Below are 57,671 nucleotides of genomic sequence, written 5' to 3'. Positions count from 1 at the left end.
ACGGGCTCGGCACGCCGCAGGGCGATGCGGCCCGCATCGCGCTGACGCCGAACAATGGCCGGCTGCCCTTGGCCTTGCGCCCCGCGCTGCCGCTCGACAATCCGAACACCGGCGGCGGCGCGGCGCTGCTTCACCTCTCGGCGCTGCTGCTGCGCGACGCGCCTGGCGCCGGCGAACTCGGGCGTATCGAGGTGCTGGATCCGCAAATCCTCGAACAACGTGCCCGCGCCGTCCTGCACTGCGAACTCGATGCGATGGAGGCCAAGGCACCGCCGCGCGGCGTGCTGGCCTGCCAGTCCGCCCATTCGGTAGCGCCGCCGCCTGGCGCGGACTGGCTGGTCCGCGAACTCCAGCGGGATGCGACGGCGCCGCAGATCAGGCTGGGCGGTGAGCCCGACCAGCGGGACGCGGATGCGCCCGAACTCCTCATGGCCAAGGCAGGCGACAGCTTTCGTCCGTCGGGGACGGAACGCGGCATCGTCCACCACGCTTTCAAGGTCGGCCGGCTCGGCCTGCCGCTGGTGCCGCTCGCAGTGCTGCGGACACGGGATGGCAACCGGCTGGACGCTTTCGCGGTGGCCCTGAACGGCCTCGTGGGCCAGCCACGCTACACCCTGGCCACCAGCGATCATGAGACCAGGCTGCGGGAAGGACCGCACCCCAACGGCCCGCAGGTGCCACTCCAGGCCCTGTTCCCGGTCCCCCTCGCTCGCGTCGCCGCCACGGCGCCCGCCGCGCAGCCTGGTGGTGCGCCACCTCCGGCGTCGCGGCCCTCGCTCGGCGACCATTGGCTGACGCGGAGCTACGGGCCGTTCTCGCCCGATCGCGACTTCGCCGTGTCGCACGGGCAGCCGGCCGCGGATCCGCCGGACTACCTGGTTCTGCGCGAGCCCCAGCAGACCCCCTGGCTGGGCGTGGACCAGCGGCTCGAACTCACCCTGCCGGTCGGCGCGGATGGCGTGGTGACGATCCGCGTCGATCTGCGCGATGCGGGGCTGGAGGCGACAGCCGGCACGGGCGGCAAGGTGATCGGCATCCTGAAGATCAGCCGCCGCCTGGACCTGCCGGCCATCTTCGCGACGGAGGCCGCGGCGGGACGCCCGCTGCCGCGTCGCGTGCCGGGTGCCCTGGACGAGGACCTGCTCGACCGGATCATCGACCCCTCGGTGAAGGCGCGCGGCTGGACCGGGCTGATCCTGTTCGGCGTACCGGTCCAGGCGCTGCCCGAGATGCTGCAACGGTTCATGCCGTCCGGACTGGTGCTCGGCTACCTCGCGGTGCCGCCCGCGCTGCGTGGCCAGCCGCCCTCCATCGCCGCGCGACTGCGGTGGAAGCAGGCCGATGCCCAGCCGGAAAGGGACGAGAGCGGGGAGGCGTTCTTCCGCCCGATCTCGGCAGACATCGCCTGGGCGGACGGGAAGCTGCGCCATGCCGAGATTGAGGCGCGGCTGCGCGTGCGCGCCTTCCTCGGCCTTGGCGACGCAGCCAACCCGCCGCCGCCGCTGGCCATCCGCGGCAGCTTCGATGCGGAACGGAACGAGCTGCGCTTCTCCGGCCGCTTCGACACGCCGCTCGACCTGCTTCCCCCGCTCGTCGGCGACGAGAAGCGCGTGATCGAGCAGGCGGTTCTGAACGGCCTGTCAGTGGTCAAGGCCGATGACGGGGTCTGGCTTTCGGTCGACGGCGAGATCACGCCCGGCGAGTTCCATTGGGCGAATGGGCCGATCGACATCCCGCGGCTTGGCAGGTCGCCCATCACCTTCACGGGCCTGCGCTTGCAACTGCCCCGCTTCGACATCTCGCTGCCCTGGCAGCCGACCGCGTTCCGCTACCCCTCCCTGAAGCTCCCGCTGGATGCCAAGCCCTTCGGCTTCGGGCCGCTGCGGCTGAAGCTCGATTGGCTCGGGCTCGGCAGCGGCGTCGACCTGACCGGCTACATCCCGATGTGGAGCGACTGGTCGGCCGGCGCGGGCGACTTCTGCTTCGGCCTCAGCCTGGAGTTGATGAAGCTTCCCGAACTCGCGTTGAAGAGCGTGGACCGGCTGCGGATCGACCTCGCCTTCCGGCTGCCCTCGCTCGGCGGCGGCCTGCACCGTAATTGGAACCTGAACGATGCGCGCATCGGCCTGAAGCTCGCGGGCTTCGACGGGCTGAACATCGACCTGCTGCGCTTCATCGTGCTGAAAGCCGACAAGGTCCGGTTCGGCAAGGTGGTGACGCCCGAGAAGCCCGGCGGCAATCCCTGGATCGTCTTCACCGGCGTCTCGCTCAGCGTCGCGGGCTTCAAGGTGATGGAGAACCTGGCGCTGGCCGTCTTCACGACATCCGAAGGCAAGACGGGCTTCGTCGGTTGGCTCGGCGGGTCCGATGCAGCGAGCGGCAATCTGATGAATTTGCTCGGCTGCGACTGGCTGCTGCTAGGCCAGAACGTGACGCTACGCGAGGACGCCACCAAGGACGTCTTTCAGAAACTGCTCGGGATCGAGGACCTGCTGCCTGGGCAGCCGCAGGGTGCCGATGCCGACCCCATCGAACGAAATTCGAAGGACTTCCACAAATTCATCGGCGCCGCCTTCGGGGCCAACCAGGATGTCGAGCCCGCGGGTGAGGGCCGCGAGCGTGCCGTCATCAAAGCGAACCAGCAGCTCTTCATCCCCGACCCCGGAAGCGCAAACCGGGAAAGCTGGTTCTTCGGTGCCGGCGTGAACTTTGCGGACGGCCTACTGCGCGGCAAGGCGCTGTTCCAGGACCGCCGCTACTACGGCCTCGCGCTCGGCGGGCGAATGTTCGACTTCCTCTTCGACGCCCCCTTCGCCGTCTCCATCCTGTATCAGAAGGGCGACGTGCCCTCGAAGGACCGCTTCTTCTGCGCGATCGCGGTGCCCTCCTTCACCCTGACCGGCTTCAGCTTCCGCGGCGGCATCCTGGAAGCCACTGTCGTGATGGATGGCGACTTCCTCTTCGATTTCGGCTTCCCGCGCCTGGATGGCCCGCGCCGGGCCTGGGAACGCAGCTTCGGCGCGATCGTGGGCATCCTGCAGGGCTCCGGCGGCGTCTATCTCGGCCGCGCCCGCGGTGGCGAGGTGAAGCGCCGCCTGGCCGACCTGGTGGCGAAGCTGCCGGCAACCGCCTACTCGCCGGACACCCTCGAAGCGCTGTCGGCCGGCTACGGCGTACAGGCGGGCTTCGGCGCGACCTTCAACGCCGGTGTCGTCAAGGCCTTCGCCCGCATCGGGCTTTACCTCGTCTGCGAAGGCGACATCGTCACCGCGAAGCAGGCGACGGGGCAAGGTCGCCGCGATCTCGTGGCGCTCCGCGTCACGGGCGCGGCCGGCGTGCTGGTGGAAGCGCAGGCCCAGCTCGACTGGTGGATCATCTCCGTCCGCGTCGCCGTCTTCGCCACGGCAGAGATCCGCGCGACGCTGACCTGGGTGGTCGTCACGAAGACCATCGCCGTCGACCTCGCCTTCGACCTTTCGGCGCGCGTCAGCGCCTCCGCCTGCATCGGGGCGGGTCCCTTCAAGGTCTGCAAGGGGATCAGCGTCTCGCTGAGCATGCCGGTGCGGCGCAGCTTCACCCTGAACGTCTGAGGCACGCCATGGATGTCTTCCTTTCGCTCGACGTGTTCCTCGGGCTTTGGTCCGAACCGCGCACGGCACCGCGGCGCGAAGCCTGGCTCTGCCTGGTGCCGCATGTGCGCCGCGAAGATCTCGCGGCCTATATCGCCCATGCGGCCAGCGAGCGGCCGGGCACGGACTGGACCTACCGGCTCGCCGGCGCGGAAACCTGCGGGATCGATGCCGGCCTAGTGCCGGTCAACCTGCCCACGCATGTCGACCTCGAGGTGACGCCGCTGATCGGCGACACGCCGCAGGCCCCGCTGCGGCCTCGCCGGCGTGCCCTCGCGAAGCTGAGCAGCCGCGATGCGCTGACCCGGTTCTGGATCGAGAATGAAGGCGTGGCGGCGCGGGAAGCCGCCACCGCCTCCCGCCCCGACATCGCGGCCGCCCGGCGGGACAACACGCCGTCGCCGCGGCCTGAGCAGGAAGGCGCGGCCGCCGCCATGACGCGCGCCTGGGACGCACTGCCGGGCCCCGTGGCGCAGCCGCGCCCCTTCAGTGCCCTCTACAACGCGATGATGGCCGGCGCGCTCGACAACGTCGAACCGGCGAGGCTGGAGGGTGCCCTCGATGATCTGGCGGCGCGGCAGCGCCTCGCGCTGCATGGCGGCCGGCGCTACCGCGCGCGGGGTCCGGACGTGCTCCACGAAGCGGGCGCCGGCGTCGAGCACCTGTTGCTTCCCGACGGCGTGGCCGACCCCGAGGTCACCTGCCTGCACAGCCTGCTCGGCCTGACGCTGCAGCTGCGGAATGCGGGCATCGGGCGTATCGACGGCCTTCGCATCCGCCTGCGCGCCACGGCGCCGGATGACAGCGACGATCCCTCGGCGGACCCGGACACAGCCGAACTGGCCATCGATGTCCACCTCGCCCGGCACGGCCAGTCCAGCTGGTTCGGCCGCGTCTTCGGCAGCCTGTCCGAGCTCGACAAACCGGCGCCGCGGATCGCGGCCGACTGGGACGGCGATTTCGCCCGCAAGGTCTACGTCGTTCGCACCTTTGTCCCGCTGTCAGCGCGGCGTGTCGAACCAGGCAACCCGCTTTTCGCGCCGCCGCCCCGGAAGTCGGGCGCGGTACCGGGGGCACTCGCCCTGATCCGCGCACAGGCGCCCGCAAGGCCCAACGCGGATCCGCGGACCGATCCACTCCGCCTGCGGCCCCGCCTCGTCCTGCCCGCCACGCTGAAGCCCTATCGGCGCACGGCACAGGCCGGAACGCCGGCGGATGCGGTATTCCGCCTCAGCTTCGGCGCGCTCTGGACCGAATTCGCGGCAGCGCTGGGCGATGTGCCGCCGGCGGGTGGCGTCCCGGCCTGGCTTACCCAGGGCATCGCGGAATGTCGCGACACTGAGGGGCTTCCCGTCACGCTGGAGCTGATCGGGGCGTATCGCTTCCCCTGGGACGGTTCCGCCACCGGCGAGCCCACCATCTTGGTGCGGCGGGACAGGGCCGATACCAAGCCCGCATTGCAGCTTCTGGTGCCGCCGCCCGGCTACCCCGCCGGCGCGGATCTTGTATCCGCCACGCCGCGGCCGGAGGGCACCGGGGGCGACGCCCTGCCCGCTGCTGGGGGCACTGCCGTGCCGGCCGGAACGCCGCCTGTCCCCCCGGCGCCGACTGATCGCGTCGATGTCTGGGAATTCGCCCCGCCGTCAGGCGCCGGCGCGGCCTGGCCGGGCAGCACCCTGGCCGCCTGGCTCGGCTTCGTCATCGCGCCTGGCCTGCCGCCCGACCTGGCGTCGGCTGACTTCCTTGGCGGGCTGGAGATCGCCGCGCGCTTCGACGGCGATGTCGGGCTCGAACCTGCGCAGAGCTGGAACACCATCACCGCATCCGTCACGGTCGAGTATCCCACGATCGACACATCAGGGCCAGACGATGCGGCGCTCGTGCGGCTCTACGACCTGCTGAACTTCAACGCGCTGAACCTGCGCCTGACGGACGGCGCCGGCGCGCAGGTCCACCTGAACCCGCACAGCGAGCTGTATCCGGTCTGCGCCGATTCAAGGGTCGTGGATGGCTGCGACCTGGTGCACCGGCAGCGCTTCACCTTCCGCCTTGCGCGACCGGAGCTAGAGGACAGCGATGCCGTCCGGCGGCGCCGCCTGCGGGTGGCCCTGCCCTATGACCCGGCCGTGCACGGCCCGCTGCGCCGGTTATACGCGCGGCTCGAACACACCTATGGGGTCGAGCTCCCGCCCGGCGGGCAGGAGACGGTCGGGCTGACGCGGATGCTGGAACACCGCGTCGCGCTGGCCACCGATGTTGCCATGCCCGTGCTCCGGACCTGGCAGCAGAAGATGGGCGGACAGCCAGCGCCGGCCAGCGGCGACGAAACCGCGCAGCCGCTGCTGCGCATCGCGCTGCGGGCCGGGGCGCCGCCACGCCTGATCCTCCAGTTCGCGCGCCCGCTGCTGGCGGACGACGTGCCGCGCACCGAATGGGCCGAAGCGCAGGACGCCGCGTGGCGCGCCATGGCGGAGATGGCGGCCGCATCCGCCCTGGCGATCCGCCTCGAGGGGTGGGGGTTCAGCCTGGCGGCGGCGCTGGAGAAGCGCGAGCGGGAGCGGCGCGACGGCTTCGGCATCGACGGCGCCCTCGTCCGGCGGGGGGAGGCCCGGGTGGCGGATACCGGACCGCTGCGCGCCTATGCCCGCCGCTGGCTCGACTGGCTGCTCGGCAGGACCAGCCTGCCGCCGGCCGGCAACGGGGAGATCGTGCTCGATCTCGGGGAGGAGGCGGCGGACCTGCTCCGCCGGTCGGAGATCGTTTCCGCCGAACTCGTCGTGACGCGGGCCGTGGAGTTGCAGCCGCCGGCGGCACCGCTAGCGGTGCGGCGGCCCGACCTTCCCCGCATGCCGGCACCGCAGAGCGGAGCCGGGGCTGGCGTGGACACCACCGACCAGCGCTGCGAGACCCTTCCGGCGGATGTCGTGCTCTTCGACGCCAGCGACGGGTCGGGGCAGTTGCCCGGCATCGGGCGCATCGTGGAAGGCTGGCAGGCGGAACGCCGGCAGCGCAGCGGGCGACTGGCCTGGATGGACGAGCTGGACTGCTTCGGCCTCTGCACCGCCGGTCCGCCATCGTCGGACGACCATGTCCGCCGCCTGTCCGCCGTCCGGCTTCAGGCGCTGCTGTCGCGCCAGGATGGCGACGCCACGCCGCTTTATGCCTGCACGCCCTGCGCGCCGGACGCGAAGCCGTCAGGCCCAGAGCGACCGCCGGCGATGCCGCTGGGCTTCAGGCCGCTGGACCCGGCCCGGACCCTGCTCGGCCCCGCAGCGGAGCCGATCCTTCGCCGGCTTGGCGCCGCGCTGAACCTCGCGATGGAGGGGGAGGCCCGCATCCCGGCGGAGGCACCCGGCGCCGCCTGGCGGTCGCATTTCGATGCACTGCAGACCCTGGCCGGCCCGGCCGCCGGCGGCTCGCCGGGGGCCCTGGTCCGGCTCGTGTCGAACATCGCCGCCCTCGCTCTGCCCGTCACGCGGACCGCTGGCGACCTGTTCAGCGCGCTGGCGGTCGATGACAGCCCGGCGCGGCGTGCCGTCCTGGCGGAGATCGAGGCGCGGCTCTGGGGCGATGCGGGCCTCTATGACCGGCTGAAGGCCTGGATGGTGACCGACCTCGGCACCGCAATGCCCGACCAGCTCCGCAGCATCGCTTCGCGCAAGGTCATTGCTGCCGGGCGGGAGGACGCCGACCTGTTCAACCCGGCGGACCTCGTGCTCGTGCCCGGCACCGGTGGCGCGCGTCACCGTGTCCTGCTCGAGGAACTCGATGACCTCCGCTACGACAATGCCTTCAAGTTAGCGCGGTTCGGCTACGAGGATTTCGTGGCCGCGGTGGCGCGCCGGCTGCGCGACGGCATTCCCGCCCCCGTGCCGCCGGAGGGCCATAGCAACGACCCGGAGCTGGAACTGCCGGGCCGTCGCCCGGCGGAGGCGCCCATCTATCTCGCCAGCGCCGCCATGGACCGCTTCCAGCCCTGGCAGCGCCCGCCCTCCTGGACAATCGCCGACCTGGAACCGCTGCGGACGGTGTCCGAGGAAGCGCTGAGGCGCGGGCGCATCGAGCGTGTCTCCGGCACCTGGCCCGGGCCGCTGACGCTCGCGGCGCGGCCCGAAGGCCGGGCCGAGGCGCCGGGCCCGGCCGGCGTGGTCTCGCCCCTGGTGACGGTCACGCATGTCTTCGCTGTCAGCGGAAACGAGGAGGACGACGGGGGCGTGCAGGCGTTCCGCTTCGACACCTTCGCCCTGACCTTCGATGCGCGCGAGCCGCCCGCCTCGATCGCCGCCGCCCGCACCGATACGCGCCTGGCCGCCGCCCTGGCCGACATGCTCGCCGCCCCCAACCCGCGCGCGGGGCTGCAGGCGCTGTGCGGCGGGCTCTCGCCCGGGCCGGGGCTCGGGGATCGGCTCGCGCAGGCCGTGGCGCTCGCGGCGGAGGCAGCCGCGCCGCGCCCGGCGCCGCCGGACATGGAGAACACCGCCGCGAGGATCCGCATCATGCTGCCGGCCGAGGGCGAGACGGGCGAGCCGCTGCTACGGACGGTCCTGGCCAACGCAACTGTGCCAGGCATGCCGGAAGGCATGCAGGTTGAAGCCTTCCTCTATCTCGACCAGGCAGCACGCGCGGCAGCGGACGGCGCCGCAGCGCGAAACGCCTACCTGCTGGTCAACGTCACCCTGCCCTTCTGGGCCGCGTCGCAGCCAGTGGTGCTGAGGCAGTACCGCAACGCGGGCGCGCACGATGCCGTCTTCGCCCCGGAATTCGGCCTGGCCTCCCCCGGCAGCGTCCCGACCCGCCCGGTGGGCGAGACGCTGGAGCGCACCGTCGGCGAGATGCCGGAGGTGGTACTGGGCGATCGCGACATTGGCCCGACCGAGCTCGCGCATCACCTGATTGGGAGGTGGGCCGGTGCAGCGTGGCAGTACGATCAGGACCTGCAGGTCACTGTTGCGCAGCGGCAGCAACTGCGCTTCCCCACAGGCAGCAGCACGAGCGGCGCGCGCTGGAGCTTCGACCGCGGCCGCCCCTTCAGCGTCTGGACGGCGGCCGCGTCCGCGGTGCCGCCCCCGCCGCAGCCCGGCACGCCCCTGTTTCCCGAGCCCTATAGCCGCTTCCTCGTGGACCTGCAGTGGCAGGCGCCGAACAACCGCCAGGCCTTCCGCCTGCGCGGTATCCCGATCAGCTTGGCGCGAACGTACCAGGACCGCCCCCGTCGGCAGTGACCTGCCCGCTTGTCACGTTCCCAAAGGGACGTTTGACGGTACATGACAAAGACCAGAGTGGACGACAGTTTGAGCAGTGATGTCATATACGACATCATGGTTCTGCGGGTGGTCCTGGATACCGACGTGATGGTCGCCGGCTTTGCCAGCGCCGCCAGCGCGTCGCGCCGGCTCCTGCTCGCAGCGCTCGACGGAGAGTTGCGCCTCCTCCTGTCGACACCGCTGATCCTCGAGTACGAGGCCGTGCTCACGCGCGCATCCGTGCTTGAGATGGCGGGCATCTCGGTGGGGGAAGTGCTGGCTGTGCTCGACGAGTTCGCCGGCGTCTGCGTGTCCGTGGCGTTCGACTTCCGCGTCCGGCCTGACGCGCGCGAGCCGGACGACGACCTGGTGCTGGAGACGGCGGTGAATGGCGGTGCCGACGTCATCGCCACGTTCAATCTAGCCGACCTGCGCGACGGCTCTGCGCGCTTCGGCATCTCAGTCGAGCGACCGGCCGACCTGCTGAGGAGGATGAGGGGATGAGCAGTTTCCCGCTGCGGCTGCCCGACGACCTGAAGGAGCGCGCGGCCGCGCAGGCTGAGGCCGTGGGCGTGAGCCTGAACTAGTACATCGCCACCGCCATCGCCGCGCGCGTCGGCGCGCAGGCCGAGGCGGGGCGATACTTCGCCGCGCGAGGAACTCGAGCCACTCCTGGCCGCGCGCGTGAAATCCTTACGCGCGCTGGCAAGGACAATGCAGCGAGGCCAAGCGATGAACTAGATGGGGAAGGGGGGTAGGCATGCGAATCGACGCGGCTGCCACAGCTCGATGCGGACCTTCCACCAGATCGGTACTATCGTTCAAACGTCAGCACGCGAGGAGGTACATGCGGTTAAGGACTTTCTTTGACGCTCTATAGGCCGTTTTTACCGAACACTGCATTGCGTAGGCGGTTCGCTATGACGTTTGCAGTTCGTCTCGATGTGCTAAAGATCGGGTCATTCCGTTATGCCGACGGTGGTGGCGCCCTGCCGAGGTGAGCCGTGGTCGAAGTCTTCCTTTTTATCGGCGTGCCCCTGCTCGTGCTGTTCTTGATCTCGCGTGGCCGGAAGCGAAGCGCCTCCGTCGTAGCGTCGACCCCGGAACCTGTCCGCTCTCCTCGGCCAACGGGGTTCAATCCGCCCAGCAGCGGGTCAACTGCTTCGCTGGGGTCGCCTCGCGGCGGCGCTTCTAACGCGAAGTCCGGCGAAGGGATCGACACTGTCCGCTTCGTGCCGCTCGACGACGTTGCGCTGCCGCCCGCCAGCCGACGGGCGGCTCCGTCGCCGCCTTCGCAGGCCTGGGTGCCGCCGGGCCAGGCCACGAAGATCGCCGACGTGACCATCCCTGGCGGGATGGTCTACGTCGGCCTGGAGCTCGCCGTTCCCGGCCGCTACGGCACCGATAACTGCCTCATCAACCCGCGGCTTTCCGTCGCGCGGTCCGTCGGCGCCGGCGAGCCCCTCGGCCTGCACTACTGGCCGGACTACGCCTCGATCACCCCCGCCGCGCGCCGCGCCTACCTGACCTGGTTGGCGGGCGGCCGCCGAGATCCCGCTGTCGACATCGGCCTCGTCTTCCTTTTCTTCTACGGCCTGGAGCGGCGCGTGTTCCTCGAGCGGTCGCTGGCCGAGGCCCCGGCGCTGGTCTCCGAAGTCGAGCGCCTCGTCGGCATCTACGGCGGCAACGCCTCCTTCTCGGCCTACGCCACCGAATTCCTCGCAGCGGCTACGGTGATGACGGGACGGATGCCCTTGCGCGTCGAGCCCCAGCCGATCCCGGGCTTCCGTTCGGAAATACCATTCGCCACCCGCGTCCACCTCGGTGCCGCCCTGGCCGACGGGAGGCCCCTCGCAGCCGACGATGCCCTCCTGTGGGTGCTCGGCGTCCCGGAGACGTCCCTGCGGACGCCCGGGCAGCGCTGCTTCGCGGAGCTCCGCCAGCTCTTCGGGATCCGCTTCGCCGAGCGCCATCCCCGGGGCTTAGCCGTCAGCGCGCCCAAGCGGCGTCTGTCGGCAACCTACCACGCCGCGAGCGGCACCTTCACGGTCGAGATTCCAGGTGCGCACACGGTCCTGCCGGATGTCACTGCGTTGTCCGCTCCCCTTCGCGGCCTGGGTGCCATGCTGGAGGCGTGCCAGGTGGAACTGGAGGCCTACAGCCGCCTCCTCGGCCGCAAGCCGGAGGCGCGCGGCGCGCTCCAGGCCGCCCTCCTCCTACCTGGTCCTCTGCGGGATGATGCCGTCCGGGCCGCCCTCGGCCCGGTTCGGGCCCGTGTGACGACGCTGCTCGCCAGCGACGGCCCGGGCGTGGTCGGGGTCAAAGCCCTGCTGGCGGCGCTGGACGTCCAGGTTCCGGACGCCGCAAAGCTATCGGCGTCCATCATGAACCAGGTCGGCCAACGGCTGGACGCCCTGGGCTTCGGCATGGAGCCCGACCGCCGCTACGGCGGCGCTGCCGTCGCCTCCGACGGGCAGGTGGTTCTGTTCGCCGCAGCAGGTGGCGCGCCGGTCGATCCGGAGCGCCCGCCTTTCGTGGCGGCCAAGGCGGCTATGGAGGTCGCCATGCTGGCGGCGGTGGCCGACGGCGAGCTCGGCGCCGACGAGTTCGAGGCACTTCTGGCAGACGCACGTGCCATGGCGGGCCTAGAGCCAGCAGAGCGGCTGCGTCTCGATGCCCTGGTGTGGACCCTGCGGGAGCAGGCTCGGCCAACTGCCGCGCTGAAGCGTGCCGCCGCGCTGCCGGAGGCCGAGCGCCGCGTCATCGCCGCCGCGGCCGTGTCCGCCATCCTTGCGGATGGCGTCGCATCGCCCCGCGAGGTTGCGTTTCTCGAGAGGGTACACCGGTCGCTTGGCCTCCCGGTCGAGGCCGTCCATGCCACCTTGCACAAGGGCGCCGGACCGCGCCCGAAGCCTTCAGCGACAGTGCCCGCGGCGGCCTCTGCAGCGGGTGCCAATCCGGTCCTCGGGCTCGACGCCGAACGCATGGAGCGCATCCGCCAGGAAACGACGGCGGTCTCGGCCCTGCTGTCCGACATATTCTCCGATGATGACGAGGAGACGCCGATTGCAGCCCCGGCCAGCGATCCCGAGGAGCGCCCGGCCTTCGAAGGCCTCGACGCGGCGCACGGTCGGCTGCTCCTCGCCCTGCTGGCCACTGGGCGGATCAGCGCCGAGGACTTCGAGCGGGAGGCCAAGGCCTCGCGGCTGATGCCGGAGGGCGCGGCCGAGACGATCAACGACTGGGGTTTCGACCGCTTCGGCGAACCGGTGATCGAGCTCGACGATGGCGGCGCCGCCGTCCCGGATCACCTGCTCGACGAGTTGCGGAAGGCCGGAGGGGAACGATGAGCGCGACGACGAAGATCCGGCCACGGGACCGGGACACCATCATCCAGGCGCTGTCGGCGGGCGTCGTGCCACGCGTCGGCCTCCAGCACGTCCAGGTCGGCCGCGCGCGGGAGCTGTCGGCTCTCGTGCGGGACGTCGAACGGGTGGCGGATGGCGGGTCGGCGCTCCGCTTCGTCATCGGCGAGTATGGCGCGGGGAAAAGCTTCTTCATGAGCCTCGCGCGCCTGGTCGCGCTGGAGAAGCGCCTCCTGACGGTGCACGCCGACCTCGGCCCGGACCGGCGCCTCCACGCTTCAGCTGGGCAGGCACGCTCGCTTTATGGCGAGGCCGTGCGCAACCTAGCGACGCGGACAAAGCCAGAAGGCGGGGCGCTCGCCAGCGTCCTGGAACGGTTCATTGGGGAGCTAGTGAAGGCGAGCCAGGACACCGGCGTCCCAGTGAAGCGCGTCCTGGAGGAGCGGCTTGGCGACCTCCGGGAGGCCGGCGGCGGCTACGACTTCGCGGCGGTCGTGGAAGCCTACTGGCGCGGCAGCGAGGACGGCGTCGAGGAGTTGAAGTCGAACGCCCTGAGGTGGCTGCGGGGCGAGTACTCGACCAAGACCGAGGCCCGGCAGGCGCTCGGTGTGCGCAACATCGTCGACGACGCCGATCTCTACGCCGGGCTGAAGCTGATCGCCGCCCTCGCGCGCCTCGCCGGCTACGCGGGCCTGCTCGTGCTCTTCGACGAGATGGTGAACCTCTACAAGCTCCAGTCGAAGCAGGCGCGCGACCAGAACTACGAGCAGATCCTCGCCATCCTCAACGACACGCTCCAGGGCAACACGGGGCACCTCGGCTTCGTGTTCGGCGGGACGCCGGAATTCCTCACCGACACGCGGCGTGGCCTCTACTCCTACGCCGCGCTGCAATCGCGCCTCGCCGAGAACAGCTTCGCACGCGATGGCCTCGTGGACCTGTCCGGCCCCGTGCTGCGGCTGCAAAGCCTGACGCCCGAGGAGCTGCACATCCTCCTCGGCAACGTCCGCAACATCTTCGCGGGCGGCGAGCCGGCGCGGCATCTCGTGCCTGACGAGGCCCTGTCCGCGTTCATGATCCACTGCAGCGAAAAGATCGGCGAGGCCTATTTCCGCACGCCACGGAACACTGTGAAGGCCTTCTGCCAGCTCCTGTCGGTGATCGAGCAGAACCCCGGCGCGGACTGGCGCGCACTGCTGGGCGGGGTGGATGTCGTGCCCGATGCCGGCGACGACGGGGCCGAGGAGGCCGTCGGCGAAGTGGCAGCGCCGGCGAACAACGGGAAAGCATCGGGTGACGACGAACTCTCGTCTTTCCGTCTCTGACGACGCGCGGGCGGCGTTCGAGCTCCTCCATCCGGAAGTCAGGCGCTGGGTGCACGACCAGGGCTGGGCGAGCCTGCGTGACATCCAGGTCCGCAGCATCCACGAGATCAGGGGAAGCCTCACGGCCGACGTCCTGGTGTCCGCCTCCACGGCCGCTGGCAAGACCGAGGCAGCATTCCTGCCGGCTCTCTCGGCGGTGGCCGAGGATGGAGGCGACGGCCTGGGGATCCTGTACGTGGCGCCGCTGAAGGCGCTCATCAACGACCAGTTCGGCCGGCTGGAAACCCTGTGCGACCGGCTCGGGCTGCCGCTCGTGCGCTGGCATGGCGACGCGCCCGATGCGCCCAAGCAGAGGATCGCGGCGAAGCCACGTCGGGGGATCGCCCTCATCACGCCAGAATCCATCGAGGCGCTGCTGTGCCGCCGGCCCGGCGTCGCCTCCGCCCTGCTCGGACGGGCGCGCTTCGTCATCGTGGACGAGATTCACGCCTTCCTTGCCGGGCCGCGCGGCCTTCACCTCGCCTCCCTCATCAGGCGTATCGAGGGCCTCTCGTCCAACCCAGCGCGACGGATCGGGCTTTCGGCCACGCTCGGTGACCTCGACGCCGCCTGCGCCTGGCTGCGGCCCGCGGACCCGGACCGGGTCCGCGTCGTGAAGTCGTCCCAGGCCTCAGGAGCCGAGCTGCGCCTCCAGGTCCGTGGCTACGTGGAGCCCGCCAAGTTAGGGGACGACCAGGGCGAGGAGGATCGGTCGGCCATCCAGGATGTGGCGGGCCACCTGATGGCGACGCTGCGCAACAGGAATGCACTCGTCTTCGCGGGGTCGCGGCAGCGGGTCGAGTACCTGTCGGACCTGTTGCGTGAGCGCTGCGAAGAGGAGCGCGTTCCGAACGAGTTCTTCGCGCACCACGGCAACCTCTCGAAGCATCTGCGCGAAGAGCTGGAGGCCCGCCTCAAGGACGGCCAGCTGCCGACGACGGCGGTGTGCACCTCGACGCTTGAGCTGGGTATCGACATCGGCACCGTCGAGGCCGTGGCGCAGGTTGGCGCGCCGCGCTCGCTTGCTTCGCTGCGGCAGCGCCTGGGGCGTTCTGGGCGCCGGCCCGGCAAGCCCGCCGTCCTGCGGCTCTACGTCATCGAGAACGAGCTCGACGGCGACCCGGATCCCCTGGACGAGTTGCGGCCCGAGATCGTGCGGGCCGTGGCCGCGCTGCGGCTTCTGGGCCAGGGATTCATCGAAGCGCCGAAATCGGCCGGGGGCCTCGGCTCGGCCATGCTCCACCAGGTGCTGTCGGTGATCTGCGAGCGTGGCGGCGCGCGGGCGGAGTCCATTCACCGCACCCTCTGCGGTCCCGGTCCCTTCGCGGGGGTTCCGGTGCCGCTCTTTGCGGACCTTCTGCGCGGGATGGGCGCGCCTGAGGCCGCCCTCCTCGAGCAGGCGCCGGACGGGACGCTGATGCTTGGGCGGGTCGGAGAGCGGCTCACGGCCGGCCGCGACTTCTACGCGATGTTCGAGAGCCCGGAGGAATGGCGCCTCGTCGCCGCCGGCAAGTCCCTCGGCACACTGCCGGTCTCGGAGCCGCTGCTGGTCGGGAACCTGCTCGTGTTCGGCGGGCGCCGCTGGGCCATCAGGGGTGTGGACGATGCCGCCAAGGTTGTGACGGTCGAGCCCCACAAGGGAGGCCGCCCACCTCGCTTCGGCGGCGCGAGCGGCGAGCCCGTTGACGATCGCCTCGTCGCCGAGATGCTGGCCGTCTTCCGCGACGAGGACGTTCCCACTTGGCTCGACGACGGCGCGCGCCAGTTGCTCGCGCAGGGGCGCGCGGCCTTCCGGCGCCTAAGATTGAACGAGGGCAGCGTAGTCCACCGCGGCGAGGACGTCCATCTGCTGACCTGGCGCGGCTCGCGCGCCAACAGCCTGCTGGCCGTGATCCTGGGGGCGGCGGACCTACGGACGTGGGCGCACGATTTCGGCGTCGTGGTGTCGCGCGCCGAGCCGGCGGCCCTCGTGCGCACCGTAGGTGAGTTGCAGGCGCAGGGGCCTCCCGATCTGGAGGCGTTGGCCGCCGACACGGGAGCGTTGGCGACGGCGAAGTACGACGGGCTGCTCGCACCCGCGGTACTGCGCCGCTTCTGGGCCATGGCGATGCAGGACGTTGTTGACGGCCTACGGCGCGATCTCGGCCGTCTCGCCCTGGGACGCGATGCCGCACAACCTCCTTAATTGGAGCACATCACAACCCGTGAGCAGGCGGGCCGCCGAGGCTACGGAGGAGCGGCCCTCTACCCCTCTCTCTCGGCCCGTTTGGCCGGGAGAGCCTAGCCGCGGCCTCCTCTACGGATCAGTATTTGCGTGCAGCGCCGGACTGGTGGCAGAAGCGCCGTCTCCCAAGACCGCACCGATAATGGAGGCGCAGCGGCCGATAACTGTCAGCGCCATCCCAGGGGTGATGATGTCGTCAGTCCCGTGCGCCAAATGGTTACGCAGAGCGGGTAGCGCGTCGGCGTCCCCGTCAAACTCCGCGGGAAGCCAGCCCCGGGCGAGCGCCGCGCGCAGCAGGCGCGAAAGCCCCCGTGGCGGGGCGGCTGAGGCGCCTGCGTCGAACCGAATCCGGAGCGCTGTTTCTAGGGCGCCGAAGGCCTGCAGCTCGGCCACAATCGCGAGGTCGTAGCAGTACCAGGCGTAGATGAAGGCGTGACGGGCGCGGTCGAACTGCGCGGCGACAACATCCGGGACGCCGTCCGGCAGCGTTATGCGCCGCACCGCGTCGTAGTGGTCGGCGATGGTCATCGCGCGACAGCCGTCCGGACCCGCCATGTAGGCGAAGCGCCGGTCCGGCTCGGTGACGCTAGCAAGATCCTTAAGCACGCCCGCCCCCGCCTCCGCGCGCCCGTCTCCCTGCCCTCGCAACCGCGGTAGATCAAGCAGTGGCGGCCCTCCGGCGCACGTCGGAGCGCGCTCGGGCAGGGACGGCTTCCGTCCGGGGCCGCCCAGCGGGCCGCCGCGCATCTATGGCCCGCCGCTTCGCTGGCCCGGCCCCGAGTCTTCCGGGAGCTCTGCGCGCGGCCCAGGGGCTCGGGCCACCTCGCGGAGCCAAGCAGCGTAGCCGCCCGGCAGCTTCAGGTCGGCCCCGGACGCGGCGGCCGCCGCGAGGGCGGCCAAGCCGCGGAAGTCATCCGCGACCGCAGCCGCGGCCGCCTGAATAGCGGGCGCCGAGAGGCGGGCGTCGGAGAGAGCGAACCGGCGCTCGCCGACGAAGCGGCGCCATTCGAGCTTGGCCCACCGCGCTAGAGGGGCCTCGACGACGTGGCGGAAGTCACTGCGCTGGAAGCGCATGAGGAGGCGGACGCAGCATTCGAGCAGCTCGCCCGTCCCGAGGTCGCCCCGGCCGACGAGCCCCGCGCAGTGCTCAGGTTGCCGGGCTCCAACGCGCGGGAGCGGCCCCAGCGGAAAGGCGGACTCGAGGACCCCTGCCGGAAGGAAACCCGCGCCCAGCAGCAGGTCCCGCACGCGCGCCGCCGCCTCCGGCTTGCCGCCTGCCCCCGCCCGCACGCGGAACGCGAGGATTGCCGAGGAGGCGTAGGCGGCGGCGTCTGGGTGGGCGGGATCGGACGCGGGCACCTCGGCCCGCTGCCAGGGGTCGTCCACGCCGGACCTCATCAGGTCCCGCGCAGCGAGGGCGGCGTCGACCGCCGGCCTCAGGAGGGCCGCGAAGGCGTCGGGGGCGGCGGCGGCGATGGCCGCGTCGAGACGGGCGCGTCGGTCGGCGATCTCCATCGACAGGATCGGGAGGCCGGTCCGGCGCCCGGCGGGGTCGGGAACGGCGTCCGCGAGCCCGGCGCGGACGGCTATCTGGAACAGGAAGGAGCGCGCCAGGTCGAGCGGCGTGAGCGGCAGCTCAACGATGGTCTTGTTCGGCTCCGGATGGCTGCAGGCCCCGGGTGGAAGCGCCGGGGGCCTCCCGTCCACATCGACCGCGCCCATCCCCGCCTCCCGAGCGAACCAGAGCAGCGAGTGGCGGACGATCCTGTGGGCGGCGCCGGATTGGACGTCGGCGTCGGGGTCCAAGTCCGCCAAGCGGTCGAGCGCGGCCGCCATCGCGCGGAGGGCCTTTACCCGGTCGCCCGAGCGCCAAGCCTCGGCAGCCCCGTCGGCCACGAGCCCCGCCGCCATCGCCTGCATCTGCGGGAGCCGGGCGCTTGCCGCGGCCGCGGCCGCTCCCTCGAGCCAGCATGCGGCAAGGTCGTGCCGTCCCAGGCGGGAGGCGGCGATGGCGCCCTCGCGGGCGAGGTGGGCGGCTTCGATCGGAAGGTCGGCGAACGCGTCCCCGAGCGCCTCGACGATCCCGACTACGGCTTCGTCCTCTCTGAGGCCGAAGCGCACCTTCTGCTCGGCGCGGCGCAGCCAGCGGTCCTCGCCCAGGACCGCCCGCGCGGCCTCAAGTCCGCGCAGGGCGCCAGGGGCATCGTTGAACTCCGCCCGGATGTTCGCAGCGGCCGCCTCGAAGGCCACCGCCCAGTCCCGTTCCTTCCAAGACGCCGCCAAGCGCGCGAGCGAGGCGTAGGCCACCGCCGCCGCACGCCCATCGGCCCGACCACTCTTGCGCTCTTTCAGCCACGGGGCGAGCGCGACCACCAGCGGTGCCGTCGCACGGCGGTCGAGCGCCAGCATGCGGGCACGCGTCCGGGTCGGCAGGGCGGAGAGGCGCCCGAACGCGTCGACCAGCCGCGCCACGTCGCGGAGGCCTGACAGCGAGAAGGCGAAGAGGACGGCGGGCAGGTCGCCGGTCCCAAGCCCCGCGTCCGGCGGCGACCCGACGAAGCCGATCTCGTCCATCGCCTCCATCAGACGCCCGAGCATGTCGGGCCACTCGGGCATGTGCCGCGACAGCCCATCCCGGAACATCAGCTTGCCGAGCGCGACCGCTTCAAGGCGCGCCCGCCCGTCGTCGGACACTGAAAAGCCCCGTATCTCCGCGAGGAGTGCGCGGACGGCAGCGGCAGCGCGCCCGTTCACGCCGCGGGCGGACAGGACCAGGGCTTGGGCGAGCCGCAGCTGGACGGACAGCGCCGGGCGCCACGGTGCGATGGGAAGCCGGGTGTTCGCCGCGGCAAGCGTCGGCACGAACGGGCGCAGCATCCAGAGATCGGCCTCGCCCGCCTGGACGATCGCAACGGAGAGCGCCAGGAGCGGCCCCTCGGCCCGGGCCGCCAGCCCGTGGACGTACAGGTTGTCCGCTTGGTCGGCCTGCAGTCCCTCGCCAGACGCGAGCGCGTCGGCGACGCTGCGGTGCAGCTCGCGGACCATCCCGGGCGGGAGTACCGCGCCCCCGGACCCGACAAGCAGCGGCGAAACGCGGAACCGGTCGGGCGCCACGTGGTCGACCCACGGGCCGACGAGGGCGTCGAACGCCTCGCCCGGCAGCGAGACGCAGGGCTCCACTTCCCCGAGGGCCAAGGCGACGCCCCGGGGGAAGCGCCCCTCGACAAGGCTTGCCCGATAGAGGAGCTCCCTCGCCCCTGCGTTCGGCAGCGCAGCGGCCAGCCGGAGCCGCGCCGCCTCGGCCTCGGCGCCCACCTCCGGCTGCGCGGCGAGGACGGTGGTGTCGCATTCGGCTGTCGGCCACCCGCGCTCACGCAGCCCCGTGACGATGGCGTTAGCGAGCTGGGGATGCCCACCGCGCGACGCGATGTGGACGGGCCCGGCCCATGCGGCGTCACCCCCGGCGCAGTCGACGACGCCGCGCACCTCCTCGACCGACAGCGCGGGCATAGGAACCACCCCGCCTGGGCGCAGGCCGAGGGCCGCAGACAGCCGCGGCGTGGGCGCGTTCGTCGACGTCGCGATGACCGCTTCCCCACGCTCCAGGATCTCGCGCAAGGCTGCGACGAGCCGGGGCACCGCGCTCGCAAGGCGCATGTCCGGCAGGTCGTCCACGACCACGCCGACGGCGCCGTCGCGCGGGCGGGCGGCGTAGGACAGAAGGCGGTCCGCTGCATCGTCGGGTTCGGCGCCGCGGAGCTCGACCAGGTTCCAGGCCCCGCCGATCGAGCGGGCCGCGAGGCGGGCGGCAGCCGTCTTGCCCATGCCCGTGCCTCCGTGAAGGAGCGCGATGCCGCCGGAGGCGACGGCCTCGGTCAGCGGCGCCGTGAGAGCGGGACGTTCCACGACCAGCGGCGGAAGGGGTGTCGCCGCCTCGGCCGACCAGCCAGTCGCACGCCGGATCCCGGACGGTCTATGGGCCGCGGCCGCGGCGGTCAGCAGCGCGTCGAGGGTCCTGCGGTCGACGCTCGCGTCGGTCGCGCGCCGCAGTACGACGCGCAGCCCGCCATGCGTTAGCACGCGGTCCGTACGGCGAATGCAGGTGCGAAGAACCTGCTGGACGACGTTGTCGGCCCGCTGCGCCCCTTCAAGGGGCGGCACACCGAGCTCCCGCAGGCAGAACTCCGCCACACGCTCCCCGAGAATTTCCTCCAGCTCCGCAGTGTCGGCCTCGCCGCACCGCCATTCGATGCGCTGGAGGAGGTCGCGCCGAAGCGCCGCGTCGTCGCGGTCCCGAACGAAGCAGTGGACCTCTTCGCCGAGGTCGAGGCGGAGCAGCACCTCGCGCAGCCGGTCCACATCGCCACCGTCCGCGGCCTCGCTCCAACGGCGGAGGCCCGGGATGTCGCCGGTGCGATGCGCCACCTGATGCTCGGTTGCAATGCTCGCGGTGGTCAGGAAGGTGAGCCGGACGGGAACGCCCGGGTTCAGGGCTACAAGCCGCACGAATGATCGCACCGCGGCGCGGACGGGCTCCGCGGCCAGGCTCACCGTCCCCGCGGACCGCTTGACCTGCGTGGCGTCCAGCCGCCCTCGGATCGCTGTCGCGTAGTCCTCGGCGACCTCCAGGTGCAGTTCGCCCCCTTCGGGAAGGCGGATCCACGCGAGGGCCGAGGCCAGGAGCTGGTGCGCGTAACCGCCAAGAGAGTCGATGGCTTGGCGGTCGACCTCCCCGGCGACGGGCCGCGCGGCGCCGGCGGGCGCGGTGCTCCCCGGGCCCGGGGGGCGGAATCGGTCGGTTGGGGAGGAACTCAGGATGGGCGGCCCACGAAATGGGCCACGGTGTGCTCCGCGGCCATCTCACGAGAATATAGTGCCCACCGCTAGCGGATGCACGGACGCCAGTGATGCGGCGCGGTCCGCGCGGCGGTGTCTGCCTTCTTCCGGGCAACCCGGTGTGGACAAGCACCCGAGCGGGACCCCTTTCGGCATGGGGGTCCCTAGGGAAAGGCATTGTCCCGCCTGCATCTCTGAGCGGGACCCCGATGCCGACCTGGGGTCCCGCAGCGCGCCGATCTACAGCACCGGCCGGCTGACGGCGACGGCGATGACGCAGCCCGACGTCTACCGGATGATCGGGCGACGCGCCGAGGCGGCCGGCGTGGCGACGCATATCGGCTGCCATTCCTGGCGCGTGCGGGGCATCACCGCTTACCTGGAGAACGGCGGGCTGCTCGAGCGCGCGAAGGCGATGGCGGAGCAGGCCAGCGCGCGCACGATCAAGCTCCGGGACCGCCGCGGGGAGCAGGTCTCGCTCGACAGGGTGGAGCGGATCGTTCTTTGAACACCTGGGTCTTAAGGTGTCTGTCAAGACGCTGACGCAGCGGGAGTCGGCACTGCCAACGCTGCCACGACTGGGCTCCTTCGCCGCTGGTCGGTTGTCTTGTTTGTCGCTTCTACCAGTGTCAGAACTTCTCGCAGATCGCGCAGGTCCGCCGCCACTTCGCTGGCCGACGGGATCGGCGCGGTAAGGCTCGCTGGGTTGTCGTGGCTGTAGGTGGACGCCCGCTCCATCCCAGCCTCAATGCGGCGGTGCAGGTCGTCGGTGATCTCAACGTAGCGAAGGTTCTGTGTCTTAATCGCTTGGTCGAAGCGCGTGATCACGCCAAAAAACACCTTCTCTTCCACGAGCCGTTCCGAACAGTCGCGCAGCCGCCCGTAGAAGTTTCTGACCTCCAAGCCGTACTGGGAGGGCGGCTCGCCTTCAGCCTTTTTCACCTTGGCAAGCAGTGCATCCATGGTCCCTAGGCGCTTTTTCAGGCTCTTCCCCTCCCAAGGCTCACCGCTGGGGTCCATCAGGCCCGCGCGCGTGCCGCTGCGGTACACGCCCCTGCACTCCATATCGACGGAGAGCTTCTCCGCGACTGCTGTCAGGTGATGCAGGAAAACCAAGCTATGGGTGAAGACGATGACCTGCCGCCGCTGCGCTTCCTGCGCCAGTCGGAGGGCGACGAGCGTGGACCGGTCGTGATCCAGCGAGGAAACCGGGTCATCGACGACGATGGTGGCGTCGTCCGACACGGCTTTGGCCTCCGCCAGGAATGAGGCGAGGGCCAGCGCTCGATGCTCACCCTCGCTGAGAATATCGGAGCTGCGGCATTTGATGGTGGGTGCCAGATCGGTCTTGTACTGCGCCCCGCGCTTGTCCGGCTTTCGCGCGACAGCCGGATTAAGGTGCTGAAGCCGCAGCGCCGCCACCTCATCGTCGAACAGAGCGCGCACACGAGGCGTGAGGTGCGCTTCGCTCAGTTCACCCGCCTTTCGCGTAATGGCGCCGGTGCTCGTCGCTTCCATGCATTGCGACAGCCCGACGTGCAGCTTGAGGTCCCGAACGCGCTGCTCGACTAGTAGGCGCAGCGGCGACAGACGTTGCCGTGCTTCCAGTTCTCTCCGCTCGGCTTCCAGGCGCAGCCTCTCCTCGCCGCGTCGCGCCGCTTCACGCTCGGCAATCTCTGCCTCGAGCCTGTTAGTGAACTCTGTGACGGCGTGGGCTGTAGCCGCGTCGGGCGACGCGACGAGCGCTGGCCAACGCCCCGCGTCCTCGCAAGCCGCCAGCGTGTCTGCCTTTCTGGCTTCTGCGGCAGCGATCCACGCCTCAAGGCGCGATGCCAGCACGTCATCGTGCCGCCGCACACGCGCTAGGCGTTTTGCGTCTTTGCCAGGCTCGGATACGACGAAGCCTACGATCTCGTCCCAGCTATTCCGGAAATCTTCCTCAGCGCGAGATGCTTGGCGTGCCAGCTCCCCCGTCACGAAGGCATCAAAGCGGCGCATCCGCTCGGCGGCCTGCGGAGCCAAGTCCTGATGGCAGAGAACGCAGCGTGCCCCGTCGTCGACCACAGGAAAATCGCGTTCGGGGTATGCCGCTTGTAGCGAGTAATCTCGGGCAGCAGCGTAGAGGCGACGCCAGGTGTCGCTGCCCACGCCTGGCAGGCAGTCAGCTTTGAAGGCGCTTTCGGACGCGCTGTCTGCGGCGGCCCGGGCCGCGATGGCTTCCGCTTGAAGGGTCTGGAGCATCTGGCTGGCGGGCTCGCCCAGGAGCTTCTCCGCCGCGGCAATCCGCTGCGCCATTTGTACGGCCCAGCCCGTCACGGCCTGCAGGTCCGCGACTTCCAGCTGGTCCTGACCAGACAGGAAAGTGGTCAGCTCCTGGAGACGCTCCGAATGCGCCTTGGTCCAGGCGGTGGCTGCCTCAAGCGCCTCGGTAGCAGTACTGGCCGAGAGGCCTGCCAGAAAGCGTCCAGCCTCGGTCGTGGTGGGAAAATCGGCCCTGACGGCCAACAGGACGTCTTTCAACTCCTTCGCTTCCGCATCGAGCTTCTCGCGCAGCCGCGTGCAGACGCCGTTCAGCCTGAACAGCAGGTCGAGGTTAAAGGGCAGGAATGCGATATGGCTGCCCTCATCCACGTAGAGCGCCGCCGCATCGCTGTCGAACACGGCGATCTTCGCGAGGAGCTCGTGCGGCTGGGTACCATCCGCCCAAGGCACTACCACGTCGGAGCCGGCCACATCGAGGTGGAGGGAAGCGGCGGCCGGTGCAGACGCCTCGCCGTAGACGTCGGCCAGGATGGCCTTACGCTTGCCGTCGACGGAGGATATCCGCGACCTGCAAGCATTCCGCAGAACGCGCGTGTAGCCAGACTTTCCGCTGCCGTTCGGGCCGTAGACAACCGTCAGGCCATTCAGCTCGAACTCGAGGCGCTGATTGTCGGCCAGCCGGTTGGCATTCCGCACCTGGGAGATCGCCTTAATGCGGACGACATCTCCCCCGATAGCAGCGGAGAGGTGCGTTGAGGTCAGCGGCGCCGGAGCCGGTGGTGCTGGTTCAACCGGCATACCGTGCTCGGCCTTCAGGATGGTGAGGAGCTCGGCCTCGTCTTCCGCTGTCAGTTGGTCGGTCGCGGCGAGACGCCGAAGAGCGTCCTGCTGCCACGGCCTGAGCTTGTCCGCCCATTCCAGAATGTCGGTTGTGACGTCCGACACTGTTCCACCACGCTTGTTGCAGACTCGAACCTAGCCCGTTCCGGCCCACGTATTCAACAAGCAGCGAGTATCTGTGCCGCCTGCTTTGCGGGTGCGGCAAGGCAGCCACACGCACCGCAACCGGCAAAAAGGCTCCTAGCGTGTAAATCGGTGCGCTGCGGGCCCCCAGATCGGCATCAGGGTCCGACTAAAGCATCGAGGCGGAACGAAGTCTTCCTCGGGGTCTCCCGACGCCGAACGGGGTCTCACTCGCGTGCTTGTTCACAGGCCCAGGCCTCGATCCCCCTTTCAGTCCGACGCCGGGGCCAGCCAGTCCTCCGCGCGCAGGCCGTCCACGCGCCGGAACTCGCCGAGGTTGCCGGTGATGACCACCAGGCCGCGGCTGCGGGCGTGGCCGGCGATGAGGATGTCGTAGGGCCCGATGAGTTGGCCGCGGCGCCCGAGTTCGGCGTGGATCTCGCCGGCATGCGCCGCGGCGTCTTCGTCAAAGGCGAGGACGGCAAGGCGTGCGGCGAGCCCGTCGACCGCCCGGCGGTTCTCCGCCGGGCGCGCTGACTTCGCCGCCCCGTGCAACAACTCCGCCAGGGTGATCGTTGAGAGGCAGAGCGTCTCGGCTTCCGCGTTAAAGCGCGGCCGCAGCCCCTGTGGCCGGTCGCGCAGCAGCCGGATGCAGACATTGGTGTCGAGCATGTTGCGCAGCATCAGAAGGCTTCGCGCGCTTGGTGCGGCGGCTGGACCCGCTCGCCGAGGTCGACGCTCTCGCCGGCAAAGAAGTCGTCCCAGATCGCGGTGGCCGGCACGATCACCCGGCGCGGCCCGTCGCGCAGGATCGCCACCTCGTGGACGCCCGGGGGAAAGGCCACGTCCTTTGGCAGGCGCACGGCCTGGGAGCGGTTGCTCTGGAACAGCGCGGTGCGGGTCATCGCAAGGGCTCCTGGATATACTGCGTGTATATCCCGCCTGGGCCGGGTTTCGCAATTCCCGAGCTTGGCACCCACCGGCCGCCTGTCACTCGTCGAGGTGAGTGTCGTGGTCGTCCTTGGGCTTGTCGTCGTCGTGCCCGTCGACGCCCTCGGCTCTGTCCGCGTCATCGCCCCGCACGACACGGTCGAGGCCGCGTCGGGCGCCGCGGATGGCGGCGTCGACGGCGGCCATGGCGGCGTCGAGGTCGCTGTAGTCAAAGCCCTGCCAAGCCGCCGGCCCGAGCGGCGCGGCCGGCGGCAGCGGGGGCGGCGGTGCCTCATCGGGCGGCGGCAAAAGCCGCGGGCGACCCCGGCCGCGCCCCGGCTCGGGTCGGCGTGGCGGCGCGACGGCCGCGGCCAATGGCGCCAGGCCGGCCAGCCCGAACAGCCGGCGGGCGGCGCGCCCGGTGACCTCGACGGCGATGCCGTCGCGCCGCAGAGCGTCGAGGATGGCGAGTGCGCTCTTGATCGAGATGCCCAGCGCGCGGGCCAGGGTGGTGGCCGAGATCAGCGGCACGGCGGCGAGCAGGTCGACGGCGCGCGGCGTGTGGGAGTGGCGACGGTGGCCGGCGACGGCGCGGCGGGCGGCGCCCCAGCCGCGCTCAAGGTCGTACAGAAGATTGAGGATGTCGTCAGCCTCATCGGCCAGCGCCACCAGAAAGGCCCGGGTCCACCCCGGCAGATCCCAGTCCGCCTCGGCGCGGAGTGCGGCGGCGCCGGTGAGGGGCAGTGGCGCCCGGAGCAGGCCCGACGAGACCCAGTGGCGCGTCATGGCGGCGCGTAGCGGTGCGCGGCGTCCGCCATCCTCGAGCCAGCGCCAGGCGCCGTGCGCGGCGTCCAGCACGGTGACGCCCATGGCGGTGCTGGCGGCCAGGGCGGCCACGGCCTGGCGGGCTTCGCCTTCCTCATCGAAATCGGGGGCGGTGAGCCAGCGGTGCAGGGTGAGCGCGGTGCGGCCGGCTTCGAAGACGCCGCCGGCCTCGGCAATGCTGAGCGCGCCGGCCATGCGGCGCGGCCGCAGGCCCTCGATCAGGGCGGCGAGGTGCCAGGGGTCAATCAGCTGGCCGTCGACGGCGGCTTGCCGACGGACGGCGTCGAGGCGGGCGCGGTGGAGCAGCGCGGGCAGCAGCGGGTGACGGGCGGTCGCCTGGTCCAGGCGGGCGACGCTGGCGGCAGCGCGGGCGAGCGCGGCGAGGATGGCCGGCTCGCCGACCGAGGTTGGGGAAGGCCGGCGCGCGGTGATCGATACGGGCAAGACCGGAATGCCTTCGCCTCAGTGGGATAGCTCCAGTAGTTACCCCAAATGGCCACAAACGTAAAACAACAAGAATATGGAATTTAACCCCCCTTCCCTCCTGCCCGCGCCGAGACGTACTACCCATAATGCGCCTTGTGGGTAGTAGACTCTTCATCTTAGGATTGGCCCCGGCAGCGCCGCCTGAGGCGCCCGGAGAGGCCCTTGGACGACCCCGACGCACCCAGCGACCTTCAGATCCTCGCCCCCGCCATGCCCCCTCCCCTGCCCGGCGCCTCCCCCGCCATCGTGGCGCGCTGGTTCGACGCCGCCGCCGAGACGACACCGCCCACCTCCGACGGCTCGCTCGCCGGCGACCACGCCGCCGCGGACGCCTTCCGGCGGCTGGCCACCGCCACCAATACCCGGAGCGCCTACCGCAGCGCCGTGCGCGCCTGGTGCGCCTGGTGCCAGGTGCATGGCCGCCCGGCGCTGCCGGCCAACGCTGCCGACGTGGCGGCCTTCCTGGCCGGCGAGCGCGCCCGCGGCCTCGCAGCACCCACCCTGGTGCTGCGCCGCGCCGCGCTGCGCTACCTCCACCGCGCCGCCGGCCTGGCCACGCCGACCGACGACCCGCGCGTTGCCGAGACCGTCGCCGGCATCACCCGTGCCGCCGCCGCTGCCGGTGAGATGCCCCGCAAGGTCGCCGCCGCCACCGACGTGTTGCTGCGGCAGATCCTGGCGCCGATCCCCGACGACCTGCGCGGCCTGCGCGACCGCGCCCTGCTGCTGGTGGGCTTTGCCGGCGCGCTGCGGCGGTCCGAGATCGCCGCCATCGCGGTGGAGCGGCTCGAACCGACGGAGCGCGGCCTGGTCCTGACGCTGCCGCAGAGCAAGGGATCCCAGGCCGAGGCGGTACGGATCCCCCTGCCCTACGGCACGACCGAACTCTGCCCGGTGCGCGCCATTACCCGCTGGCGCGCCGCGGCGGCTATCGAGGCTGGGCCGCTGTTTCGCCGGCTTTGGGCGCCAGGCCCCGCCCGCCCGGGCGGCCTCCCGCCCCTGCCCCGGGTCGGCACCGCGCCGCTTTCGGCGCAGTCGGTCGGCGACATCGTCCAGGCCCGCGCCGCCGCCGCTGGCTTTGATCCCGCCGCCTTTGGCGGGCACAGCCTCAAGCGCGGCGCGCTCACCACCGGGATGAGCCAAGGCGCCCACCCGGCACAACTGAAGAGGCTTGGGCGGCACAAACGCTTCGACACCCTGGGAGAATACCTCGAATTCGGCGACATCTTTGACGGACATCCGCTCAAAGGGACGCTGTAAGGGAGGATTATCGCGGGTGATGCTTAAGAGGGCCTAGGTAGGGACTTCAAACAACCTTCTGCTTAGTCTGGTGTTTTTTGACGTGCTCCCCGCTTTCCTACCGCGGATAAGTTGGACCCGTTCTCCGTTTACCCCTGTTCGGTACCGTGGTGGATCGGGCCGAGGGTGCTGTGTCTCGCAAACTCCTCCGGCGTCCGACCACCAAGACTGCCGTGCGGCCGGACACGGTTGTAGTCCTCGCGCCAGGCTTCGATCAGCCGACGCGCCTCCGCCAGCGAGCCGAACAGATGCTCGTTCAGGCATTCGTCCCGCAGGCGGCCGTTGAAGCTCTCCACGAACGCATTCTGCCGCGGTTTGCCCGGCGCGATGTATTGCCATTCGACGCCGCGCTCCTCCGCCCAGCGCAGCATCGCCACCGAGGTCAGTTCCGTGCCGTTGTCGCTAACGATCATCGCGGGCAGGCGCCGCATCGCCACCAGGCGCTCCAGCTCGCGCACCACCCGCGCGCCGCTGATCGAGGTGTCCACCACCGTCGCCAGCGCCTCCCGCGTGAAGTCATCCACCACGCACAACAACCGGAACCGCCGACCATCGGCCAGCGCATCGGAAACGAAGTCGAGGCTCCACCGCTGATCCGCACCCTGCGGCACCGTCATCGGCGCCCGCGTGCCGAGCGCGCGCTTGCGCCCGCCCCGCTCACGCACAGACAGCCGCTCCTCGCGATACAGCCGCCAGATGCGCTTCAGGTTCGCCGCCGCGCCCTCCCGCCGCAGCAACATCGCGAGCCGCCGATAGCCGAACCGGCGGCGCTGCCCGGCCAGCTCGCGCAGCCGCTTCCGCAACGCCGCGTCCCCATCATCGGCGCGCTCATACCGGAACGCCGAGCGATCCACCCCGATCAGCCTGCAGGCCGCCCGTTCGCTGTAGCCGTGCTCGCGCATCACGCGCTCCACCGCCCCGAACCGCGCCGCAGGCCCGATCAGATTTTTCGCAGCAGTTCCTGCAAAACCGAGTTGTCCATCACCGCCTTGGCCAGCAGCCTCTTCTGGCGCCGGTTCTCGTCCTCCAGCCCCTTCAGCCGCGACGCCTCCGACGGCTTCAGCCCGCCGTACTTAGCCTTCCAGTTGTAGAGCATCTGGTCGCTGATCCCGTGCTTCCGGCACAGATCCGCCGCCGACCGCCCCGCCTCATGCCCTTCAGGACCCCGAGGATCTGTCCCTCAGTGAACCGGCTCCGTCGCATCGTCCTCTACTCCTCAACGGATCCAACTTATCCCTGGCTGGAACCGCGGGGAGCACATCAACGGAACTGATGGCTTCCAGGGTCATGTAGCGGGCGCGCTGGGTAGCCCATTCGTCGGACTGCTCGATGAGAATGGCGCCGACAAGGCGGACGACGGCGGCCTCGTTGGGAAAGATGCCGACGACATCGGTGCTGCGCTTGATCTCGCCGTTGAACCGTTCGATCGGGTTTGTCGAATGCAGCCTCGTCCGGTGTGCGGCGGGGAAGTGCATGTAGGCACATCCTCCTCGGCGCCGTCCATCAGCGCGGCGAGCTTCGGCACCTTGGGGCGGAGCTGATCGGCGACGGTGCGCCACTGAGCGTGGGCAGCCGCGGCGTCCTCCTGAGCATAGGCGGTGCCAATCCAGGCCGAGACGATGCGGCGCTGCGCCTTGCCCGCGTGTGCTGAGGCATTACGGGCAAAATGAACCCGGCACCTTTGCCAGGTGGCTCGGAGCACCTTCGTCACGGCGGCCTGCAGGCCCTCATGGGCGTCGGAGACCACCAGCTTCACGCCGGCCAGGCCGCGCCGCTTCAGGGTGCGTAGGAAATCCAGCCAAAAGGGCTCGGCCTCCGAACTGCCGACCGCCATGCCCAACACCTCGCGTCGGCCGTCGGCGTTGACGCCGACCGCGATGGTGATCGCGACAGGGACGATGCGGCCTGCTTCGCGGACCTTCACGCAGGTGGCGTCGAGCCAGAGATAGGGCCAGTCGCCCTCGATGGGCCGGGCGAGGAAGTCGCGGACGCGCTCGTCGATCTCGGTGCAGAGGCGCGAGACCTGGCTGCGGCTGATCCCCTCCATGCCCATGGCGCGCACCAGGTCGTCCACCGAGCGCGTCGAGATGCCTTGGACGTAGGCCTCTTGGATCACCGCCGTCAGTGCCTTCTCCGCCGTTCTGCGGGGCTCCAGAAAGGTCGAGAAGTAGGAGCCGCGCCAGAGCTTCGGGATCCGGAGTTCGACTGTGCCGGCCCGGGTCTGCCAGTCGCGCTCGCGGTAGCCGTTGCGTTGCACCAAGCGGTCCGGGCTGCGCTCGCCATGGGCGGCGCCAGTCACCTCGCCCACGTCCAGCTCCATCAGGCGCTGCGCCGCCAAGCCGATCATCTCGCGCAGGAAAGTCGCGTCGGAGCCCTTCTCCAGCATCTGCCGAAGAGCAATCTTGTCATCGGTCATCGGTCATCGTGATCGGTCCAAGGTCAGGGGTTGCAGGTCTCAGCAACCCACCCCTACCAAGGATCACCGCGGTGGCCGTTCGGGGCGCTCCGCTTCGCTCAGCCAGGGGCTTTGCTACGTGCCCCGGGCTCTGCCACTCCTACACCACAACCCGTGGCTGGCCCCGCGTGCGGCACGCCCGGCGCTCGGACACCCCAAGCACCGACTGCACATGCCGCACGCCAGCCCGGCGGCGCTCGGGGCCTAGAAGTTTCCCTCCGCGGCCTCTTTCAGGATCTGCTTGTCCAGCGTCAGCTCCGCCACCGCCCGCTTCAGTCGCGCATTCTCGCGCTCGAGGTCCTTCAGCCGACGCGCCTTGGTCGACCCTCAGCCCGCCATACTCGCATCGCCGACGATAGAACGTCGCCTCCGAAACCGCGAGCCGGCTGCAGATCTGCCCCACTGTCCGGCCCTGCGGCAACTCCACCTCAGCCTGCCGCAGCAGCCCAATTATCCGCTCCGCCGTGTGACGCGTTCTCGGCATCCCTGCCTCCTTCCAAGGAGGCCAACTCTCTTATCACAGGTGGATCCCAGGCAGGGGGGGAAGGTCAATCGCGCTTCGCACCCTATACTTCTCGCAGGCGCGGACAGCATGACGCCGCCTGGTCGCAACGTCGAAGCCATCGGCGGGCTAAAGCGCTCGCCCGTGCGCCGCTGGCCGCTGGAAATCCAGCAGGCGGAGGTAGTTGAGGTGCGCGGGCGCCTGGAGGCCTGAGTCCAGCGCGGCGACCTCGCCCGCGATCCGCTGGGCGAGGTCGTGCTCGCGATGTCGGGTCTGCTAGGGACGCAGGCCGCGCTCGGCGAGTAGCAGCGCGAGCGGGTGAGCGAAGCGCGCTGGGCTTCGCTTGTGAAGGCGGCGGAGTTCGCCACCGGCTCTTCCGTGCGCCGGGAGGCTGCCTCGGTGGTCGGCAGCATTAATCGCCGCACGACCCTTCGCGCCTGCCTCGCCATCGCTGCGCTGATGGGGCTCGTGGCCCTACTGGGCTTAGTGGAGGGACGCCGCTGGGGCAAGCACCACGCGATGCTGGCTCTCGATCAGATGCGCGTGGAGATGACCGCTGCTTCTGCATGGGTCGGGCTCATCCGCTCGAACCCCGATCCTCGCCGGGTGCTCGCCGCCGCGACGCGAAATAATGACCAGCAGGGGCGCAGCTACTATGATGGCCTCCGCTTCTGGAGTGCATCTCCGCCGCCCCCGGTAGGCAGGGCGGAGTTTTCCCTTGTAAAAGTCGGCGCGCGCTGCGGCGAGGGGAGCACGCTCCCCTAGACTCTGACACCGCGCGCGCTCGCGACCTCTTTTCCCTTGTAAAACTCCGCGCTTGTCGCGCGACGCGAAGCGCTGCACCCTCGCGCGTACAAGCCGCTTGATTGGCGATGGGGGATCAATGCGCGTGTCTAAGAAACTCGCTGATGGGCGGGTGCTGCTCGTCGCCAGCCCGAAGGGTGGCGTTGGGAAGAGCAGCTTATGCAGGAACATCCTGGTCGCTGCAGCCATGGCAGGTCTTCGTGTCCGCGGCGTCGATCTCGATGCGCAGCAGACGCTGGTGAAGTGGCATCAACGACGCGAGCTGGTACGCAAGACTTATCCCGAGACGCCGGAGGTGCCGGTGGTCGGCATGGCGCTCAGCGAATGGCGCGGGCCGCTTCGGGAGGCCGGGCTTTTTGACCTCACGGTGGTGGATACGCCTCCCAGCATCGAAGCCCAGTATTCCGCCGCCATCGACCTCTGCGAGGCCGCGCATCATGTGCTGGTTCCGACCGGCGCGACGCAGGATGACGTGGATAGCGTGACGCCATGGATGCAAACGCTGGCCGGTGCCGGGGTGTCAGCTAGCTTCGTGCTGAACAAGGCAAACCGGCGAGTGAAAAGCTACGAATCCGTGCGAACGAAGCTTCTTAAGGCTGGCGCGCTATGCCCAGTCGAGATCCCTATGCTGGAGGACATTCATGTCAGTGCCGGCAAGGGGCTGGCGGTGCTTGACCTATCCAACAAAAAGACCGCTGAGACGTTCGACGCCCTGTGGGCGTATGTCGCGAGGGCGGTGGGCATTCAACCTGCCAAGATCGCGGAGCCGGTGGCATGAGCCAGTCGCGAGCAAGGGGGCTTAGCCGAAGGGCCATGCTCCGCGTCGATACCGATGAAGCGCTGCCGGCGACAAGCATCCCTGACAAGCGCCAGGGGGAGATGGCGCCGCTCATCCAGCTGGATGAAGGCCTGCTCGGCACGCTGAATGAGGTGTTCGCCGGCACCTCCCTCATGCGGGACCAGCGCAAGGTGCGCCTAGTCGTGAAGCTGCGGGCTCAGGTCGATGTGGCCTGGACGCAGACGCGGGATGCCTTCCTGGAGATCGGCCGAGCGCTGAATGAGGTCGATCAGGTATTGGATGACGAAGAACGCGAGAGCCTAAAGCGAGGTTTCCGCAAGTTGTTCCCATTCTCGGAGACGGTCGCTTCCCAGTTCCGCGCCATCGCTCGGGCAGTCGATGAGGGGCACATCCCTAAGGACGCGCTGCCGGGCAGCTATGGGACCGCATACCAGATGGCGCTGCTGAATAGCGAACAGAGGACCATCGCCGAAAAGGAAGGCTTGCTGCGGCCCACGGTGAGCCGGAACACGCTCATTGAGTTTCGCCGCCTGCATGAGGGAGTGCAGCCGCGCACTGCCAGGGGTCCTGACCCCGCAAAGATGCAGGCGGAGTTGGGCAGACTTGAGAGAACCGAGGTCAAAATGGCGAAGGCGCTTGAGGGCGTAAGGAAGCGGATCAACGAAATACGCGAGTTGCTGGCGATGGAAGCTGGGGAAGCCTGACGCTAAGATCATCTCGCCTTCGCGCCGAAAAGCAACATCCTTGTGGGGTCGACGCAACTGCGCGAACGACTTCGCGTGGAAGAGCATAGAGGCATAGATGCAGGCCTTGCCGCAACGGCGAGGCCTCCGGCAGCGATAGGAGGCTGCCGTGCTTCGATCCTTGCTGGTCCCCCTGGCACTGGTGGTGGTGCCGATGGTGCGCCTAGTGGTCTGCGCGCTGGTGATTTTGCTGGCGGTCGCGGCGCTTGGTAGCATGATGATGGTGGCGCTCGAGGGCGGGCTTCGCGCCTGGACGCTGATGATCGGTCCGCTGGTGACGCTCGGCGCGCTGCGCTGGGTGAACATTCGACTGCTCGACGCCGAGGACGACATGCTGGCGTGAGAGGGGGGAGGGGGCTCGCGCGCCCTCTTTAACTTCGCGTTTCACGGCTAGGGGCCGACTGCCCATGTTGTCGCAATGACGGGCAACCAGACGGCCCCCCCCCTCGGCTAAGCCTGGCACACCTCTTACTGCAAATCTGCAGCGTCGATCGCGCGTCCGATGAGACAAGCACTGCTAAGCCGTTCAGGCTCACATTGGCGCCGCCCCCATATGTGCCCTGCCACCCGTTGGTCCGGCGTTCATTGTGAAAGCCCGCCGGGGTTGTAGCCGAAATCCTGTGCTGGCTGGAGCGGCTGGGCGGCGGAGCCGTCGAGGTAGCGCAGCCGCCCGGCCGCGTCCGCGTGGCGGCGGCGTGCGGCATCCGGGGTCAGCCCGCCATGCGCCGAGTATGGCCGGTTCAGTTTGTAGTCCAGCCGCCAGCGTTCGATGACAGTTCGGGCCTCAGCCAGGCTGGCAAAGACCTCCTCGTTCAGGGACTCGTCCCGCAGCATGCCGTTGAAGGATTCCACGAACCCGCTCTGCTGCGGCTTGTCGGGCGCGATGTAGTGCCACGCCGCGCCGCTGCGGTTGCAGTATTCGAGCACGGCGCGGCAGGTCATCTCCGTGCCGTTGTCGCTGACGATCACCGAGGGGCGCCCACGATGGACGATCAGCGCTTCCAACTCGCGCACCAGGCGTCGCCCGCCGATCGAGGTGTCCACCACCAGCGCCAGGCCCTCACGTGTGAAGTCGTCGACGATGCACAGAATGCGGATGCGACGGCCCCAGCTCAGCGCATCGGAGACGAAGTCCAGCGACCAGCGCTGGTTCGGTCTCTGCGCCAAGGCCAACGGCGCGCGGGTGCCCGTCGCCCGCTTGCGGCCACGAACCGACAGACCCCCTTCACGGTAGATCAGGTAGAGCTTCTTCTTGTTCATCGCCACGCCCTCGCACCGCAGCAGAATACCCAGCCGCCGATAGCCGAACCGCCGACGCTCGGCCGCGAGTTCGCGCAGCCGAGCACGCAGTTCGCCATCGCCTGGCACCGGCTCCCGCCGCACCGTCTTGGGGTAAACCACGAGCAGCCCGCAGGCACGCCGCTGCGAATACCCGCGCTCCGCCATCAGGCGCAGCGCCGCAGCCCGGCGTGCCGCGGGCGTCCACCGTTTTTTCCCAGCAGGTCCTTCAACGCCGAGACATCCAGCATCGATTCCGCCAGCAGCTTCTTCAGACGCCGGTTCTCGTCCTCCAGCGCCTTCAGCTTCTGCGCGTTCGATACCTCCATGCCGCCATACTTCGATTTCCAACGGTAGAACGTCTGCTGGCTGATGCCGTGCCGGCGACAGACATCCTCCGTCGCCGCCCCAGCCTCCTGCTCCCGCAGCACCCCAATCATCTGCGCCTCGCTGAACCTGCTCTTCTTCATCGTCCATCTCCTGCTGGGGAGGGACTCTCACCCAAAACCGGGGATCAGGCAGGGGGGCAGGTCAGCCACAATATTGCCTTTGCGCGAGCCGCTAGCGCTGCCGTTTCCTGCAAAAGTCCGCAGGCGGGCAGGGGCGTGACCGGACGCGCGACTGGCCCGGCAGAGCGGTCAGCCGATTCGTGAGTGCCGGCGCCCCGGCGGCCGTGGACTCTGGCAGGAAGAGAGGCTCGGGCTGCCGCGGACTATTCCAGGGAAAAGCGCGGACTTTGGCAGAAGGCCCAAGATGAGAGATTCGCTTGAAATTCAGCGGGCTATGCGAGTTATCCCGAGGACTTTGGCCCAGCCTCTTTAGTAAGAGTCCAAACTATTAGCTCTTCCATGGAGAGCCCTGGAAAAGTCCGCATCGACAGAATCGCAAGCAGCCGCGCAGAACAGTGGCTCATGGGAACCGTGCACGACCTCATCGAGGCTCAGGGGAAGAAGGCCGCGCTCTCCGCGGACTTTGCTAGGAACGTCGTGGAAGCGGCGGCAGCCTACATGTCCGACGATGAAGCTGGTGTCGGTTTCCTCTACAGCGGCTGGTGCCAAGCCGCACTCCCCCATCGCCGTCTTCCCGATGACCAGCCTTGGCAGATCATCAGCGACCGCATCACGCTGGTCGTCGAGCCCGGCCGGCGCCCTGGTGTCAGCGGCGCGCTCTCGCATAGCGGGGTGCCGTATGGCAGTCGAGCGCGCCTCATCATGCTCTTCCTGCAGTCGGAGGCATTGAGGACGGGCTCGCGCGACGTGACGCTCGGCCGCAGCCTAAGAGATTGGCTCACGAAGATGGGCATCTCGCCGGGCGGGAAGAGCATGAAGGATGTGAGGGAGCAGGCGGAAAGGATCGCTCGCTGCCGCTTCACCTTCCATGTCGCGCAGAACGGCCGCGTCGGCCTGGTGAACCAGAACGTGCTGGATACCGCGATGTTCGCCCCGACCACAGATCTGGAAGGCGGCAGCCTTTTCACCGAAGTGGCGCGGCTCTCCGAGGTCTTCTTCGAACAGTTGAAGAAGCATCCGGTCCCGGTAGAAGAGGCAGCCGTGCGCGCGCTGAGCAACAACTCGATCGCGCTCGACCTCTATGCATGGCTGGCCTACCGGCTGCACGCCCTGGAAAAGTCCACACCCGTCTCCTGGATCGCGCTAAAGGGGCAGTTCGGCACCGGCGTCGCCAGGATGGACAACTTCAAGGCGGGCTTCACCGACAACCTCAAGCTCGCGCTCGCAGTATACCGGAACGCTAAAGTGGATCTCGATGCCCGCGGCGTGACGCTGCATCCCTCGCCGCCCCCAGTCGCGCCGCGCACGGTCGTGATCCGTAAGCTACGATAGGCGCCTGCGGACTTTTCCAGGTGTCGAAGCACCTCGACGGATCGCCGAAGCCTGTGAACAAGCGCCCGAGCGGGACCCCTCTCGGCATGGGGGTCCCCCCGGAAAAGCGTTGTCGCGGCTGCACTCGTGAGTGGGACCCCCATGCTGACGCAGGGTCCCAAAGCTTTCCGACCCAAAAAATGCAAGTACGGTGAGACACAGCCCGAATAGATCGCGAGCGGGTCTGCCAGTTATGTCTCTCGTGTCCCCCGCCAATGCCCGGCGAGGCCCGAGGATCGCACCATGAGCACGAACGCCCCGGATCCGCGCGACGGCTTCACGCCGGACGACGTGGACCCAATCAGCCCCGCGGTCGAGTTGAAGGCCGTGCTACAGTATCTGTTCGATAATCGGCGCCGGCCGAAGAACGCTGGCGACGCCGTTCTGGCCATGACGCACCATATCGACCAACTCCGTGCCCAGGGATGGGCGGAGGGGAAGCTGCACCCTTTCATCGCCGAGGCGTTACGGGCGTTCGGCTACAAGGCGTCCGCCGGCTACGTCCGCAACGCGCGCAAGAAGGTCAGCACCCTTACCGTCGACTTCTACAGCCGGTGTGCCGCCGGAAGCGTGATGACGGAGGGCGAGCGGGTGCTGAAGGAAATGCAAAGGACCCTGCGCGGCGGCGCGGACGCCCCGAAGGCCTTTGGGATGTGGTCGAAACCGAAGGCCGCCCCTGTCTCGCACCCGGCTTCCGAGGCGGCGCCCGAGGCCGGCCTCGCGGTTCGCACCGCACCTGCGCCGGCCCCGGCTCCAGTGGTCCGGGCGGCCCCAACCGCGAGGCCGGCGGCGAAGGGCAAGGCTTTCCGCAAGGCGGATGTGGCGATCACTATTTGCCCGGTTGTGATCGGCCCGGAGGCCAAGCTTTCGTCCAAGGAAATGGGCCTGGCCCTGGACCGCGCGGGCTTCCTCGCCCGCGAGGTCGCACGCATGGCCGCGCCGGAGGTGCTGATGAGCATGGCGCACGACGTCCGGCTCGCCCTCAACCTGGACGCCCGACAGCCCTGCGAAGAACGCGGCATCTTGGTCGCCGACTACCTCACCGGCGAAGGGGAGCGGCGGACCCAGTGGAGCGGGACCAGAGACCAAGCGGAATGTATAAAGGTGTCCGCTTTCGCCGAGATGGCGGCATTTAAGAACGCGCACGGCTTCCCCGCAAGCGTCCTCGCCGACTAGCAAATCTGCGAGACGCGGGAAGACGGGGGCGGGCGTGGCCCGGTCCGCCCGCGATCCATTTCCGGCCTTGCCTAGTGGCGTGGTTTGGATCGAGGTTCACGGCACGCCGCGCGCAGCCCGGGCCTCGCTTCCTTCCTCCGCACTCGCCAGGGAGAGCCAAGCTGAAGCTTCGCACGGTGAGGCCGGCGGCTATGTGGCCGAGGTCCGGCGGTTCGGTACCTGGACGAAAATCCCGCCCTGGTGAGGGGCGGGGCTGGTAAGCCGGCATAAAGGCTAACGCGCTATCGCCTTAGCCGAGGCGTTCCCGGTAATCGTCGTTCCACCGGCGCTTCCGCTCCGCAGCCCGGTGATAGCGGGCTGCCTTCCTCGCGTTCCGCTTCCGTTCGGCGGCGTCTTCCTCGGCCAGCCTCTCTGCAGCCTTGGTGGCCTTCCTCTCCGCGCGAGCTGTCGCCTTCGCGTCGGCCTTCGCCCGCACCTCAGCCTTTTGCCTCGCTTGGCAGGCCCGGGCGGCCTCGGCTGCCTGGTGGTCCGCGAAGGCCGCGCGAGCCTCGGCACTGGTCCATTCGGTCGGCTTCGCGAACAGGCCCGGAGTCCATTCCTTAAGCCCGCGCCCCGTCAGCACGGACCAGGTGTCGGCGAGCCGGCCGCGCCAGCTGCGCCTCCGGAGCCGGAAGTCATGCAGGCGGGAGCGGCGCACCAAGTCGGTGCACCAGTCCCGTTCCTCGACCGTCCGCCAGGTCGAAAACCCGAGGCTGATCATGCGCGGGTCGGCGTCGAATTCGGCGCCGGCGACGAGCTCGACCAGCCCGTCGCGAAGCGGCGCCACGTCCGCTGTCGTGAGGTGGCGGTCCAGGAAGCGGAGGCCGATCTCCAGCCCGTCCGCCAGCATCACCAGCCGCGTCCGATTCATGCCGTCCAGCGCGCGACCAGCCGGCGATGCGAGAGCCGCATCGCACCGGGCCCGCCATGCCCTGTTGACACGGTGAATGGACCGGAGCCGGTCGGCGCCACCAGGCAGCCGTTCGGTGAGGGGGAACAAGTGGAACACGTCGTCCACCCATGCCGCGGCGGCCACTGGCGGGAAGACGAGCGGCAGGCGGCCGAGGACCCACGTATCGGTCAAGGCGGCTTCTAGCCGCAGCGGTGAATCGAGGTCGCTCATGCGGGCGTCCTCATGCGGGCGGTTATCCAGGGGAAGGCGAGGTGTGGAGGTACCTTCCAGCGCCGCCAGCAGGCGGGGCAGGGACAGCTTCGCTGGATCTTCCAAAGCGTCGGGGTGGTGCAGCATGGGGGCGGTTCCTACCGGCTTCGCGGCTAGGTGCGGCCGCACAACCGAAGATAGGTCGTCCCTAGATTCGAGTGTCGGGTCGCCGGTGCCTCATGCCGGTCCGACCGTCGCATCGTGGGGGTAAAGCAGGCCCGCGCGCGGCGGCGTCAGCAGGGTCGCCAGCCCAAAGTTCTTAGCGGGAACGCAGTATCGCGACAGCGCGGGAAGCCGCACGGTCCCAGCCGATCCCGGGAATACACCCGACCGATCCCGCTCCTGGCCCAGAATAATTTGCAAGTGAGCCACATGCTTTCCCCCGTTCTCCCCTCTCGCGTTTCGCATTTCCATATGATCCGCCCTAGCGGCTCACTCCCGAGCCGATCCGACGGCCCGGCCTCGCCGGGGAGGTGCACAATGGCTCGCGAGTCAGTTTACGGCTTCGAAGCCCAGGCCGGCCTCGGCCCCGTTTTCGCTGGATGGACCATAACCGCCGAAGAAGTCCAGGGCGGGCTACTCACAACCGGCTCCCCCGGGGGGGAATTCCGCAGCGCACATCACGCCGGGAACATCGTGGCGCCCGAGGCCGGAACCGCCGGCGTGTTCTCCATCGTGGAACTGGAGGGGACGCAGCTTCTAGGCGCCACTTCCTGCATCCCGGACCTGCGGCCCGAGGGTGAACTAGACGACGGCGCCGAACGGCAGAGTTACAATGTGCAGCGCCATGAAGACGCGCCGTCCGGCTGGACCTGTGCGGTTCTACTGGCCGTGGATCGAGGCGGCGCCGAGGGCCGCGCGGCCAAGGTGATTGCTCCCTGCGATCCGGCCGAGGCCATGGTTATGTTCGGGAGCGTCCGGCAAAGTATCACGGCGGGCCTTATGTTGCCCGGTCACTGGACGGTAGCACTACTCCGTCAGGACGAGAGGGCGCGCGATGCGAGCCTGGGCCATCCTTTCGGCGGCCTTCGTCACTTCGACCCTCATCACCTCATGCTGGCGTTTGAAGGTTGGGTCGTTACGTACGGCGAGCCTTCGATTCTGTGCCCCGAGCGGAAGCGGAAGGCCGACCAGGCCCGGCACGGCAGCGCCGGCTATGGCGCCTTCGCTCCCCTTGCGTCCCTGATGTCCGTGATCCGGACAGGGGTTGCGACATGAGCGCGAAGCCCCGCAAGCGGCGTCCCGAGGTGCGGAATATCGCCGACTTCACCCCGGCCAGCTACGGGACCAACCTCCCAGGCCTCATCCTGCGGCCGAGTGTGTGCGGAAAGGCCACGTTCGCCACCCTCACGAACCAGGCCGAGGCCGGCGCCATTGCCTACGGGCTGGCGTTCGGCCACGCCAAGCGGGTTCGCGTGGTGCGGGCCGCCATGGGCGGCGACAGGGACGTGGTGGAGGTGATCGCCAAGCCCCTCGCACAGGTCGCCGCCCTGGTGAAGGGGAGCATTCCCGCCGCCACCATGGAGGTCCGGAAGCGAGTCATGGCCGCAGCGCGGGCGGCCGTGCTGGCCGAGCTCGCCGACCTGTCCAACCTGGCGGCCGACGCGGTCGGCGGGACGGACCCGCACCTCGGCGAGCCCCTGGTCATGCCGCCGGTAGGGGAGCCGGGTAGCGCGACGGCGTGGACCCTGTCGGCGTCGTGGGTTGTGCGATGGGAACGCCTCCACCAGGCGGACGGCGTGAGGCTGTCGGGCCGAGGCGGCGCCAGGTGGCCGGCTGGTGATCGGACTGCGGAACTGGCGGCGGCACTTTGTATCCTCCCCGAGGCGAAGGCTTGGCCTCCGGAGCCGTGGGAGGAATAGTCACCAGGCCGCCAGGACGGGGCAGGGAAGGGGGTGGGAGGTTTCCCGCCCCCTTCCCACACGTCTAGGCCCCGGCAAACGCACCAGCGGCCTTCCGTGAGGCGTCCAGCGCGCCCCTAGTGATCACCCGCACCACCAGGCCGCCAGCATCACCAGCAGCCGGCACAGCGGCCGGAATGGGATCCGAGGCTCGCCGCGGCGAGGTCGGCGCCGGCAGGGGATCGCCCCCAGCCTGCAGACACACCTCCAAAGCCTGGACACCCGCCAAGGCCAGGGCCGCATCTGTGACAGCAGCGCGGGCCGAGGCTGCGCCCGAAGCCACCGCAGCCGTCGCCAGGTCGTCCAGTTGCCGGGCATGGAGAGAATGCGCCAGGGCCGCTAGGCGAAGCCTTGGAGCCGTCCACGTCACCACCTCGCCACCGTCCAGGTAGTCGAGGCCGATAGCGTTCAGCGCCGTCCGGAGGTCCACCAGGCCCCGCGCTCGATCCAGCGCCGAACCCCCGAATCACGCGGCCAGGTGCCCCGGCCACACCACCGGGTCGCGAGCCTCGGCCGCCTGGTCAGCCAGTGCCGTCGCCGCATCCTCCACCAGCCCCCATTGCCGTTCCGACAGCGCCGCCAGGACAGCACCAGGCGACGTCTCGGAAGGCCTCTCAGGGGAAGCGGATCGGCGGCGCTGGGCTGCGGTGCTGTTCTTCACGGGACGGTCCTCGGAGGCTTCGGCCAGCCCTCACAACGCGGCAAAGGTAGGGTCCGACCACCCCGCGACACAACACGGACCACCACCAGGCGGAGGCACACGGCCAAGCCGGGCCGGACGGGTCGGACCAGCCCTTGGAATGTGTAGTAAGTCCTGGCGAATATAGGGGGAGGTAAGGGCGCAAAGCCTTATGGCGTAAGGGGTCGGGGGTGGAATTAGGGTGCGGTGTTTATGCCGATCGGTGTCCTTTGGGGTAGCTACGGAAGTGCCGAAATGTCCCTTAAGATCCCCGTTATTCGCAGTTATCTCCCAATTTGTGAAAAGCGGCTCCCCCGGATGAGGCGTTCCCTGTGCCCGGTGTCGGGGAGGACAAGAAGGCTGGTATGTTGTGCCCTCAGATGGGTGCGACATAGCAGCGAACAGGCCGATTCGGGCCTCCCCTGCTCCCTTCGTGCTTCGCGAGCGTTCACCCCTGGCAGGCATGTCGGGGTGCGAGCGTTTCGCGGTCGTGGCGGCTACTTCAATATGTCGCGGGGGTACGGGATCCAGTCGTGTTCAACGGCCCTGGTGGCGGGTCGGAGTAGGCGGTCGGCGTCGGGGATCGGGTTAAAGGACACTCGGCGGACTGCGAAGTCCTCGGCTGGTGCCAGGTGCGGGTTCAGTTGGAACCAGTCAGGCGAGCCGATAGGAACCCGGCTCCCTTGTTCGTCATAGATGCGGTTTCGGGGATCGGCGGCCAGCGCGCGGCCGTGGGGAGTGTCTGGCGGTTCCTCCCGGCGACCATGCGTGCCGAGCGCGGAGGGAATGGCGGGCGGAGCTGGTTCCTTCGTTTCCTCGGGTGCTGTCCGGTTCGTGGCTTCGGTTGCCTGGCGGTCCGCAATTCGCTTGTCTAGCAGGCTGCGCCAGGCGGGTCGGTCGGGGCTGGCCGGGGCAGGGGAAGGCGGGACGGAATCGCGTTCCTCGGGGACCGGAGCGGGCGGCTGGTAGGGGTCCACGCGGACGGGTGCCGGGGGGGATGGATCGCGCGTCTGGTCATGCGTGCCGAGCGTGGAGTGGGTCGGCCTAGTGGTGGTTCGCAGGTCCCTAATGGCGTCGGTCACGGTAGCGGCGGCGTACCCTATGAGGCGGGCCACGATCCGGCAGAACTGCGAATAGGACACCCCGAGGCCGGCGACGTGTCGGCGCCACACCTCGCGGCGCGGCCACAGGGCGGCCAGGTCGGCGCGGATCGCGTCCAGGTGCGGAATCACCAGGGGGAGGCCGTGGCCTCGGGCGGTTCGGGCAGTAGCGGACATGGCAGGAGGCACCCTTCCGAGGCCTGGCGGGGGTGCGGGGCACACCTCGGGTCCGTCTGGCCTGTATTCGCCAGATAGTAGAAGGGCCGGGCAAGTGTCAGTCACGAATTAGGCAGTATTCGCATAGGGTTTCGGGCGTTCGCATAGCATCGCACAGCATCGCAGGTCGTCGCGTATCGGTGCCTATGCTCGCATAGCAGGTCAGGGGCGGGTGGAAGATCAGCGGAGAGGATAGTAGGCAAGATGTGATTTGTGCTAGCGCACAAATACGGTCCTTTTTTTCACCTTCGGCTCAACGGCAGCGAGGGCCGCAATTAATGCGGCTGCTCTTCAACCGGAAGTGACGGCGTGAAATGGCGAAAGATGGTGCCGAGAGGGCCGGGAAGCGGAGGGGGAGACCACTACTTCCGGCGGACCAAGTGCGGGATCGTTCCGCACCGTTACTGGTTTATGTGACCGCAGCCGAGCGGGAGGTGATTGAGGACGCGGCGAGGCGGGCCGGTGTGTCGGTGTCAGCGCTACTGCGGGCCGTGGGGACGAACGCACAGGTCCGGAGCGTGGTGGACCCGCAGGCCACAGCGTCGCTGATCCGGCTGGAAGCCCGGCTGGACGACCTGGCGGGGAAGGTGGCCGAGGCCGGCGGCACCTTGGCGCCTGGCTTGGCGGACCAACTCCACCAGGCGGCGGCCGAGGTGGCGGGGAGGCTGGCGGACCTATGATCGCGAAGCGGGTTCGCCGGAAAGGCGGGGCAGGGCTGGCGGCCCTTGGGCGGTATGTGTTGCGCGAAAAGGGAGCGCCGGCTGGCTGGAAGCGACAGGCCGAATATGCCGCGGACCTGACGCATGGCGTAACCGAGGGCGGGAAGGTGGCCTGGGTAGAGGTCCACAATTGCGGAGCCGTGGCCGAGCCCGGCCGGGCGATCCAACTCATGGAGGCGACGCGCCAGCAGAACGCCCGCATTCGGGCCGGTGCGAGCCTCGAAACGGGGTATCATCTGGTCATATCGTTTGAGGCGGGGGAGTGTCCGGAGCGAGACACCCTGCGGAGGATCGAGGCCGAGCTAGTCGCGGCGGTCGGCCTGGCGGACCACCAGCGGCTAGTGGCGGCGCACCAGGATAAAAAGCACTTTCACCTCCATGTTGTGGTGAACCTCATTCACCCGACCAGCTTCCGGAAGTCGGACCCCTACTATGACCACGCCCGCCTCATGGTGCGGTCGGCCGAGTTGGAGGTGGTGCACGGGTTACGGCGGACGAATCACGGCGAACTGGCGCCGGTGTTCCTGGTTGAGGTGAGGGACCGGGCCGGTGCGGACTTGGCGAGGGCCGCTGGGGAAGGCCAGGACTGGCAGGAGATCCACCAGGCGGCCGCGCGGCATGGGCTGCGGGTGAAAAAGCTAGGCGGCGGGCTGTCTATCGCGAGGGCCGATGAAGCACGGCTGCGAGTGACGGCCTCAGCGGTATCGCGAGACCTGTCCCTCGCCCGGCTATCTGCGAAGTTCGGTCCCTGGCAGGACGCGGCTCCGGAGGTCCGGGCCGGTGAAACGGCCTGGGATCGGTCGACCAGCAGGCCGGCGCCGCAGCCGAGGGAGGGAAAGTTCCCGCACGCGCCAGCCGAGGGGGCACTCTACGGCCGCTGGCAGGCGGACCGGGGCGCCGCGATCCGGGCGAAGGCCGAGGCTATGGCGAAGGCCAAGGGAGCGCACCGGGCCTGGCGGATCGAACTCGCCAAATTCTACCGGGAGCGGGTTGGCCGCGCGTGCGACGGCGAGGGGACGCCCGAGGCTCGCCGCGCCGAAGCGATCAGGCGGAAGGCCGAACGCGACAGGGACCGGCGCGCCAGGGTGGAGCGGGTGCTGGCGGACACGGCTGCGATCAACCAGGCATTCCTGGTCCCGACCTGGCAGGAATGGCTGGACGCGAAGGCGGGGGAGGGGGACGCCGACGCCGTGGAGGCCGTCCGCCGCAGGGGCCGCCTAGCGGGTGTCGGGCGCGCCGATGGCGGGTTCGGTAGGGCAGAAGCGCCGGACGCATCTCTGCGGCCGTGGTGGCGCCGGGACGGGTCCCTCGCGTACTCCCTGGCGGACGGCGGGCGCCTGGTGGACCACGGATCGCGGGTGGACCTGGAACGGCCGACGGACGCGGCCTCGGCGCTTGCGCTGCGGGTGCTGGCCGACAGGTTCGGCCCGTCCGTGCCGCAGGCTGTCCAGGGCGCACAGGCGTTCCGCGACGGCCTCGCCAGCCTGGCGGGGCGGGACGGCTACCAGATCCATTTCAGCGATCCAGCACTTGAGGCTCGCCGCCTGGCGGCCGGCGGGCGAACCGTTGAAGCCATGGCCCGCGTCGCCGAGGCCGCGAAGGCTCGCCAGCAGGCGGGCGACGAAGCGAGGGCCAAGGCCGGACCGGATCGGGGCAAGACCAGGGATACGGCGAGGGACAGGCCGAGGGACGGCCTCGGGAGGTGAGCCACCACCGGCGAGGAATGGACACGCATTTTCGCACGCGGCGACCTAGCTTCCCCGTGCGGCCGTGCCTGGCCGTGCCGGGGGGCCGCCATGCCGAAGATGTTTGCTTCCTTCCATTTCGGGAAAATCCGCAGCCGCCAAGCACTCACGGCCCGCTGGCGCCACAACAGCCGCCAGGAAAACGAACTACTCGGGCGTGACGTGCCGCAGATCGTCCGGCCGAACGTGGCAAACCGCCACCTCGGCCCGGATGAACTGGCGAGGGTGGCGCGGATCGGCGACGTGGAGGCCGGCGCCCATATGCCCTTCGACCTAGGCGAGGGTATCGCACCAGCCGACCGGGGTGAGCCCATGTCCGCTTGGCGCGGCGTCATAGAGCGGGCCGGGGCGAACCCGGACCCAGAGGCAGTCCGCGCGAACGCGGTCATTGCCTGTGAGTTCGTGTTTGTGGCCTCGCCGGCCTGGTTTAATCCGACCGGCCAAGCCGAGGACGGCGACGGCGATCCGGAGCGGCTTCGCCTTTTCTCGGAGCGCACCGCCAGGTGGTTCGTGACCGAGTTTGGTCATCACAGAATGCTGCGGTTCGATCTTCACGCGGACGAACGGTCCGTCCACGGCCACGGTCTCATGGTGCCGCTTACGGCCGAACCGACGGCCGGCGGGAGGCACCTAGGAATGCGCCTCGGCGCCCGCGTCCTGTTCGGCGGATTCGAGCCCGGCGCCCGCTCCCCCATGTCAGACCTGCAGGACAGCTATGCCGACGCGATGGCGCCCCTCGGGCTGGTCCGCGGCGTGGTCGGCAGCGGCGCCGAGCATTGCGACTTCCGCATGTTCAAGGCGAAGGAAGCCGCCGAGGTGGTAAAGTCCACCATGACCGGCTGGCGCGCGAGCGTGGATATGGTGGCCGCTCAGACAGCCCGCGAAGCCGAGGCCGCAGAGGTGGCAGCACGGGCGGCAGAGAGCGCCCGCCTGGCCGCCGAGGCACGCGCCAGGGCTCGGGCGCGGGCTGCGAAAGAGGAAGCCGCACATCGGGCGAACCACCGGGCGCCGGAATCGAGCCGGGCACCCGCTCCGATCAATCGGGGCCGGGACCGCTGAGGGAGGGCGAGGGGAAGGCGGTAATCAACCGAGTTAAGGTGACCGGATGGAGAGGTGGATAGCCCAAGGCGTGATAGTTCGGCCGAAGCGAAACATGCCTGCTTGTGTGCGGGCATAGCGCGAACTGGGCAAGAGGGGCTCGCCTCAATCATCGCGACCAGCTGCAATTCGCCAGAACCGGGCGAAGCTCCGAGTCCATTATGCGGGAGGACAGCTTTGGACCGCCAAAGGCGCTGCGTCGCCAGCATGCCTCAAAGAGTGGACGGACAACCAGCGCCGACGCGGTGAATGGGTAGCCTTCCGGAATGATTTGAGCGGCGACTGCCGCCGGGCAAACGGCCGCCCTCGCTCAAACCTACCGCGTAGATCGCCCCGGGGGCAGGGAAGCCTGCAGGTTAGCCACGAACGCGACGGATGCGTCGGCCATGGCGCGTAGCTGGTCCGGGGTGAAGGTGACAGGGCCCGGAAAGGTCCCGTCTGCACGAGGATAAAGCCGGCCCGTGCGATCACAGCGGAGGCCGGCATCGAGACTTACGAAGAATGCAGCCAAGTCAGCGAGATTTCGATCGCCGGGCAGTACGGCTCGAAGCTCGAAAACAGGCCATTCGGCGACCAAGCCCGTCACCGCCTCGTTGGTGAGAGTGACGGCGAGGAAGCCAGGGCGCGCCAACCGCTCCGGGCGTGTCCGGGCATAGACCCGCCACGTCTCGGGCTTCCCCTTCGGCGTTACCATGCGGTCACGTGCCACAAATTGGCGACCGCCGGCGACGACTACCCGCAGCGCGCCAGCGGCAGCCGCAAGCTCGGCACGGCGTTTCGCGAGCAGGGTAAAGTACATGCGTGGCGCCTCCAACGTGGCGGCCGTGCGAGAGCCGCGTCTTCGGCCAGCATCATCCGCGGCCTCGTATCGCGCGATCAAGCGAACGCGGTTTTGCGGTTGTGTCTCATCTGACCAGCGCGGCCCGCGGCGCTCGTGCGCTCGGGGTTGGCAGACCTTCGCGCCGCGGCGCCGGTGTCAGCCTTCGTGCCGCTGCGCTTCGCGCTCGGCGAGGCCTACCAGTTCGACTGGAGCCACGAGGTGGTGCTGATCGGCGGCGCGACCGTGACGGTGAAGGTCGCGCATGTGCGGCTGTGCCACAGCCGGATGAGGTTTGTCCGCGCGCGCGTAGGCTGCCACCACGCCGACGGGTCCATCCCGGCGAGCGGCGCCATCCGCGCGGCCAGCTCCGCCGCTCCGGCCGGCGCCGTCCAGTCGTAGCTACCCGCATCCGCGCCGGCCGCAATGCACGCCGCGAGCAAGGCGAATACGTCGTGCTGCTGTCGTTTTCCCTTGAAGAGGGCAAATGCAGGCTTGGACCACTGTTGTGCCGGGAATAGGGTAAATCATCCTGCCTTAAGGCTTCGTTCGTCGCTTCAGTCCTTGAACGGCGCGTCGCTGTGTTGAGCGCGCCTACGGTCCAGCGTTCCCGCCCAGAAATAGCCGGCGATGGCGGCCGGCGCGTTGTACACGCACGCTAAGCCGAACATCTCCAACGCACCCCAGAGCAGCTTCTGGTCTCCATCAATCAGCCAGAACACCAAGAGGATCAGTGCCCACGCGAGATGCAGAAGCGCGATCAGGCCAAGCAAGCCGAGAGCGCCAACGATTACCAAGAAAGCTACCGTCATGGGCAATGCAAGAAGCCCGATGGCGGCCACACCCAACAGCCGACAGACGCCACCTGCTGTGCACGTCAGCAAGCTCCAGACAGTTCGTCCAATTGATCGACGTCGCTGCGGCGTGTCAGCGCTGGGTGCTGGCGGGTCGCGGAGAGCAAGGCGCAATTGCAGCTTCATGATCCGGCCCTTCGATCTTTTGTGTCTTCGCAGTCCAATGCCGTCGCAGTGAGGGCACCTTGGTGTTGCTCGGCTCCCGCTTCGTCGTCGCATCAACGGCCGCGCTGCTCCGCCGGAACGCCGCACGATGCTGCAGTTGTTGAAGCAGTTCGGCTGCCTGTTGGTCGCCGCGATCTGCTTCGGACTGGAGCCACGGCAGCCATTCGAGCTTCGGCGTGCTGGCCTTGATCTGTTTGCGACGCTCCTGGCCGAGGGCTACAAGCTTGTGTCGTCGGTTGCTCGTGCTAGCGCGGATCGCCCTCCGAGCTTCCATCGCGGCGCTGCGATCGATGTGGGCTACTCCGCCGATGGTGGCGATCGCCTTTGCTTCCTCCGCCAGCAGAGCTTTCTTTTGTTGGTTCAGCTCCAGCGTCAGACGCGACAGATCGTCGCGCACCTTCGCGCGATTCATCGAGCCCGCACACACGAACCGCGCATACATCTGCGTCGCGAGCAACGGGTCCACATCTCCCAGGAATGGATCACGCCCTTCAACTCGCCCGCCGCTGGGGATCGGACCACGCCCTCGAAGCTCGCCGTGGTAGTTCGGCACAAGGCGATGCTGGTCTTCGATTACCCTGGCGGCTTGCATAAGCCGGCGATGGTCGAACTTCGGCACGAAGACGCAGTCGGAGATTGGATCGACGCGGCTGACGAGCACATGCAGATGCCGGCGCTCCATGTCGACGTGCATCGCAGCGATACGCGGATGGTGACCAAGTCCAATCGCGTCCAGCAAATGCTGCTCAATCCGCTCAAGCAGATCGACGTGCGGCGCTTCGCGTTCGTCGAACGATACGACGAGGTGATAGCTGGCAGTCCGTCGGCATGTTGCCCGCTGGCGAGAGTGCGTCCACGCGATCTCGACAACGGCTAGGCCCGGGTCCGCCACGGTGCAGTTCGTAGCCCAGGCATCGCTGATGCCTCGACCAGCGTTGGCGCCGCGGCATCGCCACCATCGGGCAGGGTTTGTCGACGCGTCCGCGAGGAGCACGTCTGCTGCCGTATCGCGGAACGAGCGTTGCTTGCCGTGCTGGACGACGCGCGGAATCATCGCGGCAGCACCAAGTCTTCAATCTCCGCCAGCAATCGTTTGAGTTTGCTCAGCACCTCCTGACGCTGCGGTTCCGCCAGTTCGCTGAGGGGTGGCAGCGCCTCAAGCCGATCGCAGTGGTCCCGCAGCATCTCGATCAGTTGGATCGCCTTAACGATGGCGTCGCGCGCGATCGCCGGCGCCACGGGCGCCTGCAACCCGAGATCTCGGAGGAAGGCGCTGACCGACTTCCCGGCCATTCGGGCACGTTCGGTGATGATGGTGTGCTCAACGGGTGTGAGTACCAGTCGGATCGATTCCGTCCGGCGCTCGAGTGGTGACTGTGGCGGGATCGATGACATGCTTGGCTCCAGATCGACGCGCGGTGGCGGCTGGCGTCGGAGAGGTAGGTATACTGTATTTTCCTGTATTTCACGGGTATAATCCTGGATTTCGCGGTGTCGTGATGGGGGCGAGGTTCCGGGTCACGGAGCCGGTCTTGCACTTGTCGGCCTGTGCAAGCCTTGTCGGCCTGTGCAAGCCTTGTCGGCCTGCAGGCCGAACAGCTGCGAGGGACGTGGGGCGTGCCAATTAGTGGGGAGCAGGGGAGTCGATGGGGCGCAGGCCGCGTTGCGGTGCTCGCAATCGAGGACCGCATACGAGGTGACCTCCAGGCCGGGCATTCGCTCGCGCAGATCTATCGCGATAACAGATCCAGTTTGGGGAGCCTCAGCTACGAGCGATTCCGTGAATTGGTCACGCGGATCGTCGGTCCGGTCCGAGCGACTACGTCCGGTGTTCGTGCTCCCGCGCGCGCGGAGGAACGTCCAGCCTCGGCAACAGTGATACCGAAGAAAGGCCAGACCTGACTGCGACGAGTAGCAGGCTGGACTTTGGCGCCCGGCCTTGTCGGCCGAGAGGTTGTCAAGGATGCTGTCGGCGGCTTTGCTAAACTCACGACGCTAGCCCGGATCTCAGAGGCTGTCTCTGAACGAGGGCGGAACATGGGTTGGGTGACCGCGGCGGGCGTGATTTCAACAGGTTGTCGAGACCGAGTTGGAAATCAGCCCCATGTGGACCGCGATCACCCGCGCCCAGCATAGGCGCGACGCGCTGCGCTTTCCCAGCGACCTTACCGACGCGGAATGGGCGGTGCTGGAACCGCTGTTGCCCTCACCGTCGCGGGTCGGCCGTCCACCGTGCTGGCCGATGCGCGAAATCCGGTTCTGTTGCATCTTTTGCAGCCCGGAGGGATTGGCGCGAAGCTTCGGCATGGCAAGACGGCAGCTGCAGAAGCTTCGAGCGGATCTGACGTTCAAGGGCCGGCAATTCACGGCCGAGGTGATCCTGTGGGCGGTCCGCTGGTACCTGATGTTCCCAATCAGCTACCGCGACCTCGAACTCATGCTGCAGGACCGTGGCGTCGAGATCTCCCACACCACGATCTTTCGTTGGATCCAGGCCTACGCGCCGCAACTTGAGAAGCGACTGCGGCCGCACCTGTGCAGGCGCAACGGCTCGTGGCGGGTCGACGAGACCTACGTTCGTGTGAAGGGTCGCTGGACCTACCTCTATCGCGCCGTCGACAGCAGCGGGCAGACGATCGACTTCCTGCTTGCCGCGCATCGCGACGCGGCCGCGGCCAAGCGGTTCTTCCGCAAGGCGCTCGGGCAGCCGCACACGGTCACGCCGCGCACCATCACGGTGGATAAGAACCCGGCCTACCCGCGCGCCGTGGCCGACATGAAAGAGAACGGCGTGCTGTCGCGGTTCGCTCGACTGCGACAATCCAAGTACCTCAACAACATCGTCGAGCAGGGTTCTGTTGCATCCTTTGCGGCTTGTCCCGATCGGCGCGACACTACGGCATGGCAAGACGGCAGCTGCAGAAGCTTCGAGCAGATCTGACCTTCAAGGGCCGGCAGTTCACCGCCGAGGTGATCCTGTGGGCAGTGCGCTGGTATCTCATGTTCCCGATCAGCTACCGGGATCTTGAGCTGATGCTGCGGGACCGTGGCGTCGAGATCTCCCACACGACGATCTTCCGTTGGATACAGGCCTACGCGCCGGAGCTGGAGAAGCGACTGCGGCCGCACCTGTGCAGGACCAACGGCTCGTGGCGTGTCGACGAGACCTACGTCCGTGTGAAGGGGCGCTGGACCTACCTCTACCGCGCCGTCGACAGCAGCGGGCAGACGATAGATTTCCTGCTCGCCGCGCATCGCGACGCGGCCGCTGCCAAGCGGTTCTTCCGTAAGGCGCTGGCGCAGCCTCACACGGCCAATCCGCGCACCATCACGGTAGACAAGAACCCCGCCTACCCGCGCGCCGTGACCGAGATGAAGGACGGCGGCGTGATGTTGCGGTTCGTCCGACTGCGGCAATCCAAATACCTGAACAACATCGTCGAGCAGGACCATCGTCGTGTGAAGCGGCTGATACGACCGGGTCTCGGCTTCGGCAGCATGCGCACGGCGCGACGAACCCTGGCGGGCTACGAGGCCATGGCGATGATCAAGAAGGGGCAGGTTCATCAAATCGGCGGCTGCAACATGCAAGCTCAGGCCGGCTTCGTGGCCGCGCTGTTCGGAGCCGTCGGCTGACCGAGCGCGGCATGCAGATAGCCACGGCCCAGTGCAAACTTCGCAACAGAACCGTATGCCGGGCGCGCGGTCCCTTGTGGCTGCCGAGGTTGTCGAGGATGACGATGTCGCCGGGGCTGAGGGTAGGCACCAGGATCTGCTCAACACAGGCGGTGAAGAGGTCGCCGTTGATGGGCCCGTCGATCACGCAGGGCGCGTCGACCCTGTCGTGCCGCAGAGCGGCGATGAAGGTCAGCGTCTTCCAGTGGCCGTGCGGCACGCGTGCATCCAGCCGTCGCCCTCGCAGACCCCAGCCGCGTACAATCGGTGAGACAGGAAAGTTCCAGTGAAGCCATGATAAATATCCTCGCGCCCATGGAGCCTTGTTTCAGTCTTAAACATCCGTTTATCGGCTCGCGACCAAGTATGTTCCTGAGGACGCGTTACTGCGTTGATGGCGCATCATGGATTTTTTTGTTCCTGTAAAATACACACTGAATTCGTTTCTGCGCGCTTCTGTAATTTGCTCTGCAAATATGTGTCTTGTCGTTTATCAGAATTTCGTCAAAAAAATGTTGCGACGTCAACGCGACTGACCTTCCCCCCTGCCTGGGATCCGCGTGTGATGAGAGAGTTGGCTTCCTTGGAAGGAGGCAGGGATGCCGAGGAAGCGTCACACGGCGGAGCAGATCATCGGGCTGCTGCGGCAGGCTGAGGTGGAGTTGGCGCAGGGCCGGACGGTGGGGGAGATCTGCCGGCGGCTCGCGGTTTCGGAGGCTACGTTCTACCGCTGGCGATCCGAGTATGGCGGGCTGAAGGTGGATCAGGCGCGTCGGCTGAAGGATCTCGAGCGCGAGAACGCGCGGCTAAAGCGGGCGGTGGCGGAGCTGACGCTGGACAAGCAGATTCTGAAAGAGGCTGCGGAGGGAAACTTCTAGGCCCCGAGCGCCGCCGGGCTGGCGTGCGGCATGTGCAGTCGGTGCTCGGGGTGTCCGAGCGCCGCGCCTGTCGCACGCTGGGTGGAGTGGCCCCCATCAAACCGGACATGCGGCTTGGTTGGCTGACTGCTGGGCGATGAACTCACGCGGCGAGCGCATGCGCAAGCCGGAGTGAGGATGGATGGTGTTGTAGTCTTCGAACCAGGCGGGGAGTTGCTGGAGGACGGAGATGGCGTCCGGCCTGGCTTTCACTCGGGCGTAGTCGCGCTTGGCGTGCTCGTCGGTATCGTAGATCCAGAGGCAGCCGTCCTCTGGCTCGAGTTGGTCGGCGATCTCATCGAGTAGGTCGACGGTCTCGCCGAGCATCTCGGCGGCGCGGGCGATCGTGAAGACGACGCCCGGCGCGGCCACGGTCAGGCGGCCTTGGCGGCGGTATTGGCTTGGGCTGCCTTCCAATTCCAGGGCAGCAGCTCGTGCAGGCGGGAGGCGGGATGGTCGGCGATGCGCCCCAGCACGTCGGCGAGCCAAGCGCGAGGATCGACGTCGTTCAGCTTGGCGGTGGCGATGAGCGAATACATCGCCGCGGCGCGCTCGCCGCCTCGATCCGAGCCTGCGAACATCCATGCCTTCCGGCCGAGGGCCACGCCGCGCAGCTGCCGCTCGGCTGCGTTGTTCGTCAGGCAGATCCTCCCGTCGGCAAGGAAGCGGCTGAAAGCGTCCCAGCGCGTCAGCATGTAGTCCATGGCCTTGGCCACCTCGGCGTGGCGGGACATCCGGGCGCGTTGCTCACGCATCCAGGTCTCGAGTTCGGCGACGAGGGGTGCGATCTGCTGCTGCCGCACGGCGAGGCGCTGCTCGGCGAGGAGGCCGTTGATGGCGCGCTCGGCCGCGAAGATCGCGTCGATCCGCCGCACCGCCTCGGCGGCGAGCGGGGCGCGGGCGACCTCGGCCAGCTTGAACAGCTTGCGCCGGCCATGTGCCCAGCAGGCGGCCTCGGTGATCGGGCCGGGCTTGCGGTCTGGCGCGTAGAGCTCGTTGAACCCCGCATAGGCGTCGGCTTGCAGGATGCCCTGGTAGCCGGCCAGGTGGCTCTGCGGGTGCTCGCCGGTGCGGTCGCGGGAGTAGCGGAAGGTGGCCGCCGGCGGTGCGGGTCCGGCGAAGGGCCGGTCGTCGCGGACGTAGGTCCAGACACGGCCGATGATGGTGCGGCCGCGGGCCAGCACGGGCACCGTGGTGTCGTCGCCGTGCAGTCGTGCGGCGGCGAGGACATGGGCGTCGATCAATGCCATCATCGGCGCCAACCCCGCGGTGCAGGCGCCGACCCAGTCTGCGACGGTGGAGATGCTGAGTTCGATCCCCTCGCGGGCGTAGGTCTCGCAGAGGCGGTTCAGCGGCAGGTGCTGGCCGAACTTGGCCTCGAGAATCATGGCGAGGAGCTGAGGGCCGGCGCGGCCGCGGGCGATCGGGTGGAAGGGCGCGGGCGGCTGGGTGATGATCTCGCAGGAGCGGCAGGAGAACTTCTCGCGGACGGTCTGGATGACTTTCCACTGCCGGGGCACGACCTCGAGCGTCTCGGTGATGTCCTCGCCGAGCTTGGAGAGCTTGCCGCCGCAGCAGGGGCAGGCCGAGGGCGCGGCGATCACGACACGCTCGCGCGGCAGGTGGTCCGGCAAGGAAGTGCGGGCCGGTTGCCGGCGCGGCGTGGTGCCGCCGTTGGCCAACTTGTCCTTGCCCGCGGCGGTCTCGGCCTTGGCGGCGTCCTCGCTGGCGGCGGCGACCAGTTCACCGAGCTCCAGCTCGAGCTGGTCGATCAGCTTGCGGCCGCGTTCGGAGGAGGCGCCGAACTTGTCATGCTTGAGCTTGGCGATGAGCAGCTTGAGGTGCGCCACCATGGCCTCGGCGCCAGTGGCGCGCGCCTCGGCCTCCTGCCGTGCCAGGCGCTCGGCGGCGAGTGCCGCCTGCAGGGCGATGATGTCGGCAACAGGGCTGTCCGGCGTGATCGGCACGGGCTGAATCGAATCATGGCCGACGCGCTGGCGCCAGTAGAAAATTGGGCCTGCCGGTCGCTATCCCGCGACCTCTGGCCGCCAGGTTCGCTGCGGGTTCCGCCAATCGATGCCGTCCAGCATGTAGGCCAACTGCGCGCCGGAGATCGCCACGCAACCATCGGTCGGCGAAGGCCAGATGACATGGCCTTTTCGCGCCCCGGGGAGCCACTCTGGTCGCGGTCCGGGCGTGGGCCCGGCGAACGAGGAGGACGTGACATGGATGAGGTTCGCGCCTTCGTTGGTCTCGATGTGCACAAGGAGACCATTAGCGTGGCGGTGGCAGATGCTGGGCGCGCCGGGGAGGTCCGGCACGTCGGCACGATCGAGAACACCCCCGTGGCGATCGGCAAGCTCGCCCGCGGGCTCGCTCGGCGGCACGGCGCCCTGGAGTTCGTCTATGAGGCGGGGTCGTGCGGCTACAACGTCCAGCGCCAGCTCGCGGCCATGGGGATGACGTGTCGGGTCTGCGCGCCGTCGCTGACACCGCGAAAACCTGGTGAGCGGATCAAGAATGACCGTCGCGACGCCATTGCTCTGGCCCGCCTACACCGGGCCGGGGAGCTGACCTACGTCTGGGTGCCAGACGCTATGCACGAGGCGCTGCGTGACCTGGTCAGGGCGAGACATGCGGCCTGTCAGGACGTGCGTCGGGACCGTATCCGCATCCAGGCGTTCCTGCTCCGCTGCGATCTACGCTTCGAGGGCAAGTCTTGGAGTACGCGGCACCGCAAGTGGCTCTGCAACAGGCAGTTCGGCCATCCCGCTCAGCAGATCGCGTTCCAGACATACCTCAACGCGCTCGAACACGATGAGGCCCGCAAAACCGAAGTGGAGGGGCAGATCCGCGAGATGCTCGCCTCCTCGCCCTGGGCGCGGCAGATGCAGGCCCTTCAGGCATTGAAGGGTGTCGGACCTGTCGTGGCGGCGACGATCATCGCTGAGGTTGGCGATTTCTCCCGGTTCGCGCACCCTCGCCAGCTCGTCGCTTACTTTGGCCTCGCGCCAGGCGAGCACAGCAGCGGCGGGACAGTGCGGCCACGCGGCATCACCAAGACGGGCAGTTCAATCGCGCGGACGGTGCTGTGCGAGGCTGCCTGGAACTACCGCACCACGCCGAAGGTCGGGCAGTGGATGAAGGAACGCTGTCCGCCGGTGCCGCAGGATATTCATGCGCTGGCGTGGAAAGCGCAGCTCCGCCTGCACAAGACCTACAAGAAGCTCACGGCACGCGGCAAACGCTCTGTCGTGGCGACTGCCGCGGTGGCGAGGGAGTTGCTCGGGTTCGTCTGGTCGATCGGCCAGCGCGTCCCGCTCGGCGCCTGATTAAATCACACACCCACGATCCGCATCAGCGAGGACGCCGGGCGCGGTAGAGGGGATCCTCGAATTTATATTGGACAGGCGATCACGCCCACGTCCGAGGCCAGAGCGAGGCAGCCCTCCGACGCACCGTCATCATGGGGTAACCAACCCCCGCATAGGAGTCTGAGCGACCGTCGAGAACTCCCGGCGTCCTCACCTATGCGGATCGTGTGCATCGGCTTGAATAACGCCAGCCCATCAGGCGATCGATCACACACGACCAAAGTGGTTGACAAAGGCCATAGGAGATGAAGCGGCCGCGTTCGAGGCGCTTGGCGTAGAGCGACATGCCGATGCCATCGTGCCAGACGATCTTGACCAGGTCCGCGCGGCGCCCCCTGAAGACGTAGAGATCGCCGGCATGGGGATCGCGCCCGAGCGCCTGCTGCACCTGCAGCGCCAGGCCGTTCATGCCGCGGCGCATATCCGTATGGCCCACCGCCAGCCAGACCCGGACGCCGGAGGGAACCGGGATCATCCGCGTAGCGCCGACAGCACGCGGCGCAGCGCCGTGGTGCCGACAGTCTCGAGGACACGCACTGCGGTGCCGTCCGGCAGCACGATCTCGATCCGCTGGGCATCCCGGCCCGCGGTAGCCTCTGGCGACAGCGAGCACGGCGACGCGGACGTGTTCGATGGCGGCTCAGGCGCGATCTGCACCGGCATGAAGGCAGGCATCTGCTCCACCGCCAGGGCACCCGACCGGACCTGCTTTCGCCAGCCCCAGAGCACGCTCCGGCTCACCTCGTGCCGCCGCGCCACATCCGCAAAGCATGCCCCAGGCCGCTCCGCCTCCGCGACGATCCGCAGCTTATCCTCGACGCGCCATTGGCGTCGCCGCTCCACGCCGCTGATGATTTCCATCCCGCCAATCCGTCCTGTCCTTAGCAGCACCCTTACGAGCGTCGATAAGATCAGAAGACAGGTTCACCCCGGCACCGGAAGGCGGCCCTCGCCGGATGGGTACCCTGGGAGAACGGCTACAACGAGAGCTTCAACGGCAAGCTGCGGGACGAACTGCTGGACCGGGAGATCTTCTACTCGTTGAGGGAGGCCGAGGTACTGATCGAGCGCTGGCGACGGCACTACAACACGGTCAGGCCGCACAGCGCGCTGGGCTATCGGCCGCCGGCGCCGGAAGCGGTGTTGCCCTGGCCGGCTGGCCCCGCCTACGCTCCGCTCCGGCAGGGCCAGCCGGCCAGGCCAGAACATGGGCCAAGTCTCTCATAGCTCGTGGATCCCTGATCAGGGGCAGGTCAGGTTTCGCTGGGCTTTTCCGCGCTGGGTGCGTCCCCGGACTAGCCGATGCAACCGGCATCGGCTGCGCCCGGCTCCTGCCCAGCACGAAAAATCCCTCGCGAACCCTCAGCCGCCGGCATTCTCAAACGGTCTCTCAGCCGCATACCCATACTCCCCCCGCGCCCAAATCGCTTCAATGACAGCCACTCGAGGCTGAAGTATAGAATCTGCTATGAAAGGACGATCCTGCGAATTTCTTTCGCACTCCTAGTGAATGTTGGCTTGCTTATAGCGCTGTTCTAATTCGGCCTGCGCCAGTCCGGCGACTGGCATCCGTATCGCCCAGGGAAACTTCTTTGGATCAGCCTGCTCGTACTGGTTTACCATCACACCTGGCAGATTGCGCTTATCGTACACCGTGCCAAAGCGAAGCGAAACGCTCGCCGGAGCAGCCAAGAACAGGGCGATCTCGGTTACCCCCTGACGAGCTAACGCCATCACCGTGTCGAGAAACTGCTGCGCCAACTGCTGCTGCTTCTGCTCCGACCAGTGCGAAGCTGTCGTGCGATCCTCGAGATCCATTCTGACAATCGGGACGGAGGGTTCAACTAGCCGCACATCCACTTCGAGCACGTCATAGGACGCGGATATGCAAAGAGCGGCGCGCGGCGTGCCCGCAGTCACTACGTCGAGGCCGGAGATGGAGAAGCGCTTGCGGTCGTCCTGCTCGTCCAGCGGGCGCCAGACATGCCGTTTGCGATCCCAGTCCATGATGAGCGTGCGGGATTCGTCGTCGACAATCACGCCGAGTAGGAAGAGCAGCGGCACGGGCGCTAGGCCGCCAAGGACGAACGATACATCTGCGCGATCGAGCCCGTCGCAGCGCCTTGCGATGTCATCTCGCAGACCCG

The 57,671-nt window shown here is 68.6% G+C and carries 41 protein-coding genes and 8 pseudogenes (2 of these 49 running past the window's edge); 27 read left to right on the top strand and 22 right to left on the bottom strand.

Translation table 11 applies throughout. The features are described 5' to 3' along the window. From ACTIE5_RS06650 to ACTIE5_RS06620, 7 genes are all read left to right on the top strand, one after another. A protein-coding gene (locus ACTIE5_RS06650) for a hypothetical protein (RefSeq protein WP_439548912.1) crosses the window boundary here: on the top strand, positions 1 to 3,590 show its 3' portion. Its footprint begins 1,018 nt before the window's first position; the window shows 3,590 of its 4,608 coding nt (coding positions 1,019–4,608); its start codon lies beyond the left edge, outside the window; its stop codon occupies positions 3,588 to 3,590. 8 nt (positions 3,591 to 3,598) lie between these two features. After that, on the top strand, positions 3,599 to 8,851 hold the full coding sequence (locus tag ACTIE5_RS06645; protein ID WP_439548911.1) for a hypothetical protein: 5,253 nt from the start codon (positions 3,599 to 3,601) through the stop codon (positions 8,849 to 8,851). A gap of 42 nt (positions 8,852 to 8,893) precedes the next feature. After that, positions 8,894 to 9,376, top strand: coding sequence for a putative toxin-antitoxin system toxin component, PIN family (locus tag ACTIE5_RS06640; RefSeq protein ID WP_439548910.1), 483 nt, complete (start codon positions 8,894 to 8,896; stop codon positions 9,374 to 9,376). After that, on the top strand, positions 9,373 to 9,459 hold the full coding sequence (locus tag ACTIE5_RS06635) for a toxin-antitoxin system HicB family antitoxin (RefSeq protein WP_439548961.1): 87 nt from the start codon (positions 9,373 to 9,375) through the stop codon (positions 9,457 to 9,459). The genes ACTIE5_RS06640 and ACTIE5_RS06635 overlap by 4 nt, the downstream gene beginning before the upstream one ends. A 417-nt stretch (positions 9,460 to 9,876) precedes the next feature. Continuing rightward, positions 9,877 to 12,222 carry a TerB N-terminal domain-containing protein gene (locus ACTIE5_RS06630; protein WP_439548909.1) on the top strand — a complete coding sequence of 782 codons (2,346 nt, stop codon included), beginning with the start codon at positions 9,877 to 9,879 and terminating at the stop codon, positions 12,220 to 12,222. Continuing rightward, positions 12,219 to 13,562 (top strand): ATP-binding protein, encoded by a 1,344-nt coding sequence (locus tag ACTIE5_RS06625; RefSeq protein WP_439548908.1) that lies wholly within the window; start codon positions 12,219 to 12,221, stop codon positions 13,560 to 13,562. The genes ACTIE5_RS06630 and ACTIE5_RS06625 overlap by 4 nt, the downstream gene beginning before the upstream one ends. After that, positions 13,531 to 15,786 (top strand): DEAD/DEAH box helicase, encoded by a 2,256-nt coding sequence (locus ACTIE5_RS06620; RefSeq protein ID WP_439548907.1) that lies wholly within the window; start codon positions 13,531 to 13,533, stop codon positions 15,784 to 15,786. Before ACTIE5_RS06625 ends, ACTIE5_RS06620 begins: the two co-directional genes overlap by 32 nt. A 111-nt stretch (positions 15,787 to 15,897) precedes the next feature. Here ACTIE5_RS06620 and ACTIE5_RS06615 read toward each other — a convergent pair whose 3' ends face one another. Further along, positions 15,898 to 16,353: a hypothetical protein gene (locus ACTIE5_RS06615; RefSeq protein ID WP_439548906.1), complete on the bottom strand. Its 456-nt coding sequence runs from the start codon at positions 16,351 to 16,353 to the stop codon at positions 15,898 to 15,900. 219 nt (positions 16,354 to 16,572) lie between these two features. Continuing rightward, entirely contained in the window at positions 16,573 to 20,376 is a 3,804-nt protein-coding gene (locus ACTIE5_RS06610; protein ID WP_439548905.1) for a hypothetical protein, read from the bottom strand. A gap of 439 nt (positions 20,377 to 20,815) precedes the next feature. Between ACTIE5_RS06610 and ACTIE5_RS06605 the strand changes: the two genes are divergently transcribed. Then, a complete protein-coding gene (locus ACTIE5_RS06605) occupies positions 20,816 to 21,169 on the top strand; it encodes a hypothetical protein (protein WP_439548904.1) in 354 nt (117 codons plus the stop codon). A 23-nt stretch (positions 21,170 to 21,192) separates the two neighbouring features. On the opposite strand, the gene ACTIE5_RS06600 is transcribed toward ACTIE5_RS06605, so the two are convergent. The 4 genes from ACTIE5_RS06600 to ACTIE5_RS06585 form a co-directional block, all read right to left on the bottom strand. After that, positions 21,193 to 23,868 (bottom strand): AAA family ATPase, encoded by a 2,676-nt coding sequence (locus ACTIE5_RS06600; protein ID WP_439548903.1) that lies wholly within the window; start codon positions 23,866 to 23,868, stop codon positions 21,193 to 21,195. Between the two features lie 288 nt (positions 23,869 to 24,156). Next, positions 24,157 to 24,570: a tRNA(fMet)-specific endonuclease VapC gene (vapC, locus tag ACTIE5_RS06595; RefSeq protein WP_439548902.1), complete on the bottom strand. Its 414-nt coding sequence runs from the start codon at positions 24,568 to 24,570 to the stop codon at positions 24,157 to 24,159. Continuing rightward, positions 24,570 to 24,791: a type II toxin-antitoxin system VapB family antitoxin gene (gene vapB, locus ACTIE5_RS06590; RefSeq protein WP_439548901.1), complete on the bottom strand. Its 222-nt coding sequence runs from the start codon at positions 24,789 to 24,791 to the stop codon at positions 24,570 to 24,572. The genes vapC and vapB overlap by 1 nt, the downstream gene beginning before the upstream one ends. 85 nt (positions 24,792 to 24,876) lie before the next feature. Beyond that, on the bottom strand, positions 24,877 to 26,085 hold the full coding sequence (locus ACTIE5_RS06585; RefSeq protein ID WP_439548900.1) for a hypothetical protein: 1,209 nt from the start codon (positions 26,083 to 26,085) through the stop codon (positions 24,877 to 24,879). A 204-nt stretch (positions 26,086 to 26,289) separates the two neighbouring features. On the opposite strand from ACTIE5_RS06585, the gene ACTIE5_RS06580 reads away from it, so the two are divergent. Next, positions 26,290 to 27,387, top strand: coding sequence for a site-specific integrase (locus tag ACTIE5_RS06580; protein ID WP_439548899.1), 1,098 nt, complete (start codon positions 26,290 to 26,292; stop codon positions 27,385 to 27,387). Positions 27,388 to 27,515: 128 nt separating this feature from the next. Here ACTIE5_RS06580 and ACTIE5_RS06575 read toward each other — a convergent pair. The 3 pseudogenes from ACTIE5_RS06575 to ACTIE5_RS06565 all read right to left on the bottom strand — a co-directional run. Next, positions 27,516 to 28,629 (bottom strand): annotated as a pseudogene (locus tag ACTIE5_RS06575) (IS3 family transposase). Beyond that, positions 28,584 to 29,842: pseudogene (locus tag ACTIE5_RS06570) on the bottom strand (IS256 family transposase). Before ACTIE5_RS06570 ends, ACTIE5_RS06575 begins: the two co-directional pseudogenes overlap by 46 nt. Before the next feature lie 151 nt (positions 29,843 to 29,993). Next, positions 29,994 to 30,365: pseudogene (locus ACTIE5_RS06565) on the bottom strand (transposase); the annotation flags it as partial. Between the two features lie 108 nt (positions 30,366 to 30,473). Between ACTIE5_RS06565 and ACTIE5_RS06560 the strand changes: the two are divergent. The 5 genes from ACTIE5_RS06560 to ACTIE5_RS06540 all read left to right on the top strand — a co-directional run bounded on the left by ACTIE5_RS06560 (position 30,474) and on the right by ACTIE5_RS06540 (position 33,072). Continuing rightward, positions 30,474 to 30,596: a hypothetical protein gene (locus tag ACTIE5_RS06560; protein ID WP_439548898.1), complete on the top strand. Its 123-nt coding sequence runs from the start codon at positions 30,474 to 30,476 to the stop codon at positions 30,594 to 30,596. 105 nt (positions 30,597 to 30,701) lie between these two features. Next, entirely contained in the window at positions 30,702 to 31,148 is a 447-nt protein-coding gene (locus tag ACTIE5_RS06555) for a hypothetical protein (protein WP_439548897.1), read from the top strand. A gap of 124 nt (positions 31,149 to 31,272) precedes the next feature. Continuing rightward, positions 31,273 to 31,965, top strand: a complete 693-nt coding sequence (locus ACTIE5_RS06550; RefSeq protein ID WP_439548896.1) for a ParA family protein — start codon at positions 31,273 to 31,275, stop codon at positions 31,963 to 31,965. Between the two features lie 35 nt (positions 31,966 to 32,000). Further along, a complete protein-coding gene (locus ACTIE5_RS06545) occupies positions 32,001 to 32,690 on the top strand; it encodes a hypothetical protein (protein WP_439548895.1) in 690 nt (229 codons plus the stop codon). 148 nt (positions 32,691 to 32,838) lie between these two features. Further along, on the top strand, positions 32,839 to 33,072 hold the full coding sequence (locus ACTIE5_RS06540) for a hypothetical protein (protein ID WP_439548894.1): 234 nt from the start codon (positions 32,839 to 32,841) through the stop codon (positions 33,070 to 33,072). Between the two features lie 239 nt (positions 33,073 to 33,311). On the opposite strand, the gene ACTIE5_RS06535 is transcribed toward ACTIE5_RS06540, so the two are convergent. Next, positions 33,312 to 34,477, bottom strand: a protein-coding gene (locus ACTIE5_RS06535) for an IS3 family transposase (protein ID WP_439548893.1) whose coding sequence is annotated in 2 segments (ribosomal slippage) — positions 33,312 to 34,219 and positions 34,219 to 34,477 — 1,167 coding nt in all. Because the reading frame shifts where the segments join, the coding sequence is not laid out codon by codon here. Between the two features lie 441 nt (positions 34,478 to 34,918). Between ACTIE5_RS06535 and ACTIE5_RS06530 the strand changes: the two genes are divergently transcribed. Both ACTIE5_RS06530 and ACTIE5_RS06525 read left to right on the top strand, forming a co-directional pair. Beyond that, positions 34,919 to 35,848: a replication protein RepA gene (locus tag ACTIE5_RS06530; protein WP_439548892.1), complete on the top strand. Its 930-nt coding sequence runs from the start codon at positions 34,919 to 34,921 to the stop codon at positions 35,846 to 35,848. Positions 35,849 to 36,130: 282 nt separating this feature from the next. Next, complete coding sequence (locus ACTIE5_RS06525) at positions 36,131 to 37,063, top strand: hypothetical protein (protein ID WP_439548891.1); 933 nt, start codon at positions 36,131 to 36,133, stop codon at positions 37,061 to 37,063. 289 nt (positions 37,064 to 37,352) lie between these two features. On the opposite strand, the gene ACTIE5_RS06520 is transcribed toward ACTIE5_RS06525, so the two are convergent. Continuing rightward, the gene (locus ACTIE5_RS06520; protein WP_439548890.1) at positions 37,353 to 38,351 is read right to left on the bottom strand and encodes a hypothetical protein; all 999 of its coding nucleotides are present in this window, start codon (positions 38,349 to 38,351) and stop codon (positions 37,353 to 37,355) included. Between the two features lie 393 nt (positions 38,352 to 38,744). On the opposite strand from ACTIE5_RS06520, the gene ACTIE5_RS06515 reads away from it, so the two are divergent. Both ACTIE5_RS06515 and ACTIE5_RS06510 read left to right on the top strand, forming a co-directional pair. Beyond that, positions 38,745 to 39,482, top strand: a complete 738-nt coding sequence (locus ACTIE5_RS06515; protein ID WP_439548889.1) for a hypothetical protein — start codon at positions 38,745 to 38,747, stop codon at positions 39,480 to 39,482. Continuing rightward, the gene (locus ACTIE5_RS06510; RefSeq protein ID WP_439548888.1) at positions 39,479 to 40,126 is read left to right on the top strand and encodes a hypothetical protein; all 648 of its coding nucleotides are present in this window, start codon (positions 39,479 to 39,481) and stop codon (positions 40,124 to 40,126) included. Before ACTIE5_RS06515 ends, ACTIE5_RS06510 begins: the two co-directional genes overlap by 4 nt. A gap of 505 nt (positions 40,127 to 40,631) precedes the next feature. Here the strand turns inward: ACTIE5_RS06510 and ACTIE5_RS06505 are convergent. Further along, positions 40,632 to 40,826, bottom strand: coding sequence for a hypothetical protein (locus tag ACTIE5_RS06505; protein WP_439548887.1), 195 nt, complete (start codon positions 40,824 to 40,826; stop codon positions 40,632 to 40,634). Positions 40,827 to 42,474: 1,648 nt separating this feature from the next. On the opposite strand from ACTIE5_RS06505, the gene ACTIE5_RS06500 reads away from it, so the two are divergent. From ACTIE5_RS06500 to ACTIE5_RS06490, 3 genes are all read left to right on the top strand, one after another. Continuing rightward, on the top strand, positions 42,475 to 42,840 hold the full coding sequence (locus tag ACTIE5_RS06500) for a plasmid mobilization protein (RefSeq protein WP_439548886.1): 366 nt from the start codon (positions 42,475 to 42,477) through the stop codon (positions 42,838 to 42,840). Then, positions 42,837 to 44,585 (top strand): TraI/MobA(P) family conjugative relaxase, encoded by a 1,749-nt coding sequence (traI, locus tag ACTIE5_RS06495; protein WP_439548885.1) that lies wholly within the window; start codon positions 42,837 to 42,839, stop codon positions 44,583 to 44,585. Before ACTIE5_RS06500 ends, traI begins: the two co-directional genes overlap by 4 nt. A 90-nt stretch (positions 44,586 to 44,675) precedes the next feature. Beyond that, positions 44,676 to 45,683: a plasmid recombination protein gene (locus ACTIE5_RS06490; RefSeq protein WP_439548884.1), complete on the top strand. Its 1,008-nt coding sequence runs from the start codon at positions 44,676 to 44,678 to the stop codon at positions 45,681 to 45,683. Positions 45,684 to 46,038: 355 nt separating this feature from the next. Here the strand turns inward: ACTIE5_RS06490 and ACTIE5_RS06485 are convergent, their stop codons facing one another. Next, positions 46,039 to 46,521, bottom strand: a complete 483-nt coding sequence (locus ACTIE5_RS06485) for a hypothetical protein (protein WP_439548883.1) — start codon at positions 46,519 to 46,521, stop codon at positions 46,039 to 46,041. A gap of 168 nt (positions 46,522 to 46,689) precedes the next feature. Here ACTIE5_RS06485 and ACTIE5_RS06480 point away from each other — a divergent pair. Next, a pseudogene (locus ACTIE5_RS06480) lies at positions 46,690 to 46,845 on the top strand (IS21 family transposase); the annotation flags it as partial. A 251-nt stretch (positions 46,846 to 47,096) separates the two neighbouring features. Here the strand turns inward: ACTIE5_RS06480 and ACTIE5_RS06475 are convergent. The 3 genes from ACTIE5_RS06475 to ACTIE5_RS06465 all read right to left on the bottom strand — a co-directional run bounded on the left by ACTIE5_RS06475 (position 47,097) and on the right by ACTIE5_RS06465 (position 48,953). Then, positions 47,097 to 47,351: a hypothetical protein gene (locus tag ACTIE5_RS06475; protein ID WP_439548882.1), complete on the bottom strand. Its 255-nt coding sequence runs from the start codon at positions 47,349 to 47,351 to the stop codon at positions 47,097 to 47,099. Between the two features lie 115 nt (positions 47,352 to 47,466). Beyond that, positions 47,467 to 48,612, bottom strand: coding sequence for a relaxase/mobilization nuclease domain-containing protein (locus ACTIE5_RS06470; RefSeq protein WP_439548881.1), 1,146 nt, complete (start codon positions 48,610 to 48,612; stop codon positions 47,467 to 47,469). After that, complete coding sequence (locus ACTIE5_RS06465; RefSeq protein ID WP_439548880.1) at positions 48,609 to 48,953, bottom strand: plasmid mobilization protein; 345 nt, start codon at positions 48,951 to 48,953, stop codon at positions 48,609 to 48,611. Before ACTIE5_RS06465 ends, ACTIE5_RS06470 begins: the two co-directional genes overlap by 4 nt. Before the next feature lie 709 nt (positions 48,954 to 49,662). Here ACTIE5_RS06465 and ACTIE5_RS06460 point away from each other — a divergent pair. Then, positions 49,663 to 50,499, top strand: coding sequence for an IS6 family transposase (locus tag ACTIE5_RS06460; RefSeq protein ID WP_439548879.1), 837 nt, complete (start codon positions 49,663 to 49,665; stop codon positions 50,497 to 50,499). Beyond that, positions 50,460 to 51,194 carry an IS6 family transposase gene (locus tag ACTIE5_RS06455; protein ID WP_439548878.1) on the top strand — a complete coding sequence of 245 codons (735 nt, stop codon included), beginning with the start codon at positions 50,460 to 50,462 and terminating at the stop codon, positions 51,192 to 51,194. The genes ACTIE5_RS06460 and ACTIE5_RS06455 overlap by 40 nt, the downstream gene beginning before the upstream one ends. Before the next feature lie 49 nt (positions 51,195 to 51,243). Here the strand turns inward: ACTIE5_RS06455 and ACTIE5_RS06450 are convergent. Continuing rightward, positions 51,244 to 51,495: pseudogene (locus tag ACTIE5_RS06450) on the bottom strand (transposase); the annotation flags it as partial. Positions 51,496 to 51,832: 337 nt separating this feature from the next. Between ACTIE5_RS06450 and ACTIE5_RS06445 the strand changes: the two are divergent. Beyond that, positions 51,833 to 52,194, top strand: a pseudogene (locus ACTIE5_RS06445) (transposase); the annotation flags it as partial. A gap of 13 nt (positions 52,195 to 52,207) precedes the next feature. On the opposite strand, the pseudogene ACTIE5_RS06440 reads toward ACTIE5_RS06445, so the two are convergent. Together ACTIE5_RS06440 and tnpC are read right to left on the bottom strand one after the other, a co-directional pair. After that, a pseudogene (locus tag ACTIE5_RS06440) lies at positions 52,208 to 52,381 on the bottom strand (integrase core domain-containing protein); the annotation flags it as partial. Between the two features lie 143 nt (positions 52,382 to 52,524). Then, positions 52,525 to 54,117, bottom strand: a complete 1,593-nt coding sequence (gene tnpC, locus ACTIE5_RS06435; protein ID WP_439548877.1) for an IS66 family transposase — start codon at positions 54,115 to 54,117, stop codon at positions 52,525 to 52,527. A 258-nt stretch (positions 54,118 to 54,375) separates the two neighbouring features. On the opposite strand from tnpC, the gene ACTIE5_RS06430 reads away from it, so the two are divergent. After that, positions 54,376 to 55,482, top strand: coding sequence for an IS110 family transposase (locus ACTIE5_RS06430; RefSeq protein WP_439548876.1), 1,107 nt, complete (start codon positions 54,376 to 54,378; stop codon positions 55,480 to 55,482). Between the two features lie 196 nt (positions 55,483 to 55,678). Here the strand turns inward: ACTIE5_RS06430 and tnpB are convergent, their stop codons facing one another. Next, entirely contained in the window at positions 55,679 to 55,999 is a 321-nt protein-coding gene (gene tnpB, locus ACTIE5_RS06425; protein WP_439548875.1) for an IS66 family insertion sequence element accessory protein TnpB, read from the bottom strand. Next, positions 55,996 to 56,385, bottom strand: a complete 390-nt coding sequence (gene tnpA / locus ACTIE5_RS06420; RefSeq protein WP_439548874.1) for an IS66-like element accessory protein TnpA — start codon at positions 56,383 to 56,385, stop codon at positions 55,996 to 55,998. The genes tnpB and tnpA overlap by 4 nt, the downstream gene beginning before the upstream one ends. A gap of 102 nt (positions 56,386 to 56,487) precedes the next feature. Between tnpA and ACTIE5_RS06415 the strand changes: the two are divergent. Further along, positions 56,488 to 56,751, top strand: a pseudogene (locus tag ACTIE5_RS06415) (integrase core domain-containing protein); the annotation flags it as partial. Between the two features lie 276 nt (positions 56,752 to 57,027). Here the strand turns inward: ACTIE5_RS06415 and ACTIE5_RS06410 are convergent. Beyond that, a protein-coding gene (locus ACTIE5_RS06410) for an SAVED domain-containing protein (RefSeq protein ID WP_439548873.1) crosses the window boundary here: on the bottom strand, positions 57,028 to 57,671 show its 3' portion. 457 nt of this gene lie beyond the right edge of the window; 644 of the gene's 1,101 nt are visible here — the last part of the coding sequence; the start codon falls outside the window, past its right edge; its stop codon occupies positions 57,028 to 57,030.

It is taken from the genome of Falsiroseomonas sp. (genome assembly GCF_051859025.1).
Lineage (GTDB): Bacteria > Pseudomonadota > Alphaproteobacteria > Acetobacterales > Acetobacteraceae > Falsiroseomonas.
The sequence above is the reverse complement of the archived record's forward strand: the minus strand, read 5'-3'. Positions and strand labels throughout refer to the sequence as shown.

Excerpts from the sequence above, each read along its gene's own strand:
- ACTIE5_RS06485 (WP_439548883.1), bottom strand. The coding sequence starts at position 46,521 with ATGTACTTTACCCTGCTCGCGAAACGCCGTGCCGAGCTTGCGGCTGCC.
- ACTIE5_RS06460 (WP_439548879.1), top strand. The coding sequence starts at position 49,663 with ATGTGGACCGCGATCACCCGCGCCCAGCATAGGCGCGACGCGCTGCGC.
- ACTIE5_RS06490 (WP_439548884.1), top strand. The coding sequence starts at position 44,676 with ATGCCGAAGATGTTTGCTTCCTTCCATTTCGGGAAAATCCGCAGCCGC.
- ACTIE5_RS06515 (WP_439548889.1), top strand. The coding sequence starts at position 38,745 with ATGGCTCGCGAGTCAGTTTACGGCTTCGAAGCCCAGGCCGGCCTCGGC.
- ACTIE5_RS06520 (WP_439548890.1), bottom strand. The coding sequence starts at position 38,351 with ATGCTGCACCACCCCGACGCTTTGGAAGATCCAGCGAAGCTGTCCCTG.
- ACTIE5_RS06605 (WP_439548904.1), top strand. The coding sequence starts at position 20,816 with ATGGGGGTCCCTAGGGAAAGGCATTGTCCCGCCTGCATCTCTGAGCGG.
- tnpA (WP_439548874.1), bottom strand. The coding sequence starts at position 56,385 with ATGGAAATCATCAGCGGCGTGGAGCGGCGACGCCAATGGCGCGTCGAG.
- ACTIE5_RS06475 (WP_439548882.1), bottom strand. The coding sequence starts at position 47,351 with ATGACGGTAGCTTTCTTGGTAATCGTTGGCGCTCTCGGCTTGCTTGGC.
- ACTIE5_RS06530 (WP_439548892.1), top strand. The coding sequence starts at position 34,919 with ATGGGAACCGTGCACGACCTCATCGAGGCTCAGGGGAAGAAGGCCGCG.
- vapB (WP_439548901.1), bottom strand. The coding sequence starts at position 24,791 with ATGACCCGCACCGCGCTGTTCCAGAGCAACCGCTCCCAGGCCGTGCGC.
- vapC (WP_439548902.1), bottom strand. The coding sequence starts at position 24,570 with ATGCTGCGCAACATGCTCGACACCAATGTCTGCATCCGGCTGCTGCGC.
- ACTIE5_RS06465 (WP_439548880.1), bottom strand. The coding sequence starts at position 48,953 with ATGTCATCGATCCCGCCACAGTCACCACTCGAGCGCCGGACGGAATCG.
- ACTIE5_RS06560 (WP_439548898.1), top strand. The coding sequence starts at position 30,474 with ATGACGCCGCCTGGTCGCAACGTCGAAGCCATCGGCGGGCTAAAGCGC.
- ACTIE5_RS06615 (WP_439548906.1), bottom strand. The coding sequence starts at position 16,353 with ATGACCATCGCCGACCACTACGACGCGGTGCGGCGCATAACGCTGCCG.
- tnpB (WP_439548875.1), bottom strand. The coding sequence starts at position 55,999 with ATGATCCCGGTTCCCTCCGGCGTCCGGGTCTGGCTGGCGGTGGGCCAT.
- ACTIE5_RS06430 (WP_439548876.1), top strand. The coding sequence starts at position 54,376 with ATGGATGAGGTTCGCGCCTTCGTTGGTCTCGATGTGCACAAGGAGACC.
- ACTIE5_RS06455 (WP_439548878.1), top strand. The coding sequence starts at position 50,460 with ATGGCAAGACGGCAGCTGCAGAAGCTTCGAGCAGATCTGACCTTCAAG.
- ACTIE5_RS06545 (WP_439548895.1), top strand. The coding sequence starts at position 32,001 with ATGCTCCGCGTCGATACCGATGAAGCGCTGCCGGCGACAAGCATCCCT.
- ACTIE5_RS06510 (WP_439548888.1), top strand. The coding sequence starts at position 39,479 with ATGAGCGCGAAGCCCCGCAAGCGGCGTCCCGAGGTGCGGAATATCGCC.
- ACTIE5_RS06470 (WP_439548881.1), bottom strand. The coding sequence starts at position 48,612 with ATGATTCCGCGCGTCGTCCAGCACGGCAAGCAACGCTCGTTCCGCGAT.
- ACTIE5_RS06625 (WP_439548908.1), top strand. The coding sequence starts at position 12,219 with ATGAGCGCGACGACGAAGATCCGGCCACGGGACCGGGACACCATCATC.
- traI (WP_439548885.1), top strand. The coding sequence starts at position 42,837 with ATGATCGCGAAGCGGGTTCGCCGGAAAGGCGGGGCAGGGCTGGCGGCC.
- ACTIE5_RS06645 (WP_439548911.1), top strand. The coding sequence starts at position 3,599 with ATGGATGTCTTCCTTTCGCTCGACGTGTTCCTCGGGCTTTGGTCCGAA.
- ACTIE5_RS06500 (WP_439548886.1), top strand. The coding sequence starts at position 42,475 with ATGGCGAAAGATGGTGCCGAGAGGGCCGGGAAGCGGAGGGGGAGACCA.
- ACTIE5_RS06640 (WP_439548910.1), top strand. The coding sequence starts at position 8,894 with ATGACAAAGACCAGAGTGGACGACAGTTTGAGCAGTGATGTCATATAC.
- ACTIE5_RS06635 (WP_439548961.1), top strand. The coding sequence starts at position 9,373 with ATGAGCAGTTTCCCGCTGCGGCTGCCCGACGACCTGAAGGAGCGCGCG.
- ACTIE5_RS06525 (WP_439548891.1), top strand. The coding sequence starts at position 36,131 with ATGAGCACGAACGCCCCGGATCCGCGCGACGGCTTCACGCCGGACGAC.